This window comes from Bradyrhizobium arachidis (assembly GCF_015291705.1).
GTDB lineage: Bacteria > Pseudomonadota > Alphaproteobacteria > Rhizobiales > Xanthobacteraceae > Bradyrhizobium > Bradyrhizobium arachidis.
Genome location: NZ_CP030050.1, coordinates 5,734,946 through 5,791,315, shown reverse-complemented (window position 1 = coordinate 5,791,315; position 56,370 = coordinate 5,734,946). Strand labels below are relative to the sequence as shown.

Annotated in this window: 55 protein-coding genes and 1 tRNA gene (1 of these 56 running past the window's edge); 41 read left to right on the top strand and 15 right to left on the bottom strand. The window is 64.9% G+C overall.

The features are described 5' to 3' along the window. Window positions 1–27 precede the first annotated feature (27 nt). The gene (locus WN72_RS27055; RefSeq protein ID WP_092213932.1) at window positions 28–390 is read right to left on the bottom strand and encodes a hypothetical protein; all 363 of its coding nucleotides are present in this window, start codon (window positions 388–390) and stop codon (window positions 28–30) included. Window positions 391–813: 423 nt separating this feature from the next. Continuing rightward, window positions 814–2,577: a caspase family protein gene (locus WN72_RS27050; protein WP_092213934.1), complete on the bottom strand. Its 1,764-nt coding sequence runs from the start codon at window positions 2,575–2,577 to the stop codon at window positions 814–816. Between the two features lie 246 nt (window positions 2,578–2,823). Between WN72_RS27050 and WN72_RS27045 the strand changes: the two genes are divergently transcribed. Together WN72_RS27045 and WN72_RS27040 are read left to right on the top strand one after the other, a co-directional pair. Beyond that, window positions 2,824–3,015: a hypothetical protein gene (locus tag WN72_RS27045; protein WP_027559509.1), complete on the top strand. Its 192-nt coding sequence runs from the start codon at window positions 2,824–2,826 to the stop codon at window positions 3,013–3,015. Window positions 3,016–3,204: 189 nt separating this feature from the next. Then, complete coding sequence (locus WN72_RS27040) at window positions 3,205–4,065, top strand: class I SAM-dependent methyltransferase (RefSeq protein ID WP_092213938.1); 861 nt, start codon at window positions 3,205–3,207, stop codon at window positions 4,063–4,065. 211 nt (window positions 4,066–4,276) lie between these two features. On the opposite strand, the gene WN72_RS27035 is transcribed toward WN72_RS27040, so the two are convergent. From WN72_RS27035 to WN72_RS27010, 6 genes are all read right to left on the bottom strand, one after another. Beyond that, entirely contained in the window at window positions 4,277–5,263 is a 987-nt protein-coding gene (locus WN72_RS27035) for a cation diffusion facilitator family transporter (RefSeq protein WP_167380690.1), read from the bottom strand. 2 nt (window positions 5,264–5,265) lie between these two features. Beyond that, complete coding sequence (locus WN72_RS27030) at window positions 5,266–8,475, bottom strand: efflux RND transporter permease subunit (protein ID WP_092213940.1); 3,210 nt, start codon at window positions 8,473–8,475, stop codon at window positions 5,266–5,268. Then, on the bottom strand, window positions 8,468–9,445 hold the full coding sequence (gene ihpB / locus WN72_RS27025; protein WP_092213942.1) for a divalent metal ion exporter adaptor subunit IhpB: 978 nt from the start codon (window positions 9,443–9,445) through the stop codon (window positions 8,468–8,470). Before ihpB ends, WN72_RS27030 begins: the two co-directional genes overlap by 8 nt. Continuing rightward, on the bottom strand, window positions 9,442–10,716 hold the full coding sequence (gene ihpA, locus WN72_RS27020) for a divalent metal ion exporter subunit IhpA (RefSeq protein ID WP_092213944.1): 1,275 nt from the start codon (window positions 10,714–10,716) through the stop codon (window positions 9,442–9,444). Before ihpA ends, ihpB begins: the two co-directional genes overlap by 4 nt. A gap of 57 nt (window positions 10,717–10,773) precedes the next feature. Then, window positions 10,774–11,133: a hypothetical protein gene (locus tag WN72_RS27015; protein WP_092213946.1), complete on the bottom strand. Its 360-nt coding sequence runs from the start codon at window positions 11,131–11,133 to the stop codon at window positions 10,774–10,776. Window positions 11,134–11,251: 118 nt separating this feature from the next. Beyond that, on the bottom strand, window positions 11,252–11,494 hold the full coding sequence (locus WN72_RS27010; protein ID WP_092213948.1) for a hypothetical protein: 243 nt from the start codon (window positions 11,492–11,494) through the stop codon (window positions 11,252–11,254). Between the two features lie 369 nt (window positions 11,495–11,863). Here WN72_RS27010 and WN72_RS27005 point away from each other — a divergent pair, with 369 nt between their 5' ends. Beyond that, entirely contained in the window at window positions 11,864–12,757 is an 894-nt protein-coding gene (locus tag WN72_RS27005) for a hypothetical protein (protein ID WP_092213950.1), read from the top strand. A gap of 17 nt (window positions 12,758–12,774) precedes the next feature. On the opposite strand, the gene WN72_RS27000 is transcribed toward WN72_RS27005, so the two are convergent. The 3 genes from WN72_RS27000 to WN72_RS26990 all read right to left on the bottom strand — a co-directional run bounded on the left by WN72_RS27000 (window position 12,775) and on the right by WN72_RS26990 (window position 15,337). After that, a complete protein-coding gene (locus WN72_RS27000) occupies window positions 12,775–13,590 on the bottom strand; it encodes an alpha/beta fold hydrolase (protein ID WP_092214339.1) in 816 nt (271 codons plus the stop codon). Between the two features lie 91 nt (window positions 13,591–13,681). Further along, window positions 13,682–14,932 carry a peptidase T gene (gene pepT, locus WN72_RS26995; protein WP_092213952.1) on the bottom strand — a complete coding sequence of 417 codons (1,251 nt, stop codon included), beginning with the start codon at window positions 14,930–14,932 and terminating at the stop codon, window positions 13,682–13,684. 105 nt (window positions 14,933–15,037) lie between these two features. Further along, window positions 15,038–15,337 carry an HU family DNA-binding protein gene (locus WN72_RS26990; protein WP_092213954.1) on the bottom strand — a complete coding sequence of 100 codons (300 nt, stop codon included), beginning with the start codon at window positions 15,335–15,337 and terminating at the stop codon, window positions 15,038–15,040. Between the two features lie 236 nt (window positions 15,338–15,573). Between WN72_RS26990 and WN72_RS26985 the strand changes: the two genes are divergently transcribed. The 3 genes from WN72_RS26985 to WN72_RS47030 all read left to right on the top strand — a co-directional run bounded on the left by WN72_RS26985 (window position 15,574) and on the right by WN72_RS47030 (window position 16,430). Further along, a tRNA-Asp gene (locus WN72_RS26985) sits at window positions 15,574–15,650 on the top strand. A 172-nt stretch (window positions 15,651–15,822) separates the two neighbouring features. Then, window positions 15,823–16,149: a hypothetical protein gene (locus tag WN72_RS47035; protein WP_231164037.1), complete on the top strand. Its 327-nt coding sequence runs from the start codon at window positions 15,823–15,825 to the stop codon at window positions 16,147–16,149. A gap of 5 nt (window positions 16,150–16,154) precedes the next feature. After that, window positions 16,155–16,430 carry an SEC-C metal-binding domain-containing protein gene (locus WN72_RS47030; protein WP_244553695.1) on the top strand — a complete coding sequence of 92 codons (276 nt, stop codon included), beginning with the start codon at window positions 16,155–16,157 and terminating at the stop codon, window positions 16,428–16,430. An 83-nt stretch (window positions 16,431–16,513) separates the two neighbouring features. Here the strand turns inward: WN72_RS47030 and WN72_RS26975 are convergent, their stop codons facing one another. Beyond that, window positions 16,514–16,717, bottom strand: a complete 204-nt coding sequence (locus WN72_RS26975; protein ID WP_027559495.1) for a hypothetical protein — start codon at window positions 16,715–16,717, stop codon at window positions 16,514–16,516. Between the two features lie 356 nt (window positions 16,718–17,073). On the opposite strand from WN72_RS26975, the gene WN72_RS26970 reads away from it, so the two are divergent. Further along, a complete protein-coding gene (locus WN72_RS26970) occupies window positions 17,074–17,976 on the top strand; it encodes an alpha/beta fold hydrolase (RefSeq protein WP_092213956.1) in 903 nt (300 codons plus the stop codon). 105 nt (window positions 17,977–18,081) lie between these two features. On the opposite strand, the gene WN72_RS26965 is transcribed toward WN72_RS26970, so the two are convergent. Then, the gene (locus WN72_RS26965; protein ID WP_092213958.1) at window positions 18,082–19,374 is read right to left on the bottom strand and encodes a spinster family MFS transporter; all 1,293 of its coding nucleotides are present in this window, start codon (window positions 19,372–19,374) and stop codon (window positions 18,082–18,084) included. A 60-nt stretch (window positions 19,375–19,434) separates the two neighbouring features. Then, window positions 19,435–20,625, bottom strand: a complete 1,191-nt coding sequence (locus WN72_RS26960; protein WP_027559493.1) for an aromatic ring-hydroxylating dioxygenase subunit alpha — start codon at window positions 20,623–20,625, stop codon at window positions 19,435–19,437. Window positions 20,626–20,817: 192 nt separating this feature from the next. Here WN72_RS26960 and WN72_RS26955 point away from each other — a divergent pair, with 192 nt between their 5' ends. From WN72_RS26955 to mtnK, 25 genes are all read left to right on the top strand, one after another. Beyond that, window positions 20,818–21,333, top strand: a complete 516-nt coding sequence (locus WN72_RS26955; RefSeq protein WP_027559492.1) for a MarR family winged helix-turn-helix transcriptional regulator — start codon at window positions 20,818–20,820, stop codon at window positions 21,331–21,333. Between the two features lie 174 nt (window positions 21,334–21,507). Further along, entirely contained in the window at window positions 21,508–23,769 is a 2,262-nt protein-coding gene (locus WN72_RS26950) for a TonB-dependent siderophore receptor (protein WP_167380691.1), read from the top strand. 22 nt (window positions 23,770–23,791) lie between these two features. Next, window positions 23,792–24,928, top strand: a complete 1,137-nt coding sequence (locus tag WN72_RS26945) for a PepSY-associated TM helix domain-containing protein (RefSeq protein WP_092213962.1) — start codon at window positions 23,792–23,794, stop codon at window positions 24,926–24,928. Window positions 24,929–25,372: 444 nt separating this feature from the next. Then, window positions 25,373–25,738: an NADH-quinone oxidoreductase subunit A gene (locus tag WN72_RS26940; RefSeq protein ID WP_008136158.1), complete on the top strand. Its 366-nt coding sequence runs from the start codon at window positions 25,373–25,375 to the stop codon at window positions 25,736–25,738. Further along, complete coding sequence (locus tag WN72_RS26935; RefSeq protein WP_167380692.1) at window positions 25,729–26,316, top strand: NuoB/complex I 20 kDa subunit family protein; 588 nt, start codon at window positions 25,729–25,731, stop codon at window positions 26,314–26,316. The genes WN72_RS26940 and WN72_RS26935 overlap by 10 nt, the downstream gene beginning before the upstream one ends. 11 nt (window positions 26,317–26,327) lie before the next feature. Then, window positions 26,328–26,939, top strand: a complete 612-nt coding sequence (locus WN72_RS26930) for an NADH-quinone oxidoreductase subunit C (protein ID WP_092213966.1) — start codon at window positions 26,328–26,330, stop codon at window positions 26,937–26,939. Between the two features lie 2 nt (window positions 26,940–26,941). Further along, on the top strand, window positions 26,942–28,138 hold the full coding sequence (locus WN72_RS26925; protein ID WP_027559488.1) for an NADH-quinone oxidoreductase subunit D: 1,197 nt from the start codon (window positions 26,942–26,944) through the stop codon (window positions 28,136–28,138). Further along, on the top strand, window positions 28,138–29,100 hold the full coding sequence (locus tag WN72_RS26920; protein WP_167380693.1) for an FkbM family methyltransferase: 963 nt from the start codon (window positions 28,138–28,140) through the stop codon (window positions 29,098–29,100). The genes WN72_RS26925 and WN72_RS26920 overlap by 1 nt, the downstream gene beginning before the upstream one ends. A 10-nt stretch (window positions 29,101–29,110) precedes the next feature. After that, entirely contained in the window at window positions 29,111–29,722 is a 612-nt protein-coding gene (gene nuoE, locus WN72_RS26915) for an NADH-quinone oxidoreductase subunit NuoE (protein ID WP_027559486.1), read from the top strand. Beyond that, window positions 29,722–29,928 carry a hypothetical protein gene (locus WN72_RS26910; protein WP_027559485.1) on the top strand — a complete coding sequence of 69 codons (207 nt, stop codon included), beginning with the start codon at window positions 29,722–29,724 and terminating at the stop codon, window positions 29,926–29,928. The genes nuoE and WN72_RS26910 overlap by 1 nt, the downstream gene beginning before the upstream one ends. A gap of 15 nt (window positions 29,929–29,943) precedes the next feature. Further along, a complete protein-coding gene (gene nuoF / locus WN72_RS26905) occupies window positions 29,944–31,269 on the top strand; it encodes an NADH-quinone oxidoreductase subunit NuoF (RefSeq protein WP_027559484.1) in 1,326 nt (441 codons plus the stop codon). A gap of 5 nt (window positions 31,270–31,274) precedes the next feature. After that, a complete protein-coding gene (gene nuoG, locus WN72_RS26900; RefSeq protein ID WP_092213970.1) occupies window positions 31,275–33,350 on the top strand; it encodes an NADH-quinone oxidoreductase subunit NuoG in 2,076 nt (691 codons plus the stop codon). Window positions 33,351–33,360: 10 nt separating this feature from the next. Continuing rightward, window positions 33,361–34,428: an NADH-quinone oxidoreductase subunit NuoH gene (gene nuoH, locus WN72_RS26895; protein ID WP_092213972.1), complete on the top strand. Its 1,068-nt coding sequence runs from the start codon at window positions 33,361–33,363 to the stop codon at window positions 34,426–34,428. 16 nt (window positions 34,429–34,444) lie between these two features. Further along, entirely contained in the window at window positions 34,445–34,933 is a 489-nt protein-coding gene (gene nuoI, locus WN72_RS26890; protein ID WP_026232873.1) for an NADH-quinone oxidoreductase subunit NuoI, read from the top strand. Window positions 34,934–34,942: 9 nt separating this feature from the next. Continuing rightward, window positions 34,943–35,581: an NADH-quinone oxidoreductase subunit J gene (locus WN72_RS26885; RefSeq protein WP_027559481.1), complete on the top strand. Its 639-nt coding sequence runs from the start codon at window positions 34,943–34,945 to the stop codon at window positions 35,579–35,581. Further along, complete coding sequence (gene nuoK / locus WN72_RS26880) at window positions 35,578–35,886, top strand: NADH-quinone oxidoreductase subunit NuoK (protein WP_008547737.1); 309 nt, start codon at window positions 35,578–35,580, stop codon at window positions 35,884–35,886. Before WN72_RS26885 ends, nuoK begins: the two co-directional genes overlap by 4 nt. A gap of 8 nt (window positions 35,887–35,894) precedes the next feature. Further along, window positions 35,895–37,967 (top strand): NADH-quinone oxidoreductase subunit L, encoded by a 2,073-nt coding sequence (gene nuoL / locus WN72_RS26875; protein ID WP_027559480.1) that lies wholly within the window; start codon window positions 35,895–35,897, stop codon window positions 37,965–37,967. Next, window positions 37,968–39,476, top strand: a complete 1,509-nt coding sequence (locus tag WN72_RS26870) for an NADH-quinone oxidoreductase subunit M (RefSeq protein ID WP_027559479.1) — start codon at window positions 37,968–37,970, stop codon at window positions 39,474–39,476. It begins immediately after the preceding gene. A 22-nt stretch (window positions 39,477–39,498) separates the two neighbouring features. Continuing rightward, window positions 39,499–40,935: an NADH-quinone oxidoreductase subunit NuoN gene (gene nuoN / locus WN72_RS26865; protein WP_092213974.1), complete on the top strand. Its 1,437-nt coding sequence runs from the start codon at window positions 39,499–39,501 to the stop codon at window positions 40,933–40,935. Window position 40,936: 1 nt separating this feature from the next. Continuing rightward, the gene (locus WN72_RS26860) at window positions 40,937–41,743 is read left to right on the top strand and encodes a biotin--[acetyl-CoA-carboxylase] ligase (protein ID WP_092213976.1); all 807 of its coding nucleotides are present in this window, start codon (window positions 40,937–40,939) and stop codon (window positions 41,741–41,743) included. After that, a complete protein-coding gene (locus WN72_RS26855; protein WP_027559476.1) occupies window positions 41,743–43,413 on the top strand; it encodes a ribonuclease J in 1,671 nt (556 codons plus the stop codon). Before WN72_RS26860 ends, WN72_RS26855 begins: the two co-directional genes overlap by 1 nt. Window positions 43,414–43,455: 42 nt before the next feature. Further along, the gene (gene mce / locus WN72_RS26850; RefSeq protein WP_027559475.1) at window positions 43,456–43,860 is read left to right on the top strand and encodes a methylmalonyl-CoA epimerase; all 405 of its coding nucleotides are present in this window, start codon (window positions 43,456–43,458) and stop codon (window positions 43,858–43,860) included. A gap of 9 nt (window positions 43,861–43,869) precedes the next feature. Beyond that, window positions 43,870–44,145: a DUF1467 family protein gene (locus WN72_RS26845; RefSeq protein WP_027559474.1), complete on the top strand. Its 276-nt coding sequence runs from the start codon at window positions 43,870–43,872 to the stop codon at window positions 44,143–44,145. Window positions 44,146–44,180: 35 nt separating this feature from the next. Beyond that, on the top strand, window positions 44,181–44,528 hold the full coding sequence (locus WN72_RS26840) for a hypothetical protein (protein WP_092213978.1): 348 nt from the start codon (window positions 44,181–44,183) through the stop codon (window positions 44,526–44,528). Between the two features lie 33 nt (window positions 44,529–44,561). Next, window positions 44,562–45,851: an S-methyl-5-thioribose kinase gene (mtnK, locus tag WN72_RS26835; RefSeq protein WP_092213980.1), complete on the top strand. Its 1,290-nt coding sequence runs from the start codon at window positions 44,562–44,564 to the stop codon at window positions 45,849–45,851. Window positions 45,852–45,883: 32 nt separating this feature from the next. Here the strand turns inward: mtnK and WN72_RS26830 are convergent, their stop codons facing one another. Next, complete coding sequence (locus tag WN72_RS26830; protein WP_092213982.1) at window positions 45,884–46,768, bottom strand: hypothetical protein; 885 nt, start codon at window positions 46,766–46,768, stop codon at window positions 45,884–45,886. 257 nt (window positions 46,769–47,025) lie between these two features. Here WN72_RS26830 and WN72_RS26825 point away from each other — a divergent pair, with 257 nt between their 5' ends. The 9 genes from WN72_RS26825 to WN72_RS26785 form a co-directional block, all read left to right on the top strand. Further along, window positions 47,026–48,615 (top strand): ABC transporter substrate-binding protein, encoded by a 1,590-nt coding sequence (locus WN72_RS26825; RefSeq protein ID WP_092213984.1) that lies wholly within the window; start codon window positions 47,026–47,028, stop codon window positions 48,613–48,615. 60 nt (window positions 48,616–48,675) lie between these two features. Then, on the top strand, window positions 48,676–49,599 hold the full coding sequence (locus WN72_RS26820) for an ABC transporter permease (RefSeq protein WP_092213986.1): 924 nt from the start codon (window positions 48,676–48,678) through the stop codon (window positions 49,597–49,599). Continuing rightward, a complete protein-coding gene (locus WN72_RS26815) occupies window positions 49,596–50,417 on the top strand; it encodes an ABC transporter permease (protein ID WP_092213988.1) in 822 nt (273 codons plus the stop codon). The genes WN72_RS26820 and WN72_RS26815 overlap by 4 nt, the downstream gene beginning before the upstream one ends. Continuing rightward, window positions 50,414–51,394: an ABC transporter ATP-binding protein gene (locus tag WN72_RS26810; RefSeq protein ID WP_092213990.1), complete on the top strand. Its 981-nt coding sequence runs from the start codon at window positions 50,414–50,416 to the stop codon at window positions 51,392–51,394. Before WN72_RS26815 ends, WN72_RS26810 begins: the two co-directional genes overlap by 4 nt. Next, window positions 51,387–52,430, top strand: a complete 1,044-nt coding sequence (locus WN72_RS26805) for an ABC transporter ATP-binding protein (protein ID WP_092213992.1) — start codon at window positions 51,387–51,389, stop codon at window positions 52,428–52,430. Before WN72_RS26810 ends, WN72_RS26805 begins: the two co-directional genes overlap by 8 nt. A 518-nt stretch (window positions 52,431–52,948) precedes the next feature. Then, the gene (locus WN72_RS26800) at window positions 52,949–54,187 is read left to right on the top strand and encodes an ankyrin repeat domain-containing protein (RefSeq protein ID WP_092213994.1); all 1,239 of its coding nucleotides are present in this window, start codon (window positions 52,949–52,951) and stop codon (window positions 54,185–54,187) included. 4 nt (window positions 54,188–54,191) lie between these two features. Further along, window positions 54,192–55,781, top strand: coding sequence for a CHAT domain-containing protein (locus WN72_RS26795; protein ID WP_092213996.1), 1,590 nt, complete (start codon window positions 54,192–54,194; stop codon window positions 55,779–55,781). A 21-nt stretch (window positions 55,782–55,802) separates the two neighbouring features. Then, window positions 55,803–56,171 (top strand): hypothetical protein, encoded by a 369-nt coding sequence (locus tag WN72_RS26790; RefSeq protein ID WP_141263032.1) that lies wholly within the window; start codon window positions 55,803–55,805, stop codon window positions 56,169–56,171. Window positions 56,172–56,306: 135 nt separating this feature from the next. Continuing rightward, on the top strand, window positions 56,307–56,370 hold the 5' end (the start) of the coding sequence (locus tag WN72_RS26785; RefSeq protein ID WP_092213998.1) for a hypothetical protein. It continues 659 nt past the right edge of the window; 64 of the gene's 723 nt are visible here — the first part of the coding sequence; the start codon lies at window positions 56,307–56,309; its stop codon lies off the right edge, out of view.

Below are 56,370 nucleotides of genomic sequence, written 5' to 3'. Positions count from 1 at the left end.
GTGCAGCGCCTCAACTCCCGTCTGATATCAGGCTGTCTTGGTGAACATCGTCAGAACACCGTCGGCGATGTTGATCGCGATGACTTGCGACGAACTCAAGCCCTTGGCCTTGAGCACGGAGGCGGCCTGCGGTGTGGCGTCGATGGACTGCCGGAGCGACTGGATGTCTTGGTCGCTTGTGTGCGCCACGAGTTCATCGACCTTCGCGCGCACGGCCGGCTGCAATTCCTTGACGTCCACAACCTGTATGCTCCGGATCACTGTGCTGGACTGTGTGGACGGCTGTTCGGTGCCGGGTTGCGACGATGCGCCCTGTGCCTGCACCAGAGCAGGTGTTCCGAGGGAGAGAACTGCAACGATGACGGATGCCGTGAAGCTGCGCATGGTCATGCCTTTCCGGATTTGAGGAACGGCGAACCTATCGAGGAAATCTGGTTGGCATCTGATTCCGGTGTGGCCGTTCGGTGAAACCAATGCGGCCGCAATGCGCACAGATGAGACACGGTGCGCGGGTCCGATGATGCCTACGGCAAGGAATTAGCTCAGCTGGTTAGAGCATCTCGTGTACACCGAGAGGGTCCGCGGTTCGACCGCCCACCAGCCTTCGCTCGCTTCGCGAACTACGGCTGGGCAGGCCAGCCTCCGAACTTATTGACGCGAAGCGAGCCAAGGCTGCCACGCCGAAGCCCAGCGGGGCGAAGGCGGGTGTTTGGAGGCGTGCCTCGGATCGGCAGACCCGATCCGATCGGTGACAGGGGCGCGATGGCTGTCGCGCCAACTGCGGTCGCTGCCGACCCCGATCCATCCGCGATCTCAATTGCACTCTTCGACCTGGTAGCTGGCGGCCGAACCTCCCCATTTCTGGACGACGCGGCATCCAGGTCTCACGCGGCGACAGCCGCCGGTATTGCAGATGACCTGCCCTGAGGCCTGTGGCTTTGCCGGGGCGGACTCCACTTTCTTGCGCTCCATGTCCCGCTTGCTTGCATCATTGCGCGCGGCGTCTGGCTTGTTCTCCTGCACCTTTGCGCATTCATTGTCGTCGTTGACGCGGTAGCCTGCGCGGCAGGCGATCTTCACGCAGGCATCGCCACTCGCCTTGAAGCCGTGGTCGCAGACCAGTGGGCAGACCCGGCTTTGCTTCGCCTTGACTGCATCGAGCACGTCGTAGCCCAGCAGCCTTTCGTCAAATTTGGTTCCGGCATATTTGTTGTACTGCGCCAACGCAGCCTGCGATGAGGCCGTCCAGATGCCATCCGCAGGCGCCGGGTGACATCCGACACGGTGCAGCTCGAGTTGCAGAACCTTCGTCAGCTCCTCGGTCGACATCGTCGGCCGCGCTGAAGCCGACGGCGGCGCGATCGCCGCGACCTTTTGCTCGCCTTCTGCGGGCTTTTGCTTGTCAGCCAGCACTTTCGCCGCTGCGGCCTCCGCTTGCAGCCTGCGTTGCTCGGCTGCGGCCGCCTTGGCTTCCTCGACCTGCTTGGCCTTCTCGGCGGCAAGCCGTTTCTCCTCGGCCACCCTGGCTGCCGCCGCGGCCTTCTCTTGCTCGGCCTTGTTGGCGCGCTCGGCGGCGAGACGGGTCTTGGCTTCTTCCGCCTGGCGCGCCTTTTCGGCTGTGGCGGCGCGCGCTTCTTCTGCGGCAACGTTCTTCAGCTGCGCGCGGGCGAGGCCGGCATAGAAGCCGTCGGGATAGGCCTGCAGGAAGGCCTCCCAGGCGTCCCGATTTCCCGCCTGCAGCGCCAGCTCGTAGTCCCGGCGGATCGCGTCCTGGGGGTTCGCTTGCGGCCCTGTGGTGACAGCAGGTTTGGCCGGGACCAACGACACGTCGTCGCCGCCGAGCGAGCCGTAAACATAAGGCTCCTGCTTGTAGCCGGTGTTCTTGAGAACATCGTCGCGGATGAAGCCGAACGCCTTGCGCAGGTCGAGCCCGGGCGTGGGGAGGCGCTCGACCAGCGCTGCGGCGAACGGGCTGTTCTTGGAGTCGCCGTCCGAAGCTGTCGAGCCGGCCTTTGCCGCGAAGGCAATCATGGTGTTCGGGCTGGTCGGCTCGACCTTGGCGAGGCCGCGGCCGATCGAGCGCGCAGCCATGGTCCGCTTCATGGTCTTGGCGAATGGATTGTCCCGGCAGGCATCGAGGATGACGAGCCGGAGTTGCTTGGCCGGCTCGACCGCGAACAGAGCGCGATCCAACGGCAGCGTCTCGTCGAGGACATCGCTGTCGGTCTCAAGGCTGGCATCCGTGGGGATCAGGTAGTTGACGCCGTCAAGCTCGATGCCGTGACCCGCATAATAGACGACGGCCACATCAGCCTCACGCGTCCTGGCACCGAAGTCGCGTAAGGCCCGGCGCATCTCCGCAGCGTTGAGGTCGAGCTTGATATCAACCTGGTCGAACCCGGCTCTCTTCAGCATGCCGCCGACGAGAGAGGCGTCATTCACGGGATTGGCGAGCCTCGGCGCGCTCTTGTAGGCGGAATTGCCGATCACGAGCGCCACGCGCTTTTCCGCGTGCGCTCCTCCGCAGTCCAAACAGATGAAGGTCAATAAGACCAGAAAAATCCGAGTCGCGCCCATTGCAGCCCCAAATCGCAATGTGATCAGAGTAGTCGCAGAGTGCCATCGCGGCAAAGGCCGCTGTGTGATGAATGTCACAGGCGCCTGCTGCCGCGCCAGAGCCCAACGGGCGGAGGCGGGCTTTTACCAGGCATCCGGCGCCCTGAAAGAGACTCGTGGCGGGTCCAAAATTGCCTTCCTTCGGTCATCTTTTAGATCGCACCGCGAACCACCGTTCCAGTTCCCTTAATTAGCGTGTTCGCCGTGATGAGTGATCTTCGCACGAAGTTGGAAAGGTACGAGTCCAAAGCCGCTCACTGCATGAAAGCAGCTCAGGAAGCGAGCGACGAAGCCGGCAAGGCTTTTTATGAGGAGCTTGCCCGCTATTATGACGAGCTGGCAACGGACTTCCGCCGGGTTCTTGCGAAGCGAACTGGAGCCTCGCTGGCGGCCGAATGACTTTGCGCAGCGCATTGGCATAGCGCAGCTCGGCAGTAAGTCCTCTCACCGTCCGTCAATCGGTGACGCCGTGCAACGCGGCGAGAACGGAGGCATGTCTCGCCGGCAGGTGGACAGAGCAACTCCGGTTGACGGCGTCATTGCTTTTCGGCATCGGGGTCTTTCGACCGAGCTGCCAGAGAGGCCCCCATGGAACAGCCAAGCGGACACGAGCAAAACGCCGACCAGATCGCCTATTGGAACGGCCCGAGCGGGCAGCGCTGGGCCGACCGCCATGGGGTGCAGGAGAAGCTGCTTGGGCCGATCGCCGACGTCCTGATCGACCGTGCCAAACCAAAGCCGGGCGAGCGGGTGATCGATGTCGGCTGCGGCTCCGGCGCGACGACGGTCGCGTTCGCAAAGGCGGTTGCGCCCGATGGCCTTGCGCTCGGCCTCGATGTGTCCGACCCGATGCTGTCGCAGGCGCGCGCGTTTGCGCCAAAGGGCCTGCCGCTCGATTTCGTGCTGGCGGATGCGACGGTGCATCCGTTCGAGCCGGCGAGCTTTGACGTGCTCGCCTCGCGCTTCGGCGTGATGTTCTTCGCCGATCCCATCGCGTCCTTCAGCAATCTCCGCCGTGCGCTCAAGCCTACAGGGCGGCTCGCTTTCGTCTGCTGGCGCGAGCCGAAGGAAAACCCGTGGATGATGGCGCCGCTGATGGCGGTCTACAAACACGTGCCGAAGATGCCGCCGGTCGGGCCGGAGGAGCCGGGCCCGTTCGCCTTCGCCTCGGAAGAGCGCGTGATGCGCATCCTCAAGGGCGCCGGCTTCGCGGACGTCGCGATGGAGCCGCACAATCTCCCCATGGACATCGCCATCGGCGGCGGTCTCGACGCCGCCGTCGACGGCTCGCTCCAGATCGGCCCCGCCAGCCGCGCGCTGCAAGGCCATCCGCCGGAGACCTATGACGCTGCCAAAGCCTCGATCCGCGAGACGCTCGCGCCGTTCCTGAAGGGGCAGAGCGTGGCGCTGCAGGGTGCGATCTGGATCGTGACGGCGAAGGCGGCGTAGAGAGTTTGCTGCTCAGCGTCGTTCCAATCCCCGGTGTCGTCCCGGACAAGCGGAGCGCAGGTCCGGGACCCATAACCACGGGGAGAAGTTTGACGAGGACTCGTGGTCGTCGGCTCGCGCCGCGACTTCTCCCTGTGGTTATGGGTCCCCGCGTTCGCGGGGACGACACCGAGCGAGCGGCAGCGATGCGCGCCACAACGGTCGCCGTCCCTCACACCACATCATCCGGCGCCAGCGCGCAGCCGTTGTCGGGATGCGTCTCCACCTGAAGCGTGGTGTGGCCGATGCGGAACGATGTCCTCAGCAGCTGCGCGGTCTCCATCAGGAATGCATCGCCGGTGCCGGCGGGCATGACGAGATGGCAGGTCAGCGCCGTCTCGGTGGTCGAGATCGGCCAGACGTGGAGATCGTGAATCCCTGACACGCCCGGCCGCGCCAGCAGGAACGCCTTGATCGCCGCAAGGTCAGTGCCCTTCGGGGCTGCGGCCATCGACATGTCGATCGAGCCGCGCAAGAGGCTCGTCGTGCTCCAGAGGATGGTGGCGCAGATCACGAGGCTGGTGACGGGATCGAGCCAGAGCCAGCCGGTCCAGATGATCAGCGCTGCCGAGACCACGACGCCGAGCGAGACCGCGGCGTCGGCCGCCATGTGCAGGTACGCGCCTTCGATGTTGATGTCGTCCTTGCGGCCGCTTGCGAACAGCATGGCGGTGAAGCCGTTGATGAGGATGCCGATGCCGGCGACCACCATCACGGTGACGCCCGCGATCGGCTCCGGCTCGCGCAGGCGCAGGATCGCCTCCCAGCCGATTGCGCCAGTCGCGACCAGCAGAAACACCGCGTTCGCCAGCGCCGCCAGGATGGTCGAGGCACGGAAACCGTAGGTGAAGCGGCCGCTCGGCGCGCGCTTTGCCGCAACCGAGGCGCCCCAGGCCACGACAAGGCCGAGCACGTCGGACAGGTTGTGGCCGGCGTCCGCGAGCAGTGCCGTGGAGTTGCCGATATAGCCATAGACCGCTTCGGCGACGACCAGCGCGGTGTTGAGGGTGATGCCGATCGCGAACGCCCTGCCGAAATTGGCGGGCGCATGGACGTGTCCGGCACCATGCGCGTGGTCATGGCCATGGCTGTGACCATGATCATGCCCGTGGCCGGCATGATCATGATGGTGATGGCTGTGATGGTCGTGGCTTGCCAATTCTAGCGCTCCGCCAAGTCAGCCGCCATTGTAGGCGCTTCGCCCGCGGCGTCACGGCGGAACAGCACATAGAGCGCCGGCAGCACCAAGAGCGTCAGCACCGTCGAGGAGATGATGCCACCGATCACCACGGTCGCGAGCGGCCGCTGCACCTCGGCGCCGGCGCCGGTGGCGAGTGCCATCGGCACGAAGCCGAGCGAGGCGACCAGGGCCGTCATCAGCACGGGGCGCAGACGGGTCAGGGCGCCCTCGCGAACGGCTTCCGCAATGGGCCGACCCTCGCTGCGCAGCCGCTCGATGAAGGCGATGATGACGAGCCCGTTGAGCACGGCGACGCCCGACAGCGCGATGAAGCCGACGCCGGCGCTGATCGACAGCGGGATGCCGCGCAACAGCAGCGCCGCAACGCCGCCGGTCAGCGCCAACGGCACGCCGGAGAACACCAGCGCCGCATCCGCCGCCGATCCCATGCCCATGAACAGCAGCAGGAATACCAGCAGTAGCGCCACCGGCACGACGATCGTCAGGCGCTTGGTGGCGGAGACCAGCTGCTCGAACTGTCCGCCCCAGCCGATCCAGTAGCCCGGCGGCAGCTTGACCTTTTCGGCGACGGCTGCTTCCGCCTCGCTCACGAAGGAGCCGAGATCGCGCGCGCGGACGTTGGCGGTGACGACGATGCGCCGCTTGCCGTTCTCGCGGCTGATCTGGTTGGGGCCGGGCGTCGTATCGACGGTTGCGACCGACGACAGCGGCACGTAGCGCATCTGGGCGAGGGGAGAGCCTGACAGCGCTGTGCGGATCGGCGCGCTGGCCGCGGCGTCCTCGCCCGGCGGCAGCGGGATCGGGATGGCGCGGATCGCCTCGAGATTGCCGCGCAACTGCTCCGGCAGGCGCACGACGATGTCGAAGCGGCGGTCGCCCTCGAACAGCTTTCCGGCCGACTTGCCGCCCACCGCGATCTCGACGATGCCCTGCACCTCACTGATGCTGAGCCCATAGCGGGCGAGCGCCTGACGATCGAGGCGGACGGTGAGGATCGGCAGGCCCGAGACCTGCTCGATCTTGACGTCGCTGGCGCCGCGGATGCCGCGGATCGCCGCCTCGACCTGCTTTGCCGCGCCTTGCAGGATGTCGAGGTCGTCGCCGAAAACCTTGATGCCGACATCGCTGCGCACGCCGGAGATCAGCTCGTTGACGCGAAACTGGACCGGCTGGGAGAGCTCATAGGCGCTGCCGGGAATGTCGTCGGCGGCCTTGTCGATGGCTTCGATCACCTCCGATTTCGGCTTGTCCGGGTCGGGCCATTCGGCGCGCGGCTTCAGCATGATGTAGCCGTCGGTCTGCGCCGGCGACATCGGATCGGTGGCGACCTCCGCGGTGCCGATGCGGGTGAAGAACTCCTTCACCTCCGGAATCTGCATGATGCGCTTTTCCAGCGCCTTCTGGAGGTCCAGCGACTGGGTGAGGCTGGTGCCGGGAATCCGGATCGAGGCCAGCGCGACGTCGCCTTCATCCAGGCTCGGAATGAACTCGCCGCCCATTCGCGAAGCGGCGATGCCGCTCGCGACCACGATGACGACGGCCATGATCGCGACGGCGGCCCGGTTGTCGATGGCGAAGCGGAGCAGGGGGAGATAGGCGCGCTTTGCCATCCGCATGAACAGGTTTTCGTGCTCGGAAACCTTGCCCGTGACGAAGATGGCGACCGCCGCCGGCACGAAGGTGATGGAGAACAAGACCGCCGCGCCGAGCGCCATCAGCACGGTCAGCGCCATCGGCGTGAACATCTTGCCCTCGACGCCCGTCAGCGTCAGCACGGGCAGGTACACCACCGCGATGATCAGCGTTCCGAACAGGCTCGGCTTGATGACGTCGCTCGACCCGCGCTGGATCGCGCGCAGCCGTTCGGAGGTCGTGAGCAGGCCGCCTTTCTCGCGCTGGGCCACCGCCAGCATGCGCAGGCAATTCTCGACGATGATCACGGCACCGTCGACGATGATGCCGAAGTCGATCGCACCGAGACTCATCAGGTTGGCGCTGACCTTGGTCTCGACCATTCCGGTGATGGTCATGGCCATCGACAGCGGAATGACGCAGGCCACCACCAGGGCGGCGCGGATGTTGCCGAGGATCAGGAACAGCACGGCCACGACCAGTGCCGCGCCTTCCACAAGGTTGTTCTGGACCGTGCGGACCGTGGCCTCGACCAGATGGGTGCGGTCGTAGACGGTTCGCGTCACGACGCCGTCGGGCAGCGATTTGGCGATGTCCTCGAGACGCGCCGCGACACGACGCGCCACCGTGCGGCTGTTCTCGCCGATCAGCAGCATGGCGGTGCCGAGCACGGTCTCCTCACCGTCGCGCGTCGCCGCGCCCGTGCGCAAATCGCGGCCTTCGGTGACGGTGGCGATGTCCCGGATCCTGACAGGATTGCCACCGCGCGAGCCGATCACGACATCCTGGATCTCGCTGATGCTGCCGACTTGGCCCGGCGACCGCACCAGATATTGCTCGCCGTTGCGCTCGATATAACCGGCGCCGACATTGGCGTTGTTGGCGGCCAGCGCCGTCATGACGTCGCGAAAGCCGAGCCGGTAGGCCATCAGCTTGCCGGGGTCCGGCAGCACGTGGAATTGCCGCTCGAAGCCGCCGATGGTGTTGACCTCGATCACCCCCGGCACGTTGCGAAGCTGCGGCCGGATGATCCAGTCCTGCACGGTGCGCAGGTCGGTCAGCGAGTAATCATGGCCGCCTGGTGCCTTCGCGCCCGCCTTGGCCTCGACGGTGTACATGAAGATTTCGCCAAGCCCGCTCGAGATCGGTCCCATTGCGACCTCGACGCCGGCCGGCAGCTGGTCCTTCACCTGCTGGATGCGCTCGCCCACGAGCTGCCGGGCGAAATAGATGTCGGTGCCGTCCTTGAAGACCACCGTCACCTGGCTGAGGCCGTAGCGCGACAGCGAGCGCGTGTAGTCGAGCTTGGGCAGCCCGCCCATCACGGTCTCGACCGGGAAGGTGATGCGCTGCTCGGTTTCGAGTGGCGAGTAGCCGGGCGCGCGGGTGTTGATCTGTACCTGCACGTTGGTGATGTCGGGTACGGCGTCGATCGGCAGGCGCTGAAAATTCCAGCCGCCGAACGCGACGGCGCCGAGCGCGAGCAGGAGGACCAGCCAGCGCTGCTTGAGCGAGGCGGCGATGAGGCGCTCAATCATGCTCGGCCTCCCCCTTGCCCATCTCGGCCTTCACCACAAAGCTGTTCTCCGCGACGTAGTGCTCGCCGGCGGAAAGGCCTGCCTTGATCTCGACATGGCGCGGGTCGGAGTCGCCCAGCTCGACCGGCCGCGCCTCGATCTTGTCGCCGTCCTCGCGCACGAACACGATGGTCTTGTTCTCCAGTGTCTGGATCGCGCTGCGGCGCACGGCGACCGCGACATTGCGGGCGGCGAGGATCAGCCGCGCCGTGACGAACAGGCCGGGACGCAAGCGTCCGTCCGGATTTGGCAGCACCACGCGCGCCAGCGCGGTCTGGGTCTCGCTCGAGCCGATCGGCGCCACGTAGGAGATCGTGCCCTTGATCTCGCCGCGGCCGTCGTCGGGGTCGATCAGCACCTCGTCGTTCAGGCGCACGCGCCGCAGATCCTGCCGGTAGATCGACAGATCGACCCAGATGGTGGAGAGGTCGGCGACGACGAAAGCCGGCTTCTGCTCGGAGGCGTATTCGCCGAGCGAGATCTGGCGCTCGATGACGGTGCCGGCGATCGGCGCCTTCAGCTCGTAGACCGTCAGGCTCTGGTTGCTCTCGATGGCGGCGAGCAGGTCGTCCTTGCCGACCTTGTCGCCGATGCGCTTCTGGATCGATTTTGCAAGCCCGGGAAAGCGGGGAGTGACCTGAACCACCGCCTCCTGGTTGGCGCGCAAGATGCCGTTGAAGGACAGCGTGTCGGTCAGCGTCGCGCTCGCGGCCTCCGCCAGCGTCACGCCCGCTGCGGCCAGCTTGACGTCGGAGATGCGGATGCGGTCGGCGCCGTGCTCATCCTGCTCGACATGATCGTTCGGCTTTTTCTGTTCGGAATGCTCGGTATGGTCGGTGTGCGCGACCTTGGACGGCGCGAGCAGGGAATAGCCGTAAGCGCCGAACGCGGCGGCCACGACGGCAACGAGAATGGTGGAGACTGTCTTCATCGTGCGCTCTCCCGCGCGAGCGTGAAGGGATTGCCGACGAGGCCTTCGATGGTGGCAACGCCGACATGGAGGTTTTGCAAGGCCTCCTGCTCGCGCAGGCGCGCCTGCGTCACGCTCGCCTGGGCGTCGAGCACTTCGAGCAGGGTGAAGCGGCCCTGGCCGTAGCCTTGCGAGATCGCTTCGGACGCTTCGGTCGCCTTGGGTATGGCGGTCTCGCGCAGCACCGCGAGCTCGCGCAGCGAGCCTTGCACCGCGTCGTAGGCGCGGCCGGCGACCACGATCAGCGTGTTGCGGCTCGCCTCGCGCTCGGCCTTGGTCTTGGCGAGGCTCTCCTGCGCCGAGAGGATGTTGCCCTGGTTCTGGTCGAACACGGGGATCGGTACCGAGACGGTGAGGCGCACCGCGTCGTCATTGGTGTCGTTGAAATGGCGCCAGCCGGCGGCGATGCGCACGTCTGGGTAGGGCCGCAGGCGCGCCATCAGCAGCTCGGCATTGCGCTGGGCATAGACCGCGGTCCAGCGCACCAGCTGCGGATTGGCGTCGATGGCGGCGACCACCGACTGGAACGTCGGCGGCTTGCCCATGGTGTCGAGCCGGCCGGAGACCTCGCCGAATTTCGCGGCAGGATCGCCCATCAGCACGGCAAGCTCGCGCCGCGTGCTCGCCAGCGTCGCCTTGAAGCGCTCGCGGTCGGCCTTCACCAGCGCCGAGGCGACCTCGGCGCGGCCGGTTTCGGCCGGTGAGGAGGCGCCGGCCTCGACGCGGCGGCGCAGCAGCGGCGTCAGGCGGTCGATCGCGGCGATCTGCTCGTCGAGGATCTGGATGCGCCGCTGCGCGCCGAGCACGCTGAGGAAGGCGATGGCGGTCTCCGACAGCACCTCCAGCCTGACCGCCTTGCGCTGGATCGCGGCGACCTCGATGCCGGCCGCGCCGGCTGCGACCCGCGCCTCGCGCTTGCCGAACAGCTCGAAGGCCTGGCTGATCTGAAGCGTGGTCTCGGCCGACCTTGTGCCGCGATAGATGCCGGAGCCGAACGAGTTGTCCTGCTCATAGGACAGTTCCGGATTGAGCAGTGCGCCCGCCTGGATGCGCTGGCCGGTGGCGATGCCGACATCGCGCTCCGCCGCCGTCAGGCGCGGGCTCGCGGCCAGCGCACGCGATAGCGCCGCGCGCATCGTCAGCGTCTGGGCGTGTGAGGTCAGCACCAGCGGTGGGCTGATGAGAAGAGCCATCGCGCATGCCATGCGCGCGGCCGTCCGCCTGGAAAGCATGAATAGGACCTGTGAAGGAGACGAGATGGGCGCGCAGCTGGCGCCCGGCTGATCCGTTCAGGTCAGATGCTTGGGGGGCCGGGAGTCGGTATCGGGGACGATGCCGGTGAGGCGGGGCTCGGGCTCAGGGTGCGGAGCCGCCACGAATGGGATCGACGTGCTCGATGGTGCCGGCTGAACGACTGCGACCGAGAAGCAGCCATGGCAATGATGGCCGCCGATCGCCTTGTGGTCGCTATGTCCGGCCGTATCGAGTACCGCCGCGATTTCCGAGCCGCCGGCAGGCGTGGTCACGTCGATGTCGTGCAGGCCGTGCAGCGCGCCGGCGAGCAGATAGACGGCCGCGATCAGCACGGACAGCAGGCCGCGCCAGTTGCGCGGTCGGCGGGATGCTGAGGGCTGGCGGTTCGCGCGCACGATGGCACTCTGGTTGCGGTCTGGGCCCGACCTAGCATGGCGGCGGGAACAGTGTCGACCCGCAACATTGTTACGTCCCAGGAACATTTGCCGCAGCAGCGCGAGCTGCGAGCGCTTCTCACTGGCGGGCGATTACACGCGGGTGCGAGGCGAGCGTGTCGATCGCGGTCGCGCGCGCCGGCTCCGGAACATGGCTGATCTCGTCAGCCTCGACTGTGATGACGGCGTGACAGCTCGCCTCCATCGCCCGCTCCAGCCATTTGATGGCTTCGTCGATCCATTGATCGTGGTGCTCGGGATCGGCGAGGGCCTTCTCCCGGAATATATCCGCCTGATGCAGGCACGCCGTTCTGCGGTCCACGCGCCTCTCCCGATTTGCAGGTCCCGTCCCGATCACATCTTTGATGATCCCGCCGCCGGCGTCGTTAACATACGACAGGAAACGGGCAGGTCAGGCGGTCGCACACGCGGAAAGGCCCCAGCTCCGGGGCTGCCCGGCTGGGGCCTTTTGTGCTCACAATCTTCATCCTTGGGACTTGGACAGACAATTCGCATCTCGCCGGTTCGTTCCACAAGACCATGCCGAATTAGGAACGTTCCTCCTGCCTCCTGATTAGCGATTGGGAATGTTGAGGAGGAAGGACCATGGACGGACTAATTTATCTCATCGGCTTGATCGTCGTGATCATGGCGATCCTGTCATTCTTTGGCCTGCGCTGAGAGAGCCGCGATGACAATCGAAACTCTCGTGCAGGAAGACGTGATGGAGGGCGGCGCGGCGATCGCCGAGGATCGCCGGACCATCCAATGGGGCCCGGTGCTGGCAGGCGCCTTCGCCGCCGGAGCGATGTCGTTCATCCTCGTCGGCTTTGGCGTTGCCATCGGCCTCGGGGTCAGTTCGGCCTCGCCGACATGGCGTGATGCGTCGGCGGCGTTGGCACTGCTGTCCGGGCTGTATCTGATCATCCAGGCGATCGTCAGCTTCGGCTTCGGCGGCTACATCGCCGGCCGGACCACGCGACCGGCGCCGGCGCTAACGACGATCGAGGATGACGGCGAGCGACGGGACGGGCTGCACGGCCTGACGTCCTGGGCTCTTGCCGTGCTGATCGGTGCGGCGCTGCTGGCGATCCTCGGTGCGGCCGCGCTCGACCGTTCGCCGATGCGCAGCGGAGCCGGTAATGTCACCTCAGCCGAGCCGCTGCTCAGCTATGAGCTCGACAAGCTGTTCCGCGCGCCGCGCCGGCCGCCCAACACCGACATGCGGGAAGCCCGCGCCGAGGCGGGACGCATCCTGATGATGTCTTCGAGCCATAGCGGTGTCAGCACCGACGACCGGACCTATCTCGTGCAGCAGGTCGCTGCGGCCACGGGATTGGCGGCGCCTGATTCCGAGCGGCGGGTCGACGCGATGATCGCGGAAGCCCACACGGCGATCAACCGCGCGCGGCGCAACTCGATCATCGTGGCCTTCTCGGTTGCGGCGGCGGCCCTGATCGGTGCCGCAGTCGCCTGGGGTGCCGCCGTTGCCGGCGGACGCCACCGCGATGGCGAGCCGTTGCCGAACTGGATGGCAAGCTCGAACCGCTTCCATCGCAGTCCGCGGGCGATGCCGGTGCCGTAAGCATGCGAGGCGCGGACCTAGCTGTCCGTCCCCGCACGCCGGCCCACGAATTCGGCGATCAGGCTCGTGATTTCCGCGGGACGCTCCAGGCTAGGGAGATGAGCCACGTCCGGCATTTCACGGCCCTCCGCCCCCGGGATTGCCGCAACGACCCGACGACAGCGATCCTGGACATAGGGGAAATCGAGGTCGCCCCACGCGATGAGGGTCGGTACCGCGATTTCATGGAGTCGGTGGAAGAAGGGAACAACGTCCACATCCGCGCCGAAGGGTTGGGAGCGAAGCGCGATGCCGTTCATGTCGAGGAGCAGATCGCGGGCGGAGCCGGCAACGCGACCTTCGGGCGCCAGCGGTCCGTCCAGCCAGAGGCGGGCCTTCATCGCGTTGAGCCGATCGAGATCGCCGGATGCCTCGGCCTCCTTCGACTGCATCATCAGTTTCTCGATGTCGGGACTGTAGACCGGATCGGGTGCCCCCGCGACGTTCGGAGCGATCAGGACGAGCGCGCGAACAAGCGACGGGTGTCGGAGGGCGGCATCGAGCGCGATGCGACCGCCAAGGGAGCAGCCAACGAGGATCGCGGGCCCGTTGTCTGCGGTAGCCTCCAGCACCGCCACGAGGTCTGCGAGGGCGGAAAAGTCTTCAGGCTCGGCGCGCGTCTCGCCGAACCCGCGTCGGTCATAAGCGACCGCCTTGTGGGTCGCACTCATTCCATTCAGCTGGACGCGCCACATCCGCCGGTCGCACACATTGGCATGAAGAAAGACGACGGCAGTGCCGTTGCCCGCCACGTCTGTTGCAAGCTTGGCGCGACCGGACCGAACATATTGCATTTGCATGTCCAAGACTAATGCATGTCCAAGGCTAACGGCGTCGCGACTGGGACGGGCCGGGACCAGCGCGGCCATCCCTGTCTTCGAGAGGCTAAGCCTTCTCCTCCCAGATCATCGCCAGATGCACGATGGTCTGCACCGCCTTTTCCATGTCCTGCCGGCTCACCCATTCCAGGCGCGAATGGAACGCGTGCTCGCCGGCGAAGATGTTGGGGCAGGGCAGGCCCATGAAGGACAGGCGCGAGCCGTCGGTGCCGCCGCGGATCGCGGTGCGCATCGGGCGCAGGCCGGCGCGGCGGATCGCCTCGATGGCGTATTCGAGCACGTGCGGGTGACGGTCGATCACCTGCTTCATGTTGCGGTACTGCTCGCGTATCTCGAACGTGTAGGTCGAGCGCGGATAGTCCTTCATCACGTCCTTGACGATGCCCTCGAGCAGGGCCTCCTTCTCCTTCAGCCCTTCCTCGGTGAAGTCGCGCACGATGAAGGAGAGCGTCGCCTGCTCCAGCGCGCCGTCGATGCCGATCGGATGCAGGAAGCCCTGCTTGCCCGAGGTCGTTTCCGGCGAGCAGCCTTCCTTCGGCAAGCGCTCGACGATGGCGGAAGCGATCTTGATCGCGTGCTCCATCTTGCCCTTGGCGTAGCCGGGATGGGCGCTGACGCCGTTGATGGTGATGGTGGCGCCGTCGGCCGAGAAGGTCTCGTCCTCGACGCTGCCGGCGCTTTCGCCGTCCATGGTGTAGCCGAAATCGGCGCCGAGCTTCTTCAGGTCGACATTGTCGACGCCGCGGCCGATCTCTTCATCCGGCGTGAACAGGATCTTGATGGTGCCGTGCTTCACGTCGGGGTTGTTGATGAAGAAATGCGCGGCATCCATGATTTCGGCGACGCCGGCCTTGTTGTCGGCCCCGAGCAGCGTGGTGCCGTCGGTGGTGATGATGTCGTTGCCGATCTGGTTCTTCAGCGCGGGGTGCTCATTGAAGCGGATCACCTGGCTGGGATCGCCGGGTAGTGTGATGTCGCCACCGCGATAGTTCTTCACCATTTGCGGCTTGACGTCCTTGCCGGTGACGTCGGGCGAGGTGTCCATGTGTGAGCAGAAGCAGATCACCGGCACCTTCTTGTCGGTGGTGGCCGGAATCGTTCCGTAGACGTAACCGTACTCGTCGAGATGGGCGTCCGCCACGCCCATGGCCTTCAGCTCGGCGGCGAGCACGCGGCCGAGGTCTTTCTGCTTCTCGGTCGAGGGCGAGTGAGGGGATTCCGGATCGGACTGGGTGTCGATGGTGACGTAGCGCAGGAAGCGCTCGGTCACGGTGTGCGAAAAGGAGAGGGAGGACATTTCTGGTCAACCGCCGGGTCTTTGGGGAAGCAGGCGGTATATCAGAAAAGCGGGCCTTGATGCGGCCGGACGAGATGGGATCAGGCTTAACGAGACGTAAGCCGCTCAGATCGCCTCTTTCAGTTCCTTGACCGGGCGGAACGCGACCTTCTTGCTGGCCTTGATGTGGATGGCCTCGCCGGTGGCGGGATTGCGGCCGGTGCGGGCGGCGCGCTTGCGGACCTGGAGGATACCGAGGCCGACGATGCGGACGCGGTCGCCCTTCTTCAGGTGCTTGGTGATCAGCTCGACCATGTCGGTGAGGACGGCTTCGGCGTGCTTTTTCGACAGGTCCTGGCTCTCCGCGATATTGGCGGCGAGGTGCTTGAGCGTGATGGTGGCGGGAGCGGCAGCTTTCTTTGCCATGTCTGGCCTCCTCCATTCCTGGCGAGGTCTCGGGGAGGGCCTCGGAACCACGCAAGTGACGGAAGGCGTAGACGATTCGGGGCTGAACTGACTACGTCGCGAGAGGTGGAGGAGGCTCTGCACGCACGCAATCGGCGGGGGACGGGACTATTCCGGCTTTAGGTACCAACGTCCTTGACTTCACTTGGTCCGGCCTTTAATTCCCCCCTCGTTCCGCGCGGACACATACGCGTCACGCGGGAGTAGCTCAGTTGGTTAGAGCGCCGGCCTGTCACGCCGGAGGTCGCGGGTTCGAGCCCCGTCTCTCGCGCCATTTTTGGCGGAATCTCAATAGCTTACATGCCGGACCTGAGCCTTCCCGACACGTGGTCGGGATGAAATCCCTATGTTTCTGATTTTGCCTGTGGCGGGCAATGCGCAACAAATCGCGCATCACGCGAGCACGGCCACGACTGGCTGAAACGGGACTTGGCGGAATCCATCTCATGCAGGCAGCCGATTTCAGCGCAACGCTGCAAAATTTGTTCGCGAAGGGCGTGCGCTACGGGACCGTGGTCGATCTCGGCTGTGCCGATGGACACTTCGTGCTCAACCATCTGTCCTGTCTCGGCGGTGCGGTGCCTCTCAACATCGATGCCAACGGGATCTACGAAGACTCCCTCCGGGCCATCAAGGAGGCGCTTGGCGGGGACTATCGCATCTGTGCCATCACCGATCATGAGGGTGAGATCGAGATCACCGAGTCGGTGCATCCTTACTGGTCGACATCAACGCGACACTGCTGGAGGCGGGCTTCTTCCTCTACGACCTGACGACGTTGCAGCGCCTGCGCGACGGAACGCTCGGCTGGTTCTACCCGGTCTATGTCAGCGGCAAGCTCGCGCATCTGAAGCCGCGGGCGTTCTGGGATCCCGGCGACAACACCGCGGTGATCGGCGTCCAGGAGGCGCGCCGAAAGATGGTCCTCGAGCAGAACAAGAAGATCCTCAACCGGCTGCGTTACGGCCCGAGCGACATCAGCCGCAACGATCCCTGTCCCTTCGGTTCGGGGCAAAAATTCAAGCACTGTTGCGGCAGCTACGGACCCGTCTGACGCGGGCGCCCGGGGACGGCTGATAAAGCAAAACGGCCGCCAGAGGCAGCCGTTTGGTGTCAAATCGGACCTTTTTTGGTCGATCAGCGGATCTCGGACGTGCCCGCGCTCGTGACCGCCACCGGCTTGCCGGCCTTGACCACGTGGGCGGACTGGGCGGTCTGGTTGTAATCGGCATTGGTGCGGGCTGCGATCCCGAAGCCGGCCACCGCAATGCCGGCAATCAGCGCCACCACCACGATTTTCAGGTGGGTCGCACGATCAGCAGAGTGAATTGAGTGGTTCATCTGAGCCTCCCGACGGGCTTTGCCGCCGTCTATGGGCTCATCTTCTAAGGACCATCTGTTTCCGGATGGTTTCACCGGTTTCGCAAAATGGTTTCATTAATACGCCCGGTTGGTTTCGCCGGGCTTGCGGCTTCAAGCGGTCCGCTGCGGACGGCCGCATCAGAGCGCCTGAGACGGAAAACCATCACGAAAACAACGGGTCGCCGCCGAGGCGGCCACGAGGCTAGCTTGGGCCGTCGTTCCCAGAAGTGGGTGATGTCTTACCTGCCGCGTAATCGCGGACGGGAGCTGCCTTCGCCATGATCGTGTCCGTCGGCCGCAAGCGACGTGCCGACCGATCTTGAGGGAGACACGCGATGAATCGTCGGACCGTCCTCGAAGCCACCCTGTTTGGGAGCGTCCTTGCGGCAGCCTCGGTCGCGAGCGCTCCAGCAGCCCAGCAGACCGCGCGATCACCCTATGTGACGGCCCGGGACGGCACGAAGCTGTTCGTGCAGGACTGGGGAAGCGGAAAACCGGTGCTGCTGCTGTCGGCCTGGACCTTCGACGCCAGCACCTGGGGCAGCCACATTGCCGCGCTCACTGAGAAGGGTTTCCGCTGCGTCGCGCCTGACAGGCGCGGGCATGGCCGTTCCGAGATGCCATCGACCGGTTATGACCTGGACACGCTGACCGACGACGTCGCCGCCGTGATCGAGCAGCGCGACCTGCGCGACGTGACGCTGGTCGGCTTCTCCATGGGAACGGCGGAAGCTGTGAACTATCTCGCGCGCTACGGATCGGAGCGGATCGCAAGGCTCGTGCTGGTCGCGCCGACGACGCCGTTCCTGGTCAGGACCGAGGACAATCCGGACGGGATCCCGAAGGCGATGATCGAGGCCGACAACGCCGCCATCGCGCGCGACTTCGCCAAATGGATCGCGGCGAACGAGGCCCCGTTCTTCACCGCCGAGACGCCGGAGATCACGCGGACCTGGATCCGGCAGATGATGCTGAGCGTGCCGCTGCCGGTGGCGCTGGCGTGCCGCAAGACCATTGCGTTCGCCGACCTCCGCAAGGCTGCCGCCGGGATCGATCGCCCGGCGCTGATCGTCCACGGCGACAAGGATGCCAGCGCGCCGCTGCCGCTGACCGGGGCCAAGACCGCCAAACTGATCAAAGGCAGCAAGCTCATCGTCTATGAGGGCGCGCCGCATCCGCTGCCGCTGACGCATGGCGAGCGGCTGCTTGCCGACATGCTCGCGTTCATGGGCGCCTAAAGCACGATCCGGAAAAGTGCGAAGCGGTTTTCCGAAAAGATCATGCTTAAACAACAACCTAAAGCGCGATGACGATTCATCCTGATCTCATCGCGCTTTAGGCGTTCAGCTCGCCCGTGCGATGTCGGTGCGGATGCTCCGCGCCGCCCAGATGAACAGCAGCGCGCCGAGCGTGGTCGTGACCGCCGCCGAGAGCAGGGAATAGCGCACGGCATCCGCGCCATAGCTGCCCTTCAGCGCGTCATTGACCATTCCGACGGCGAGCGGGCCGACGCCCTGGCCGAAGCAGGTGGCGGTGAGCGCGATCAGCGCTGAGGCCAGCGCCCGCATGCTGGGCTTTGCCACCGTCTGCGCGATCGCGAAGATCGGCCCGAGATGGAAGCCGACCAGGAACGAGGTCAGCGCCAGCATGGCGACCATCATCGCAAAATCCTGCGTCAGCATGCACAGCGCGAACACGGGGCCGGCGAGCCCTGAGGTGATCGCGGGCGCCCACAGCTTCCAGCGGTCGTCGCGGCGGCTCACTTGCGCCACCACGAAGCCGCCGAGCAGGGTGCCGGCCATGCCGGCGAGGCCCTTGAAGGTGCCGGCATAGGTGCCGATCTCAGCGCTCGACAGATGGTGCACGCGGGCGAGGAACGGCGGGATCCAGGCCGCGGTCGCGTAGTTCGTGTAGGTCGTCAGGCAGAAGCCGATCAGCACGATGATGAAGCTGCGCTGGGACGCCAGGAAGCGCAGCGTCGGCCCCAGCGGCTCGGGCACAAAATTCTCCTGCATCGCGCCGCGCTTCGGCTCGGAGATCGTCAGCCACAGGATGGCGGCGAGCAGGATGCCGGGCAGGCCCGCGACGTAGAACGCCATCCGCCAGCCATAGTGCTGGTTGACGTAGCCGCCGACGAAATAACCGAGGAAGACGCCGAGATAGGTGCCGATGGCGTAGATGCCGAGCGCGCGCGGACGCTCGTTCTTGGCGAAGAGATCGGCAACGATCGATTGCGAGGCAGGGGAGCCCGCGGATTCGCCGATGCCGACGCCGATGCGGGCCAGCGCCAGCGAGGTCACGCTGGTGGCCGCGCCGCACAGCGCCGTCATCGCGCTCCAGAACGCGAAGGCGACGGCGACGATGTTGCGCCGGTTGAGCCGATCGGCGATCCGCGCGATGGGGATGCCGAGCAGGGAATAGAACAGCGCGAAGCCGAAGCCGGCCAGCAGGCCCATCATGGTGTCGCTGAGGGCAAACTCCTTCTTGATCGGCTCGATCAGGACGTTGAAGATCGTGCGGTCGAGGAAGTTCAGCGCATAGATGATGGTGAGCAGCCCGAGCACGTAATAGCGACGTGCCGAGGGCTTTGCCGCGGCGGCCGTTTGCACCGACACCTGTGACGTCACATCGACCATCGCTTCCCCCAATCTGTCTTTGTTATCGTTGTCGGTCCAGCCCTTGTTGGAGCTGGTTGGTCACCCTTCGCGGATGTAATTCCCCGCTTCGAATTCCACCTGCGGCGCGCTCTTATCGAAGGAGACGCCGATCGGATCGCGGCCCGCTTCCATCGCCTCCAATTGTTCGGTCAGCATGCGGCGGATCATCAGGATGCCGCGGTCGCTCTGGCCGAAATGCTCCTCGGAGTGGACCGTGACCTCGCCCTGGCCGACCTGGGCTTCATAATCACCGGGGAATTGCTGGTGCTCTTCCTCGGTCATGTCCCACCAGAATTTGCCGTTGAATTTCGAGCGCATGCGGCCGATCTCGCCCGATGCCTTGACGCGTCCGGCGACGTAGATCCGGAACGAGGTGTCGTCGATCGGCAGCACCCAGCCGATGGATTCGACGCGAGCGAACTGCGCGACGCGCGGGTTCGGCACCACGCGCAACGTCGGCAGCGCGGCCTCGGAGACGCGGTAGAAGATCTTGCCGTCGTCCTGCTTGCGCTCCGAGCGCACGAGGACGCCGCGCGGCGATTTCTCGAACTTCACCTCCGGAATGGACGCCATCATGTTGGTGAACTGTGGCCCCGAGAACGAGCCGTGCAGCACCGGCACGTGGTAGGGATCGACCACGTTCTCGAAATGCTGCAGCCAGTTGCAGGGAATGACGGCAGGTCCGCCGCCACCGATCGAGGAATCGTCGGCCTCGACCATTTCGCCCTCGTCCATGTTTTCCAGACACTCGTAAGCCGGCAGCACAGGGCGTTTCTCGGCCGGGCCCATATAGGCGAAGATCAGCCCGTAGCGCTCCTCGACCGGATACCAGGGCTGGCGCACCTTGTCCTTGAACTGGCCGCCGTCGGGCTCGCAGGGCTGCTCCAGGCAATGGCCTTCGGTGTCGAACTTCCAGCCGTGATAGCAGCAGCGGATGCCGTCCTCCTCGACCTTGCCGTAGTAGAGCGTGGTGCCGCGATGGCAGCAGCGGGCATGCAAGAGACCGGCGCGGCCATGCTTGTCGCGGAACAGCACGAGATCCTCGCCCAGCGCGCGCACCTTCTTCGGCGTGCCGGTGGCGTCACCGACCAGCCCGACCGGATGCCAGTAGCGGCGCAAAAGCTCGCCCATCGGGGTGCCGCGTACGACAGAGGTGAGCTCGATGCGCGTTTGCGCCGGCTTCATCGCATAGGCCGTGCCGAGATCGCGATCCCGCTGGGTGATGGTCATGCTGGTCCTCCCGCCGCGGCCTTGATGGCCGGGTCTCAACTTCGTCTTTGACCGAGTGAAAGATAATTCGATGACAATGTCAACGATCTTCCAGAACGCCTCTTAATCGCATTCGGATCGGGTTGGGGAGGTTGCGCTACCAAGGCTCAGCCGAGACTTGGCACGCCCTGGCTTTCTTGGCAGAGGTGGACCATGAGCGAGACATTCAGCAGGGCCGGGGGTGCGTCGTCCGACGCGGACGAAAGCCACTCGGCGGCGCCGATCACCGCGATGCTGTCGTCGCGGCTGATGGTGCTCGCCAACCTGCTCAAGCGCGGCGCCATCCTGCGCTACAAGCGCCTCACCGGATTGTCCTCGGTGGAGTTCGGTCTCGTCGCCTCGCTCGGCCGCCGTCCGCCGATGAGCGTGGCGCGTCTCGCCGAGGCTGTCGGCCAGGACAAGGGGCAGATCAGCCGCGCGCTCGCCAATCTGTTGTCGCGCAAGCTGATCGCGAAATCGGCAAACCCGAAAGACAGCCGCGAGGTGCTGATCTCGCTGACTGCGGCGGGCCTCGCCGCGCATGATGCGATCGTCGAAGGCGCACAGGAGCGCAATCGGCAATTGCTGGAACAGTTGAGCACGAACGAGCTCGAGACGCTGCTGGCGCAGATCGATCGCCTCACGGCCGCCGCCGAGAAGATGCTCGAAGCAGAAAAGGAAGCGCGCTGAGCGCGCGGAAACATCCGGAACGCCGGAACCGGATTGGACTCCTTCTAAGAACGTTTCAATTAGGGAATTCGCGCGCGCTCACATAAGCGTCGCTGCAAGCGCATGCCGCGCGGGGATCGGCGGCATGACGCATCAAACATGCAGCTTCGGGGTGGCGCGTTGAACAGTCTTGGAATGCTGCGGTCGGCCGTGTTGGCGACCGCATCCGCTTGGGTTTTGGTACCGCAGGCATCGCTTGCGCAATCGTCCACGCAGAGTGGGGCGCAGAACCTGCCGCCGGTGACCGTTGCGGCACCGGAACAGCGCCGCCGTGCGGCCGCGGCCCCCCAGCGCCGTGCGGCGCGATCGGTGCAGACCCCCAATCGAACCAATCCGCAGCCGCAGCGCAATGTCGGCGTCGTCGAGACGCCGAGCGGCCCGGTGCATGGTTATGTCGCGCGTCGCAGCTCGTCCGGCACCAAGACCAACACGCCGATCATGGAGACGCCGCAGTCAGTCTCGGTCATCGGCGCCGAGCAGATCCGCGACCAGAAGGCGAACAAGCTGGACGAGGTCCTGCGCTACACCGCCGGCGTGCGCGCCGGCACTTTCGGCGCGGACACGCGCAACGACTGGTGGCTGATCCGCGGCTTCAAGTCGGACGACGTCGGACTGTTCCTCGACGGCATGCAGCTGTTCTACACGTCTTATGCGAGCTGGAAGCTGCAGACGCCCAACATGGAGCGAGTCGAGGTGCTGCGCGGCCCGTCGGCGGTGCTCTACGGCGGATCGAGCCCGAGCGGCATCGTCAACGTCATCAGCAAGATGCCGCCGGCCGAGCCGATCCGCTATGTCGAGACCGGCGTCAACAATTTCGGCAACGCCTATGTCGGCTTCGATTTCGGCGGGCCGGTCGCGACGCAGCCGCAGAATGGCAAACAGGATGGCAAGCTGTTCTACCGCGTGGTCGGCCAGGTCCAGAACGGCCCGACGCAGGTCAATTTCACGCCCGACAACAATTATTTCATCGCGCCGTCCTTCACCTGGAAGCCGGATGCCGACACCACGTTCACGGTGCTGGCCTCGGCCTCGCGGCAGGAGACGCGCGGCATCAACTTCCTGCCCTATCAGGGCACCGTGACAAACGCGCCGTTCGGCAAGATTCCGACCAGCTTCTTCGTCGGCGATCCCAGCGTGGACAAGTTCACGCGCGAGCAGGAAATGCTTGGCTATCAGTTCGAGCGCAATCTCACCGACGACCTCACGTTCCGCCAGAATGCCCGCTTTGCGCATGTCGACGTGACCTATCGCGGCTATGTCGGCAACGGCTGGGACAACATCAACACGGCCACGATGGGCCGGTACAATTGGTATGCGAAGGACACCGCCAACCAGGGCAATCTCGACAACCAGCTAGAATACCGCTTCGGCACCGGTCCCGTGAAGCACACGATGCTGTTCGGCGTCGATTTGCGCGGCTACCAGATCGACGACTATCAGGCCTTCAACTTCGGCACGGTGCCGTCGATCAACGTGTTCAATCCGGTTTATGGCGTGAACGTTCCGATCACCGGCGCACCGTTCCGCAACTTCCTGATCACGCAGAAGCAGGCCGGCACCTACGTTCAGGACCAGATGAAGCTCGGCAACTTCACGCTGGTGCTCAGCGGCCGCAACGATTGGGTCGAGACCACGCAGGCCGCGCGTGACACCGGCGCGAACGTCGCTCAACGCGACGACAGCCGGTTCAGCGGACGCGCCGGATTGATCTACAATTTCGACAACGGTATCGCGCCCTATATCTCCTATGCGACGAGCTACAATCCCGTCATCGGTCTGAATGCGAGCAACCAGCTGCTGCTTCCGGAGACCGGCAAGCAGGCTGAAATCGGCGTCAAGGTCGCACCGAAGGGATTTGACGGCTATTTCACGGCCTCATTCTTCGACCTGAAGCGCCAGAACGCGCTGACCACCGATCCGACGAATGCGCTGCTGCAGAACCAGACCGGCGAGGTGACCTCGCGCGGCATCGAGCTCGAAGCGGTGGCCAACGCCACCAGGGAGCTGAAGCTGATCGGTGCCTTCACGGCCTATCACCTGTTCACCAGTAGGGATCTCGACCCGTCGCTGGTCGGCAAGACCCCGACCAACACGCCGGAGCTGCTGGTCTCGGGCTGGGCGGACTACACCTTCAAGGATGGGCCGCTCGAGGGATTCGGTTTCGGTGGCGGCGTTCGCTATGTCGGCTCCTCCTGGGCCGACGCCGCCAACACGCTCGAGGTTCCCGCTGTCGTGCTCGGCGACCTCGCACTCCATTACGAGTGGCAGAACTGGCGCACGGCTCTCAACGTGATCAACCTGACCGACAAGATCTACGTCGCGAGCTGCGCGTCGGCGACGTCCTGCTTCTACGGCGACCGCCGGCGCGTCACCGCCAGCGTCTCCTACAAATGGTAGGCGCAGGCGCGGGGAGGGCGGCGTGAAGGCGCGCACGGTCAGGCTCTGGTCCGTGGTCCACACTTGGACCAGCCTGATCTCGACCGTCTTCCTGCTGCTGCTCTGCCTGACCGGCCTGCCGCTGATCTTCCATCACGAGATCGATGAGCTCCTGGGCTATGCCCCCCAGCCCGAAGCTCATGCGGGCGCGGCGCGCGCGACGACGCAAGCCATCGCCGACGCCGCGCTCGCCGCCGATCCCGGCCGCGTGCTGCAATATATCTCCTGGGACAAGGACGAGCCCGGGATCGTCACCGCCTTTACCAACAGCGCCGTCGACGGGCTGCCGGACAATACGACGGTGCGCGCCTTCGATGCTGTCTCGACAAAACTGCTCGGGCCGGTCGGCGTCGGGCCGATGCTGATCATGCTCAAGCTGCACACCGACATGTTTGCAGGTCAGCCCGGCAAGCTGTTCCTCGGCGGGATGGGCCTATTGTTTGCGATCGCCATCGTCTCCGGCGTGGTGCTGTACTGGCCGTTCACCCGCCGCCTGCGCTTTGCAACCATTCGGGACAGCGCCTCGCGCCGCGTCCGCTGGCTCGACTGGCACAATCTGATCGGGGTCGTGACGATCGCCTGGGCGCTGGTGGTGGGCTTGACCGGCGTCGTCAACACCTGGGCCGAGCTGATGCTGAACCAGTGGAAGGCGACCGAGCTCGCCAGCATGGTCGCGCCCTATGCCGGCAAGCCGCCGCCGACGCGTCTAGCCTCGCTCGATGACGTCGTTGCGCGCGCCAGACAGACAGCGCCCGGCATGGAGATCGCCTTCATCGCGTTCCCGGGCACGCCCTTCACCTCCTCGCATCATTTCGCCGCCTTCATGCGCGGCGACACCGCGCTGACGGCGCGGCTGCTCAAGCCGGTGCTGCTCGATGGCGAGACCGGGGAGGTGGCCGACAGCCGGGCGCTGCCGCTCTGTCTCCAGGCGCTTCTGATCTCGCAGCCGCTGCATTTCGGCGATTATGGCGGGATGCCGCTGAAGGTGATCTGGGCCGCGCTCGACCTGCTCACCATCGTTGTGATCGGCAGCGGTCTCTATCTCTGGGTGGCGCGCCGGCGCAAGCGCGTGTCAGCGAAGTCCGACGCATTCGCCAGACGAGCCCCGGTCCCGTCGTGATGCATGGCTCCTCTGACCGATCGCGCCTGTGGATACGTGTCTTTGCTGCACCTATCCTGCTCGCGGCCGCGACCATCACCGGCCTCCTGGCCGCGCTGCTCTGGGGCGAGCCTGGCCAATATGTCGCCTGGGTGACGGTAGGGGCGCCTGTCTTCGTTGTAAGCTGGATTTTGCTGCGCCGCGGCTTAAATAAAGTGAGCCGCTCCAACAGCGGACGTCACCGCCGAGCGCGCGTGAACTGATCGGGATCACCCTTGCTGGGGCGGTCGATCTGCTCCATACCAGCCGCGGGGTGATTCCGGGGTTTCCACGGTTCAGGGGGCGGCAAAAGGGCCTAAATAGAGCGTGTCTTGCGCCCATTGGTGCACTGCGCTAAGGCTCAGAATAATTCCAAATCGGACGAATCCGTGGCTGTCCCGAGGCTGCGGGAAAAAGGGCTCGTCAATGAGCGGCATCTTACAGAACTATCTTCCACTCGTCGTTTTTATAGGGGTAGCGGGCCTCATCGGCCTGGTGCTGCTGATCGCGCCCTTCATCGTCGCGTTCCAGCAGCCGGACCCGGAAAAGCTGTCGGCGTATGAGTGCGGTTTCAACGCCTTCGACGACGCCCGCATGAAGTTCGACGTCCGCTTCTATCTGGTCGCCATCCTCTTCATCATCTTCGACCTCGAGGTGGCGTTCCTGTTTCCCTGGGCGGTGGCGTTCGGCAAGCTTGGCGCGACCGGCTTCTGGTCCATGGTGGTGTTCCTCGCCGTGCTGACGGTCGGGTTCGCCTATGAATGGAAGAAAGGGGCACTCGAATGGGATTGAACCCTGCAACGTCCACCGGTCCGGTCGTCGCGCCGGCCCCCAAGGGCATCCTGGATCCGTCGACCGGCAAGCCGGTCGGGGCCAATGATCCGTTCTTCCTCGAGGTCAATCACGAGCTGTCCGACAAGGGCTTCTTCGTGGCCGCGACCGACGACCTCATCACCTGGGCCCGCACCGGCTCCCTGATGTGGATGACCTTCGGTCTCGCCTGCTGCGCGGTCGAGATGATGCAGGTGTCGATGCCGCGCTATGACGTCGAGCGCTTCGGCTTCGCCCCGCGTGCCTCGCCGCGCCAGTCCGACGTGATGATCGTCGCGGGAACGCTGACCAACAAGATGGCGCCGGCGCTGCGCAAGGTCTACGACCAGATGCCGGAGCCGCGCTACGTCATCTCGATGGGCTCCTGCGCCAATGGCGGCGGCTACTATCACTATTCCTACTCGGTCGTGCGCGGCTGCGACCGCATCGTGCCGATCGACATCTACGTGCCGGGCTGCCCGCCCACGGCGGAAGCGCTGCTCTACGGCGTGCTGCTGCTCCAGAAGAAGATCCGGCGCACCGGCACCATCGAACGCTAAGGTTTTACGTCATGGACGACGGCAAGCTCGACGCCCTTGGGCAAACGATCGTTAGCGCGCTTCCGGGCGCCGCCACCGGTCACACGGTGGCCTTCAACCAGCTCACGGTTGATGTCGAGGCCAGCAAGATCGTCGAGGTGGTCAAGCACCTCCGCCACGATCCGAGCTGCCGTTTCGTCAACATCACCGACATCACGGCGGTCGACTATCCCTCGCGCGAAAAGCGCTTCGACGTGATCTATCACTTCCTGTCACCGACCCTGAACACGCGGATCCGGCTCCGCGTCGCCGCCGACGAGACCACGCAGGTTCCGTCGCTGATCGACGAATTCCCCGGCGCCGACTGGTTCGAGCGCGAGGCCTACGATCTCTACGGCGTGTTCTTCGTCGGCCATCCCGACATGCGCCGCCTGCTTACCGATTACGGTTTCGAGGGCCATCCGCTGCGCAAGGATTTCCCGCTCACCGGCTTCGTCGAGGTTCGCTACGACGACCAGGAGAAGCGGGTGGTGTACGAGCCGGTCCGGCTCAACCAGGAATTCCGCAAGTTCGATTTCCTCTCGCCATGGGAAGGGGCGGACTATCCGCTTCCCGGTGACGAGAAGGCAGGACCGAAGGCCTGATCATGAACGAGCAACCTGAACAGCTTCGCAATTTTACGATCAACTTTGGACCGCAGCATCCGGCGGCGCACGGTGTGTTGCGTCTGGTGCTGGAGCTTGACGGCGAAATCGTCGCCCGCGTCGATCCCCATATCGGCCTGCTTCACCGCGGTACCGAGAAGCTGATCGAGCAGAAGACCTATCTCCAGGCGATCCCGTATTTCGATCGCCTCGATTACGTCGCGCCGATGAACCAGGAGCACGCCTTCTGCCTCGCCGCCGAAAAGCTGCTCGGCATCGAGGTGCCGCGCCGCGGCCAGCTGATCCGCGTGCTCTATTGCGAGATCGGCCGCATTCTCTCTCACCTTCTCAATGTCACCACGCAGGCGATGGACGTCGGCGCGCTGACCCCGCCGCTGTGGGGCTTCGAAGAGCGCGAGAAGCTGATGGTATTCTACGAGCGCGCCTCCGGCAGCCGCATGCACGCAGCCTTCTTCCGCGTCGGCGGCGTGCATCAGGACCTGCCGCAGAAGCTGGTCGACGACATCGAGGCGTGGTGCGATCCGTTCCTGAAGGTCGTCGACGACCTCGATCGCCTGCTCACCGCCAACCGCATCTTCAAGCAGCGCAACGTCGATATCGGCGTGGTGCCGCTGAAGGAAGCCTGGGAGTGGGGTTTCTCGGGCGTGATGGTGCGCGGCTCGGGCGCGGCCTGGGACCTGCGCAAGTCGCAACCCTATGAGTGCTACGCCGAGATGGATTTCGACATTCCGATCGGCAAGAACGGCGACTGCTACGACCGCTACCTGATCCGCATGGAAGAGATGCGCCAGTCCGTGCGCATCATGAGGCAGTGCATCCAGAAGCTGAACGCGCCGGATGGCAAGGGCCCCGTCGTCGTCGCCGACAACAAGGTCGCGCCGCCGCGCCGCGGCGAGATGAAGCGCTCGATGGAAGCGCTGATCCACCACTTCAAGCTCTACACCGAGGGCGTTCACGTGCCGGCCGGCGAAGTCTATGCCGCCGTCGAAGCGCCCAAGGGTGAGTTCGGCGTTTATCTCGTCTCCGACGGAACCAACAAGCCCTACAAGTGCAAGATCCGCGCGCCGGGCTTTGCCCATCTGCAGGCCATGGACCACATCTGCCGCGGCCACCTGCTCGCCGACGTCTCGGCGATTCTCGGCTCGCTCGACATCGTGTTCGGAGAGGTCGATCGGTGATGGGGCAGGCGCCAATCCAGTTTGACCGAGCCTCGGGGGCCCTTGAAGGGGCCAACCTGTGGGAGCGGACGGCTGCCTTGGCGCTGGTGACGGGATCGAAGATCTCCTCGCACTTCTCGCACATGGGCTACATCGCCTGCGCCAACCTGCTGCGAAAGACGCTGCCGGAGCGCAACATCGCGATCAGGCTCAATCCCGACGCCGTGTTCGAGTTTCCCTACGGCGATGGCTATTGGAGCAAGCTGCTCAACCGCTCGTACAATTACGAGGACGAGCTCGAGCTGCTGTTCGCCGATAGCGTCGACGTCGACTACACGCTGCTCGATTGCGGCGCGAACTACGGCTACTGGTCGGTGCTGGTGTCGAGCAAGCCGTTCGGTTCGCACAAGGCGATCGCGATCGAGCCGTCGGGCCAGAACTATCCGAAACTCGCCAACAATGCCCGCGTCAACGGTGGTCGCTTCGAAACCATGAAGTGCGCGATCGGCGCCACGCGCGGCACCGCGCGTCTGTCAGGCACCAAGCACGAAGCCTTCAGCATCGCCGGCGATCCGTCTGATGGCGGCGAGGAAGTGCCTGTCCTCGCGCTCGACAATCTGATCGACGACGGCAAGGTCGCAAGCACCGGCAAATACCTGATCAAGCTCGACGTCGAGGGCGTCGAGATCGAGGCGATCAAGGGTGGCGCCCGGCTGCTTGAGGCCGACAGCGTCATCATGTGCGAGGAGCACGGCAGCGACCGCTCGCATGCGGTGTCGCGCTACATCCTCGAACAGACCCCGCTGAAGCTGATCGTGTTCGATCCGCGCAGCAACCGTCTGGAGACCGTGACCGAGCTGTCGATCCTCGACCGCATCAAGGTCTCGACCCACGTCGGCTACAACGTTTTCGGCACCGCAAGCGCGTTCTGGCAGGACAGGATTGATACCCTGAATGCCAAGACCGCGCGCCGTATGCAGTGAGAGATAAGAGATGTCCGTTCGCCGATTAGCACCGAAGGAAGTCCAGCCCGCGAGCTTTGCGTTCACGGAGGAGAACCTCGCATTCGCCAAGCAGCAGATCGCGAAATATCCGGCCGGCCGACAGGCTTCTGCAGTGATCGCGATCCTCTGGCGCGTCCAGGAGCAGCACGAAGGCTGGGTGTCGGAAGCCGCGATCCGCGCGGTCGCCGACCTGCTCGACATGCCCTATATCCGCGTGCTGGAAGTCGCGACCTTCTACACGATGTTCCAGCTCGCCCCGGTCGGCAAGAAGGCCCACGTCCAGGTCTGCGGCACCACGCCGTGCCGGCTGCGCGGCGCCGAGGATCTGATCCACGTCTGCGAGCACCGCATCCATCACGAGCCCTTCCACCTCTCCAAGGACGGCAATTTCAGCTGGGAAGAGGTCGAGTGCCTGGGCGCCTGCGTGAACGCGCCGATGGTGCTGATCGGCAAGGATACTTATGAGGACCTGACCAAGGAAAGCTTCGGCAAGGTGCTCGACGGCTTCGCGTCGGGCAATCCGCCCAAGCCCGGCCCGCAGAACGGCCGCCAGTTCTCGGCGCCGATCACCGGGCCGACCACGTTGAAGGAGATCACCTGATGCGTGGTCTCTCGCAGCCTTCGGTGGAGGGGAGCGGTGCCATGAAGAAGTGGGGCTTCATCGCAATGCATGCCGCCGTGGCGGCCGCCTTCATCTTTCTCCTGCAACGCTTCAGCCTGAACGCGTCGCTGGAATCCAGCCTGCTCTGGGCGCTGACGTTTGGCGTCTGCGCCGCCGGGCTTGCCTACAAGCAAGCCAACCGTTGATCGGAAAGCACTGAAATGCTCGAGGACAAGGATCGCATCTTCAAGAACCTCTACGGCCTCCACGATTGGGGGCTCGAGGGCGCGCGGCGCCGCGGCGCCTGGGATGGCACGAAGAACATCATCGACAAGGGCCGCGACTGGATCATCAACGAGATGAAGGCCTCAGGGCTCCGCGGCCGCGGCGGCGCCGGCTTCCCGACCGGTCTGAAGTGGTCCTTCATGCCGAAGGAATCGACCGACGGCCGTCCGAGCTATCTCGTCGTCAACGCCGACGAGTCCGAGCCCGGCACCTGCAAGGATCGCGAGATCATGCGGCACGATCCGCATCTCTTGATCGAGGGCTGCCTGATCGCGAGCTGCGCGATGAACGCGCACACCTGCTACATCTATGTCCGCGGCGAGTTCATCCGCGAGCGCGAGCATCTCCAGGCCGCGATCGACCAGGCCTATGACGCCAAGCTGGTGGGCAAGGACAACGTCAACGGCTGGCCGTTCGACATCTATGTCGCCCACGGCGCCGGCGCCTACATCTGCGGCGAGGAGACCGCGCTGCTCGAGAGCCTCGAGGGCAAGAAGGGCCAGCCGCGCCTGAAGCCGCCGTTCCCGGCGAACGTCGGCCTGTTCGGTTGCCCGACCACCGTCAACAACGTCGAGTCGATCGCCGTTGCGCCCGACATCCTGCGCCGTGGCGCGGCCTGGTTCGCCGGCATCGGCCGTCCGAACAATGTCGGCACGAAACTGTTCTGCATCTCCGGCCATGTCGAGCGGCCCTGCAACGTCGAAGAGGCCATGGGCATTCCGTTCCGTGAGCTGATCGACAAGCATTGCGGCGGCATCCGCGGCGGCTGGGACAACCTCAAGGCCGTGATCCCCGGCGGCTCGTCGGTGCGCATGGTGCCGGCCGAGCAGATCATCGACACGCCGATGGATTTCGACAGCTTGAGCAAGCTGCGCTCGGGCCTCGGCACCGCGGCCGTGATTGTGATGGACAAGTCCACGGACCTGATCCGCGCCATCGCCCGTATTTCGTACTTCTACAAGCATGAGAGCTGCGGCCAGTGTACGCCGTGCCGCGAGGGCACGGGCTGGATGTGGCGCGTGCTCACCCGCATGGCCGAGGGTCGCGCGCATAAGCGCGAGATCGACATGCTGCTCGAAGTGACCAAGCAGGTCGAAGGCCACACCATCTGCGCGCTCGGCGACGCAGCCGCCTGGCCGATCCAGGGCCTGATCGCGCATTTCCGTCATGAGATCGAAGCGCGCATCGACCAGTATTCGCACAAGGCCGACATCGACGATATCGGCGTCCGCGATCCCGTGAACATGGTCGCGGCGGAGTAAGAGACATGACCAAGCTCATCATCGACGGCAAAGAGATCGATGTCCCCGCCGAGTACACGCTGCTTCAGGCGTGCGAAGCGGCCGGCGCCGAGATTCCGCGCTTCTGCTATCACGAGCGGCTGTCGATCGCCGGCAATTGCCGGATGTGCCTCGTCGAGGTGAAGGGCGGCCCGAAGCCGGTCGCGAGCTGCGCCTGGGGCGTGCGCGACTGCCGTCCGGGTCCCAAGGGCGAGCCGCCGGAGATTTCCACGCGTTCGCCGATGGTGAAGAAGGCACGCGAAGGCGTGATGGAATTCCTTCTCATCAACCATCCGCTGGACTGCCCGATCTGCGACCAGGGCGGCGAGTGCGATCTTCAGGACCAGGCGATGGGCTATGGTGTCGACACCAGCCGCTTCGCCGAGAACAAGCGCGCGGTCGAGGACAAGTACCTCGGCGCGCTGGTCAAGACCTCGATGAACCGCTGCATCCAGTGCACGCGCTGCGTCCGCTTCTCGGCGGAAGTCGCCGGCGCGCCCGAAATGGGCGCCACTGGCCGCGGCGAGGACATGGAGATCACGACCTATCTCGAGCACGCGCTGACGTCGGAATTGCAGGGCAATCTCGTCGACATCTGCCCGGTCGGTGCGCTGACCTCGAAGCCCTATGCCTTCGCGGCGCGCCCGTGGGAGCTCGGCAAGACCCAGTCGATCGATGTCATGGACGGCCTCGGCTCTGCGATCCGCGTCGATACCCGCGGCCGCGAGGTGATGCGCGTGCTGCCGCGCATCAACGAGGCCGTGAACGAGGAGTGGATCTCCGACAAGACCCGCCACATCGTCGACGGCCTGCGCACCCAGCGCCTCGACCGGCCCTATATCCGCGAGGCCGGCAAGCTGCGCGCGGCGAGCTGGCAGGAAGCCTTCGCCGCGATCGCCTCCAAGGCGGGCCGCACCGACGGCAAGCGCATCGGCACGATCGCCGGCGATCTCGCCGGCGTCGAGGAGATGTTTGCGCTCAAGGACCTGCTCGCCAAGTTCGGCTCGAGCAATCTGGCGGTGCAGGGCGGCGACGCCTTCGATCCCGCGCTCGGCCGCGGCTCGTACATCTTCAATCCGACGCTCGCCGGCGTCGAGCACGCCGATGCGCTGCTGATCATCGGCGCCAATCCGCGCAAAGAGGCGGCGGTATTCAACGCCCGCATCCGCAAGCGCTGGCGCGCCGGCGGCTTCAAGGTCGGCGTGATCGGTGCCAAGGCCGATCTCACCTATGACTATGACCATCTCGGCGCGGGCACCGACACGCTCGGTGAGCTCGCGGCGGGCAGGCATTCCTTCATGGACGTGCTCAAGAACGCCAAGAACCCGATCATCCTGGTCGGCGCGGGCGCGGCCTCGCGCCACGACGGCGCCGCCATTCTGGCCGCCGCCGCCAAGCTCGCGCTCGACGTCGGCGCGGTGAAGGACGGCTGGAACGGCTTTGGCGTGCTGCACGAGACCGCTTCGCGCGTCGGCGCGCTCGATATCGGCTTCACCGCCTCGGCCGGGGGCCTGAACGCCGCGCAGATGACGACGTTCGGCACGCTGGACTTGCTGTTCCTGCTCGGGGCCGACGAGATCAAGGCGCCTGATAGCACCTTCGTCGTCTATATCGGCACCCACGGCGATCGCGGCGCGCACCGCGCCGACGTGATCCTGCCGGCCGCCGCCTATACCGAGAAGTCCGCGATCTACGTCAACACCGAAGGCCGCGTGCAGATGACCGGCCGCGCCGCGTTCCCGCCGGGCGAAGCCCGCGAGGACTGGGCGATTATCCGTGCTCTGTCGGAAGCGCTCGGCAAGAAGCTCGGCTACGACTCGTTGCCGGCGCTGCGCCAGGCGATCTTCAAGGCGGTGCCGCATCTGATCCGGCTCGACCAGATCGAGGCCGGCTCCGCCGACCAGATCAAGAAGCTGGCGGGGAAGGGCGGCTCGCCCGAGAAGGCGCCGTTCAAGGCGGCGATCGAGGACTTCTATTTGACCAACCCAATCGCGCGTGCGTCCGCCGTGATGGCGGAATGCTCGCGGCTTGCCTCCGGGCAGATGCTGACCGCAGCGGAGTGAGCGTGATCTGATGGAATTCTTTGAAAGCGCATTCTGGACCGGTTTCCTCTGGCCGCTGATCATCATGGTCGCGGAGAGCGTGCTGGTGCTCGTCGTCCTCCTGGTCGCGATCGCCTACATCCTGCTCGCCGACCGCAAGATCTGGGCGGCGGTGCAGATCCGCCGCGGCCCGAACGTGGTCGGCCCCTGGGGCCTGCTGCAATCCTTCGCGGACCTTCTGAAGTTCGTGCTGAAGGAGCCGATCATCCCGGCCGGCGCCAACAAGGGCGTGTTCCTGCTGGCGCCGCTGGTGTCGTGCGTGCTCGCGCTCGCGGCCTGGGCGGTGATCCCGACCAATCTCGGCTGGGTGATCTCCGACATCAATGTCGGCATCCTCTTCATCTTCGCGATCTCGTCGCTGTCGATCTACGGCATCATCATGGCCGGGTGGTCGTCGAACTCGAAATATCCGTTCCTCGCCGCGCTGCGCTCGGCGGCGCAGATGGTGTCCTATGAAGTCTCGATCGGCTTCGTCATCATCACGGTGCTGCTCTGCGCCGGCACGCTGAACCTCTCGGCCGTGGTCGAGGCCCAGCACGCCCGCGGCCTTGCCAGCCTGATCGGGCTGCCGCAACTCACCATCCTGAACTGGTACGTCTGGCCGCTGTTCCCGATGTTCGTGGTGTTCTACGTCTCGGCGCTGGCGGAAACCAACCGTCCGCCCTTCGACCTCGTCGAGGCGGAATCCGAGCTCGTCGCCGGCTTCATGGTCGAATACGGCTCGACGCCGTACCTGCTGTTCATGCTCGGCGAGTACGTCGCGATCGTCACGATGTGCGCGATGGCGACCATCCTGTTCCTCGGAGGCTGGCTGCCGCCGGTCGACCTGCCGCCCTTCAACTGGGTGCCGGGGATCATCTGGTTCGCGCTGAAACTGTTCTTCATGTTCTTCCTGTTCGCGATGGCGAAGGCGATCGTGCCGCGCTACCGCTACGATCAACTGATGCGTCTCGGCTGGAAGGTGTTCCTGCCGATCTCGCTGGCGATGGTGATCGTGGTGGCCGGTGTGCTGCACTTCGCCGGCATCGCGCCGAAGTGAGGGCCCCGCCATGGGTATCAACATCAACGCCACTGCACGCTCGCTTCTGCTGTCGGAATTCGTCTCGGCGTTCTTCCTCGCCATGCGCTATTTCTTCCAGCCGAAGCCGACGCTGAACTATCCGTTCGAGAAGGGGCCGATCTCGCCGCGCTTCCGCGGTGAGCATGCGCTGCGCCGCTATCCGAACGGCGAAGAGCGCTGCATCGCCTGCAAGCTGTGCGAAGCGGTCTGCCCTGCCCAGGCCATCACCATCGAGGCCGGGCCGCGCCGCAACGACGGCACCCGCCGCACCGTGCGCTACGACATCGACATGGTGAAGTGCATCTATTGCGGCCTCTGCCAGGAGGCCTGTCCGGTCGACGCCATCGTCGAAGGTCCGAACTTCGAGTTCGCGACCGAGACCCGCGAGGAACTGTTCTATGACAAGGCCAAGCTGCTCGCCAACGGCGACCGCTGGGAACGCGAGATCGCGAAAGCGATCGAGCTCGACGCGCCGTACCGGTGAGGTGAGGGCATGATCCTTCCCGCGCTGTTCTTCTATCTGTTCGCCGGCGTCTGCGTCGCCTCGGCGGTGATGGTGATTGTCTCGCGCAATCCCGTGCACTCCGTGCTGTACCTGATCCTGGCCTTCGTCAACGCCTCCGGCCTGTTCGTGCTGATGGGCGCCGAATTCCTCGCGATGATCCTGATCGTCGTCTATGTCGGCGCCGTCGCGGTGCTGTTCCTGTTCGTCATCATGATGCTCGACGTCGACTTCCTCGAGCTGCGCGAAGGCTTCATCCAGTACCTGCCGGTCGGCCTCGTGATCGGCGGCATCTTCCTGTTCGAGCTGCTGCTCACCGTCGGCTTCTGGGTCATCAACCCCGGCGTCTCCAAGACGATCACGGCGGCGATCCCGACCAACGTCTCCAACACCGAGGCGCTCGGGCTCGTGCTCTATACCAAGTACATCCACTATTTCCAGCTCGCGGGCATGGTGCTGCTGGTCGCCATGATCGGCGCCATCGTGCTGACGCTGCGCCACAAGGCGAGCGTGAAGCGGCAGGACATCAACGTTCAGAACGCACGCACGCCCGAAATGGCGATGGCGATGCGCAAGGTGGCATCGGGGCAGGGGCTCTCGGACGCCGATGCGGCGGAGTGGGTGAAATGACGATCGGGCTCGGACACTATCTTGCCGTCGGCGCGATCCTGTTCACGCTCGGGATCCTCGGCATCTTCCTGAACCGCAAGAACATCATCGTCATCCTGATGTCGATCGAGCTGATCCTGCTCTCGGTCAACATCAACCTCGTGGCGTTCTCGACCTTCCTCGGCGACATCGTCGGCCAGGTCTTCGCGCTTCTGGTCTTGACTGTGGCCGCGGCGGAAGCCGCGATCGGTCTCGCCATCCTGGTGGTCTATTTCCGCAACCGCGGCTCGATCGCGGTTGAGGACGTCAATCTGATGAAGGGCTGAGCTCTCAAATGGTTCAGGCAATCGTTTTCCTGCCCCTGCTGGGCGCCATTCTGGCCGGGCTCATCTCCCTGGTCGGCGCGCATGCCCGCAACCCCTCGGGTGACGAGGTCGAGCATCACGGCGATCACGGCCATGGCGACGCGCATGCGTCGGCTGCTCATGACGACCATGGTCACGACGATCACGCTCACGACGACCACGGCCCGGTTGAGCCGGCGGCGGCGGGCTCGCGCGCTGCCGAGCTGATCACCACCGGACTGTTGTTCGTCGCGGCCGCGCTGTCCTGGATGACGCTGGTCGATGTCGGCTTCATGCACCACGACGGCCGGATCCAGCTGCTGCCCTTTATCTTCTCCGGCGACCTCCAGGTCTGGTGGACGCTCCGTGTCGACACCCTCACGGCGGTGATGCTGGTGGTGGTGACGACCGTGTCCTCGCTCGTGCACCTCTATTCCATCGGCTACATGGACGAGGACCCGTACCGGCCGCGCTTCTTCGGCTATCTCTCGCTGTTCACCTTCGCCATGCTGATGCTGGTGACGGCGGACAATTTGGTCCAGCTGTTCTTCGGCTGGGAAGGCGTGGGTCTTGCCAGCTATCTGCTGATCGGCTTCTGGTACCAGAAGCCCTCGGCGAACGCGGCCGCGATCAAGGCCTTCGTGGTCAACCGCGTCGGCGACTTCGGCTTTGCGCTCGGCATCTTCGCGATCTTCTATCTGACCGCCTCGACCGATTTCGAGACGATCTTCCACCAGGCGCCGAGCCTGACCGGCAAGACCATCAACTTCCTCGGCTGGCACGCTGATGCGCTGACCCTGACCTGCCTCCTGCTGTTCATGGGCGCGATGGGCAAGTCGGCGCAGTTCCTGCTGCACACCTGGTTGCCGGACGCGATGGAAGGCCCGACCCCGGTGTCGGCGCTGATCCACGCCGCGACCATGGTCACCGCCGGCGTGTTCATGGTGGCGCGCCTGTCGCCGCTGTTCGAGCTCGCTCCGACCGCGCAAGCCGTGGTGATGTTCTTTGGCGCCACCACCGCGTTCTTCGCGGCGACCATCGGCCTCGTCCAGAACGACATCAAGCGCATCGTCGCCTACTCGACCTGTTCGCAGCTCGGCTACATGTTCGTGGCGATGGGAGCAGGGGCCTATTCGGTGGGCATGTTCCACCTGTTCACGCACGCCTTCTTCAAGGCGCTGTTGTTCTTGGGCTCCGGCTCGGTGATCTACGCGATGCACCACGAGCAGGACATCCGCAACATGGGCGGCCTCTGGCGCAAGATCCCCTACACCTACGCGGTGATGGTGGTCGGCACGCTGGCGCTGACCGGCTTCCCGCTCACCGCCGGCTACTTCTCCAAGGACGCGATCATCGAGTCCGCCTACGCCTCGCACAATCCGTTCGCGGTGTACGGCTTCCTGATGACGGTCGTCGCCGCCGGCCTGACCTCGTTCTACTCCTGGCGCCTGATCTTCAAGACCTTCCACGGCGAGCCGCATGACGAGCATCATTACGAAGCCGCGCATGAGGCCCCGCTCTGGATCCTGATCCCGATCGGCGTGCTCGCGGTCGGCTCGATCGTCGCGGGCTTCCCGTTCAAGGAGCTGTTCGCCGGTCACGGCGTCGAGGAGTTCTTCCGCGAGTCCGTCAAGATGAACCCGCACATCATCGAGGAGATGCACCACATCCCCGAGACCATCGCCTTCCTGCCGACGGTGATGATGGTGCTGGGCTTCCTCGTCTCGTACCTGTTCTACATCCGCCGGCCCTACATCCCCGTTCGGCTCGCCGCAGAGCAGCCGATGCTGTACCAGTTCCTGCTCAACAAATGGTACTTCGACGAGCTCTACGACCTCATCTTCGTCCGTCCGGCGAAGTGGATCGGCTACCAGCTCTGGAAGAAGGGCGACGGCTTCATCATCGACGGCCTCGGTCCCGACGGCGTCTCCGCCCGCGTGCTGGACGTCACCCGCAACGTCGTGAAGATCCAGACCGGCTATCTCTATCACTATGCGTTCGCCATGCTGATCGGTGCCGCCGGCCTGATCACCTGGTTCATGTTCGGCTTTGGAGGCCAGTAAATGACAACCTGGCCCATCCTTTCGGTTACGACGTTTCTGCCGCTGGTCGGCGCGCTGATCGTCTATCTCAGCCGCGGCGATGACGAGGCGGCCAAGCGCAACTCGCGCTGGATTGCGCTCTGGACCACGCTGATCACCTTCGCGGTGTCGGTGATCCTGGTGTTGCGCTTCGATCCCTCGAGCGCCGACTTCCAGTTCGTCGAGAAGGCGAGCTGGCTCGCCACCGGCATCACCTACCACATGGGCGTCGACGGCATCTCGCTGCCGCTGCTGATCCTGACCACCGCCGTGATGCCGTTCTGCATCATCGCGAGCTGGAAGGCGATCACGAGCCGCGTCCGCGAATACATGATGGCGTTCCTGATCCTGGAAACGCTGATGATCGGCACCTTCTCGGCGCTCGATCTCGTGCTGTTCTACCTGTTCTTCGAGGGCGGCCTGATCCCGATGTTCCTGATCATCGGCATTTGGGGCGGTCCGCGCCGGGTCTACGCTTCCTTCAAGTTCTTCCTCTACACCTTCCTCGGCTCGGTCCTGATGCTGCTCGCCATCATGGCGCTGTACTGGAACGGCGGCACCACTGATATTCCGACCCTGATGCACACCGCCGTGCCGCGGTCGTTGCAGACCTGGGCCTGGCTGGCGTTCTTCGCCTCCTTCGCGGTGAAGATGCCGATGTGGCCGGTGCACACCTGGCTGCCCGACGCGCACGTCGAGGCACCGACCGCGGGCTCGGTGGTCCTCGCCGCGATCCTGCTGAAGATGGGAGGCTACGGCTTCCTGCGCTTCTCGCTGCCGATGTTCCCGCTGGCCTCGCACGACTTCGCGCCGCTGATCTTCACGCTCTCGGCCATCGCCATCATCTACACCTCGCTGGTGGCGCTGATGCAGGAGGACATGAAGAAGCTGATCGCGTACTCCTCGGTCGCGCATATGGGCTTCGTCACCATGGGCATCTTCGCCGGCACCATGCAGGGTGTCGCCGGCGGCATGTTCCAGATGATCTCGCACGGCATCGTCTCCGGCGCGCTGTTCCTCTGCGTCGGCATCGTCTACGACCGCATGCACACCCGCGAGATCGCGGCCTATGGCGGCCTCGTCAACCGGATGCCGCTCTACGCGATGACCTTCATGGTCTTCACCATGGCCAATGTCGGTCTGCCCGGCACGAGCGGCTTCGTCGGCGAGTTCATGACGCTGCTCGGCACCTTCAAGGTCTCGATCCCGACCGCGTTCTTCGCCACCTTCGGCGTCATCCTGTCGGCGGCCTACGCGCTGTGGCTCTACCGCAAGGTCGTGTTCGGCGCGCTGGTGAAGCCGTCGCTGATGAGCATGAAGGATCTCACCTTGCGCGAATGCGTGACGCTGTTCCCGATGATCGCGCTGACGATCCTGTTCGGCGTCTATCCGAAGCCGGTGCTCGACATGTCGGCCGCCTCGGTCCAGCAACTCGTCAACAACTACAACACCGCTGTGACGGCCGTGAAGGCCGCCGCACTGCTCCAGTGATCGGGCAGGTCAGGATATCGCCATGAGCTTTGAGACTGCAGGTTATCAACTGGCGCCGGTGCTGCCCGAGATCGTGCTCGCGGTCGGCGCGATGGCGCTTCTGATGCTGGGAGCCTATCGCGGGCAGGGGACGACCGGCGCGGTCACCTCGCTGGCGGTCGTGCTCCTCGTCGTGGTCGGCGTGCTCGCTTACGCGCAGCCTGCCGGCAAGCAGGTGACGTTCGGCGGCAGCTTCATCGTCGACGACTTCGCCCGCTTCATGAAGATCATGGCGCTGATCGGCTCGGCCGCGACGCTGATCCTGTCGGCCGAGTTCCTGTCCGATCCGTCGCGCCGCATCTTCGAATACGCCATCCTGGTGCTGCTCTCGACGCTCGGCATGATGGTGCTGATCTCGGCCGGCGACCTGATCTCGCTCTATCTCGGCCTCGAGCTGATGTCGCTCGCGCTCTATGTCGTGGCGGCCTCGAACCGCGACAATGCCAAGTCGACCGAAGCCGGCCTGAAGTATTTCGTGCTCGGCGCGCTGTCCTCGGGCATGCTGCTCTATGGCGCTTCGCTGATCTATGGCTTCACCGGCACCGTCACCTTCACCGGCATCGCCCAGGCCGCGACGATGGCGAATGTCGGCCTGGTGTTCGGCCTGGTGTTCCTGCTCGCCGGCCTCTGCTTCAAGGTCTCGGCCGTGCCGTTCCACATGTGGACGCCTGACGTTTACGAAGGCGCGCCGACCCCGGTCACCGCCTTCTTCGCTTCGGCGCCGAAGGTGGCCGCGCTCGCCGTCTTCACCCGCGTCACGCTGACCGCATTCCCGGGCATCGTCTCGCAGTGGCAGCAGATCCTGGTGTTCGTGGCGATCGCCTCGATGGCGCTCGGCTCCTTCGCCGCGATCGGCCAGACCAACATCAAGCGCCTGATGGCCTATTCCTCGATCGGCCATATGGGTTTCGCGCTGGTCGGTCTCGCCTCCGGCACGCCGGAGGGCGCGCAAGGCGTCCTGATGTACATCGTGATCTATGTCGCGATGACGCTCGGCTCGTTCTCGATCATCCTCGCCATGAAGCGCAACGGCCAGGCGGTGGAGCAGATCAGCGATTTCGCCGGTCTGTCGCGGACCAATCCGATGCTCGCCTTCCTGTTCGCGATGCTGCTGTTCTCGCTTGCGGGCGTGCCGCCGCTCGCCGGCTTCTTCGGCAAGTGGTACGTCTTCGTCGCCGCCATCAAGGCCAATCTGTTCACGCTCGCCGTCATCGGCGTGCTGACCAGCGTCGTCGGCGCCTACTACTATCTCTCGATCGTCAAGACGATGTATTTCGACGAGCCGGCCGGCCAGGTCGACCCGGTTCGGATCGAGGTGAAGACGGTGATGGCGGTCACAGGGGTATTCAACCTGCTGTTCGCGCTGTTTGCGGGTCCGGTGGTGAGCGTCGCCTCCGCCGCGGCAAAGTCGCTGTTCTAGGATGGCATTCGCGCTCGGTCCTCGCGCACAGTCCGCGGGCTACAAGCTCGCGGCCTTCGGACGGACCGGCTCGACCAACACCGATGCGATCGAGCACGCGCGGGCCGGCGAACGCGGCCCGATGTGGTTCGTCACGGATGAGCAGACCGCCGGCCGCGGCCGCCGCCAGCGCGCCTGGATCGCACCCAAGGGCAATCTCGCCGCCAGCATCCTCGAAGTCATGGACGTCGCCCCGGCCGTCGCCGCCACCCTCGGGTTCGCGGCCGGGCTGGCGCAGGAGGCGGCGCTGGAGAAGGTCAGCCTGGAAGCCGCCTTGCGCCTCGGCGAGGGCCGTCCCCGCTATGCCCTGAAATGGCCGAACGACGTGCTCGCCGGCGGCAAGAAGCTGGTCGGCATCGCGCTCGAGGCCGAGGCCATCGGCGACCGGCTGGCGGTCGTCGCCGGCATGGGCACCAATGTCGTCGCCGCGCCCGAGGGCACGCCGACGCCCGCGGTGTCGCTGGCCGCCCTCGGCGTCCAGATTGGCGCGGAGGAGCTGTTCTCGGCGCTGTCCGACGCCTGGGTCGAGTTCCGCGGCATTTGGGACAATGGCCGCGGCTTTGCCGAAATCCGTAAGCTGTGGCTGGAGCGCGCCGCCGGCCTTGGCGAGCGCGTCGCTATTCACACGGGAACCATGACGCTGGAAGGCATTTTTGACACCATCGACGACACCGGCTGCCTGATCGTCCGCACCGCGGAGGGCCGCCTTGTGCCGGTGGCCGCAGGCGAGGTGTTCTTCGGCCCGGTCCGCTCGGTGGGGGCTGCGTGATGGCAAGGCCCGACGAACTGGTGTTTGCGCCGCTCGGCGGTGTCGGCGAGATCGGCATGAACCTGTCGATCTACGGCCTCGGCAACCGCCACCAGCGCGCCTGGCTGGCGGTCGATCTCGGCGTCTCCTTCGGCGACGAGGAGCATCTGCCGGGCATCGACCTGATTATGCCCGACATCAGCTTCCTGGAGAAGGAACGCAAGAACCTGATGGGCCTGGTGCTGACCCATGCCCACGAGGACCATTTCGGCGCCATCATCGACCTCTGGCCGAAGCTGAAATGCCCGATCTACGCGACGCAGTTCAGCGCCGCGCTGTTCGAGGCCAAATGCGCCGCCGAGCGCAATGCGCCGGAGATCCCGGTCACCGTGATCCCATCCGGCGGCCGCGTCGACGTCGGCCCGTTCAACGTCGAGTTCATCCCCGTCGCGCATTCCATTCCCGAAGCGCACGCGCTGGCGATCCACACCGAGGCAGGCACGGTGCTGCATACCGGCGACTGGAAGATCGACCCGACCCCGACGCTGGGACGTCCCACCGACGAGAAGCGGCTGCGGGAGCTCGGCGAGGAGGGCGTGCTCGCCTTGATCGGCGATTCCACCAACGCCGTGCGCGACGGCCGCTCGCCTTCCGAAGCCGAGGTCGCCCGGACCATCATAGACCTGGTGAAAGCCGCCAAGGGCCGCGTCGCGGTGACGACCTTTGCCTCCAATGTCGCCCGCATCAAAGCTGTCGCCGATGCTGCGAAAGCCGCCGACCGCGAGGTCGTCGTGGTCGGCCGCGCCATGGAGCGCGTGGTGCAGGTCGCGCGCGAGACCGGCTATCTCGACGGCGTGCAGAATTTCCGCTCGCCCGAGGTCTACGGCCATCTGCCGCAGGACAAGGTGCTGGCGCTCTGCACCGGCAGCCAGGGCGAGCCGCGCGCCGCGCTGGCGCGCATCGCCAATGACGACCATCCCGAGATCACGCTGAACCGCGGCGACAGCGTGATCTTCTCCTCGCGCACCATTCCCGGCAACGAGAAGGCGGTCGGCTCGATCATCAACAATCTGGTGCTCCAGGGCGTCGAGGTCCTCACCGACCGCGACCATCTGGTCCACGTCTCCGGCCACCCGCGCCGAGACGAGCTGCGCGACATGATCTCCTGGGTGAAGCCGCAGCTGCTGATCCCCGTCCATGGCGAGGCCCTGCACCTGAACGAGCACGCCAAGCTCGCGCGCGCCGCCGGCGTGCCGCGCGTCCTGGTCGTCCGCAATGGCGACCTCGTCAAGCTCGGCCCGGGCGATCCCGGCGTGGTCGGCGAGGTGCCGTCGGGCCGTCTCTACAAGGACGGCACGATCCTGGAGGACTCCAAGTCCCGCGCCGTGATCGAGCGACGCCGCATGGCGTTCTCCGGCTGCGCCTTCGTCGCCATCGCCATGACCGAGCAGGGCGAGCTCGCCGACGATCCCGAGGTCGATCTGGTCGGCATCCCCGAGAAGAACAGGGCCGGCGAGGCCTTTGACGACATCGTCTTCGACGCCGTGATGTCCACCATCGAGGGCCTGCCGCGGGCGCGCCGGCGCGATCCGGACGCGCTGGGTGAATCGGTGCGCCGCGCCGTCCGTGCCGTGATCAACGAACATTGGGGCAAAAAGCCCCCCTGTCTGGTACATGTCCTGACAGTGTAGATTGGGCGTGGTCTCCGGATCATGCCTTGAGGGAGAAGAAACATGCTGGGTCGCCTCAACCACGTCGCGATCGCGACCAGGGACGCGGTCAAGGCCGCGAAGATCTATGGCGCGGCATTCGGAGCGCAGATCTCGGAAGCCGTTCCGCTACCCGAGCATGGCGTCACCACGGTGTTCGCGACGCTCCCCAACACCAAGATCGAGTTCATCGAGCCGCTCGGCGAAGCCTCGCCGATCGCAAAATTCCTCGAGCGCAATGCTGACGGCGGCATCCACCATGTCTGCTACGAGGTCGTCGACATCATCGCCTCGCGCGATACGCTCGTGAAGGAGGGGGCCAGGGTGCTCGGCGACGGCGTGCCGAAGATCGGCGCCCACGGCAAGCCGGTGCTGTTCCTGCACCCCAAGGATTTTTCCGGCGCGCTGGTCGAGATCGAACAGGCATAAGGCCGCCCCATGGCCATCCAGATATCGACCGCGATCGCGATCTACTTCGTCATCTGGTGGATCGCGCTGTTCCTGACGCTGCCGTTCGGCGTGCGCAGCCAGCATGAGGACGGCGTCGGCGCGCCCGGCACCGATCCCGGCGCCCCGATCCTGACCCGGATGGGCCGCAAGCTGATCTGGACCACGATCATCTCGGCGATCATCTACGGCCTCGGCATGGCCGCCTATCACGCCGGCTATCTTTCGATCGAGCGCCTGTCGAAATTGATGGGAATGCCGTTCTAGGTTTTTGATTTGCGTCGTTGTTTCGGGGGGAACGAATGACTTTTCAGCGGATCGTCGTCGCACTGCTGGTGCTGATCGTCGCGGGGCTCGGGGCCATCGGCTATTTCGAATGGAGGATGGCGGCGCAGGTGCGCACCCTGAAGGCGTTCGTCGAGGGCTACGTCTTCAACGAGGCGGTGATGGCCTGCGAGCAGGCCAAGAGCTCGACGCCGTTCAAGTGGAACGGCGGCAAGAGCACCTCGGTGATCGGGCTGAACTCGGTCAAGCTCGACAAATACAACATCAGCGCCAGCTACACGCTGGTGGCGGACCTCGTCTATTGCGATTACGATCCGATCAAAAGAAAGGCCGAGATCGGCTCGAGCTTCCTGGAGCGGGAGTAACGATCCGGTCTCTACAGATGGGATGGGATCGTCATGACGCAAGGGCAGGCGGGGGACTATCGGATTCTGCATGAGGCGGCCTTGCGGGACTATCTCGCGGGCCTGCCTGACATCACAGCGCTCCTCGGCGGCGAGCCGGCCGCCTGGGCCATCACCGAGGTCGGCGACGGCAATCTCAACCTCGTCTTCATCGTCAAGGGTGCGCGCGGCGGCATCGCGGTGAAGCAGGCGCTGCCTTACGTCCGGCTCGTCGGCGAGAGCTGGCCGCTGCCCCTGTCGCGGGCTCACTACGAATTCCTGGCCTTGTCCCGGCAGGCCGAGCTCGCGCCCGGGCTCGTGCCGGCGCTGCTGCACCACAACGAGACGCTGGCGCTGACGGTGATGGAGCTGCTCGAGCCGCACATCATCATGCGCAAGGGGCTCGTCGCGGCAACCCACTATCCGCGCTTCGTCGACGACATCACCACCTTCATGGCGCGCACCCTGTTCTTCACCTCCGACCTCGCGCTGTCGGCGGCCGAGAAGAAGGAAGGCATCGCTGCGTTCGCCGGCAACCACGCGCTCTGTAAGATCACCGAGGACCTGATCTTCACCGATCCCTACCGCATCGCCGAGCAGAACCGCTGGACCGCGCCTTATCTCGATGGCCTCGCCGCATCCTTGCGCGATGACATGGAGCTGCATGTCGCGATCTCGCGGCTGAAGCTGAAGTTCATGGCAAGCCCGGAAGGACTGCTCCACGGCGACCTCCACACCGGCTCGATCATGGTTACGGACAGCCAGACGCGCGTCATCGACCCCGAATTCGCGTTCTACGGCCCGATGGGGTTCGACGTCGGCGCCGTGCTCGCCAATCTGCTGATGGCCTATTTCGCCTCCGCCGGCCACGAGCGGACGCCGGGCGAGAGGCGCGAATTCGAGGTCTGGGTGCTGGAGAGCGTCGAGCAGGTCTGGAACGAGTTCGCCCGCAAATTCCTCGACCTCTGGCGGGCAGGGCCGACGGGCGATGCCTATCCGGTCTCACTCTTTACCGGCGAGAAGGGCGCGATGCGCCTCGAGGCCGAGCGGCAAGCCTACATGCAGCGGCTTTTCACCGACACGGTCGGCTTCGCCGCCGCCAAGACCATCCGCCGCATCTTCGGCCTCGCCCACAACATCGATTTCGAGCTGATCGAGAACCCGAAGACGCGGGCGATCAGCGAAGCCCGCGCCGTGCGGCTCGCGCGCGGGATGATGGTGGAAGCGCCAGCGTTCCGGACGATCACTGATGTCACCGGCTCTGCCCGAAAGCTGCGGGACTGGCTGCCGGAATTGTCAGGCTGAAGACGTCGCGCGAGGTGAGGGATCGTCGCGCCTCAATACAGCCGCATCGGCAGCGGGACGCCGTCCGGGCCAACCAGCAGGCCCCAGGTCTCGTTGGCCGCAACCTCGAACTCGCGCTTCTGCGCCGCGCTACCGTCCGGCTTGATGATGACCTTGTACCTGCCCGGCGGCAGATCGATCTTCTGGCTATCAGGCAATTCGCCCGCAGCAGCGTCGGAGTGCGCCAGTTTTTCTCCGGCGCGCGCCGCCAGCTTGATGGTTCGCTCATTGACGGTGATTTCGGCCGCTTGATCGGTCTTGTTACCGAGCAACAGCCTCACTTGCCCCGGCTCGGGCAGAATGCCTGATGTCGCGACCGCCGGCTTGCGCAGCGAAAGATCTGCGGTGGTCTTGCCATCCTGACGGGTGAGCCGGAGCGAGGCCGGTCCATCTGAAGTCGTGAAGGCGATCACGGCCCGATCGGGCTCGACCGCCGCGCCGTCATTCTCCTCCCAGCCGCGCCCGCCGAGTGCGGCGCGATAGAAGCCGAGCACGGCCTTGAGATCGAGCGGCGTCTCGACGTGAGACGACCGGATGAAGGGCGAATTCTTCGCGGTCATCAGGCCCCAGCCGTCGGGGAGCGGCAGACCCACATATTCAGACATCTTGCCCTCGAAGGTCCGGCTTGTGGCCCGTGCCAGCCCGCCAACGGCGTTGCAGAGCAGGCGCTCACCGAGATAGTCGGGGGCGCAACGGTCCCTGACCGCCCACCAGGTATCGTCGACATACCCGTTTGATCGCGAGGTGTGGGACCAGCCGGCGTGGATGGTGTCAGTCGGATTGTCCCGGGCAGGGTCCGGCGTGACGGGGATCGCCATCGCCGCTGTTGCAGCGACCAGGCTGCCGGCGACCAAGATACCTAACGTTCGACGCTTCATTTTTTCCGCGATCCCTGGGGCTCAGATAACGATCCTGAGCTTGGTCGCGTCGATCGCGAAAAATGTTCACTGGCCCTGGTCGCCCGATGACGCACCGCGTCAATCGGCGGCTTGCATCGGCGGGGGATGCAACCCGACCGAGGTCTGCATCGCGGCCTTCCGGAACCGGCATCGGTCGCCATCAAAACGAAGCTTGCGTTCGACGGCCGACGAATGATCAAATCCCTGATCGGAATGCCTGCGTTGTTGGGGGACACATGATGTTCAGGATGATTGCGATCGTCGCGGGTTTGGCACTGGCGCTCACCGGATCCGTTGAGGCCCAGACCCCGCGCAAGGGCGGAACCATCCGCATGACCGCGCCTTACGGCTCGAGCTTCACCAGTCTCGACATTCACACCACGCAGCGCGCTCAGGACGAGATCTACGCCAAGGCCCTGCATCGCTCGCTCTACATCTGGGATTCCGCGGAAGGAAAGCCGGTTCCGGAGCTTGCCAAGGAGGTCGTCGTCTCGGGCGGCGGTCTCGTCTACACCTTCAAGCTCCGCGACGACGCGTATTTCCACAATGGCCGCAGGATGACGGCCGACGACATCATCTGGTCCTTCAACCGCATCATGGACGGCACCAAGGCCTTTCCCGGCGCGCGCTTCGTCCGCGTGATCGAGGGGGCGGCTGCGGTCGAGAAGGGCCAGGCCAAGGAAATCTCCGGCCTGAAGAAGATCGACGACTTCACCCTCGAGATGAAGCTGACCGAGAAGGTCGATCCGGGCTTCTACTTCTTCACCGCGCTGACCTCGATCTATCCCGCCGACGAGGCCGCCAAGGACAGCTTCATCCAGCATCCGATCGGCCTCGGGCCGTTCAAATTCGTCGAGCATGTGCCGGGATCGCGCATCGTGCTGGAGCGGTGGGACCGGTTCTACAAGCCCGGCAAGCCCTACGCCGACAAGATCGTCGTGTCGATCATGGCCGAGGCCGCGGCGCGCGACGTCGCCTTCCGCAACAAGGAGATCGACACCTCGGTGCTGGGACCTGCGCAATACGTCGCCTACCAGTCCGACGCCAATCTCAAGGGCACCATCGTCGAGGTCGCCGAGGTCTTCACGCGCTACATGGGCATGAATCCCGCCTTCAAGCCGTTCGCCGACAAGCGGGTCCGGCAGGCGATCAACTACGCGATCGACACCGACCTGATCATCAACAAGCTGGTCAAGGGCAAGGCCTATCGCGCCACCAGCTGGCTGCCGCTGACCTCGCCCGCCTACGACAAGGCGATGAAGCCGTACCCCTACGATCCCGCCAAGGCCAAGCAGCTGCTGAGCGAGGCGGGCTATCCCTCCGGCTTCGAGTTCGAATGGACCACCAGCCAGAACGAAAGCTGGGGCCTGCCGATCGTCTCGGCCGTGATCCCGATGCTCGACAAGGTCGGCATCAAGGCGAAGGTCAAGCAGGTCGAGACCGCGGTACTGGCCGAAGTGGTTCGCAGCGGCGACTACCAGGCCTTCATCTACTCCCAGCAGAGCGGCCCGGATCCCCAGGCCGCGCTCAAATGCTTCCACTCGTCGACGCCGCAGCCGGCCTGCAACTACATGAACTACAAGAACCCGGAGTTCGACAAGCTGATCGATGCGGCCGGGCAGGCCGACGACGCCGCAAAGCGCACCGAGCTGCTGCAAAAGGCCAATGCGCTGCTCTACGAGGAGGCGCCGGTCTGGTTCTTCAACTACAACAAGGCGGTGATGGCGGTGCAGCCGTGGCTCAAGGGCGTTCAGCTGAATGCGACAGAGCTGACCCATCAGAACGTCGAGGACCTCTGGGTCGACGAGACCTCGCCCGCGAAGTGACATACGCTCTCGCGCTCCCTCCATCGCGCCGAACGATGCAGGGAGAGAGGAAAGCTTGAGATGCTCTCGTTCCTGCTCCGTCGCCTGCTGCAAACCATTCCGACCGTGCTCGCCGTCGTGCTACTGGTCTTCGTGCTGTTCAGCGTCGTGCCCGGCAGTATCGTCTCGAGCATGAGCGACGACAGCGATCCGCAGGTCGAGCTGCGCATGAAAAAGCAGCTAGGTCTCGATGATCCCGTCTATGTGCGGTTCGGCGCCTACATCGCCAAGCTCGCGACAGGCGATTTCGGCACCTCGTTCCGGACCCGCGAGCCTGTTATCACCATGATCGCCAAACGGGCATGGCCGACGCTGCAGCTGATCTTCGCTGCCATGGCGTTTGCGATTCTGATCGGCGTGCCGCTTGGCTTCGTCGCCGCGCTGAGGCCCGGCGGCATCGTCGATACGCTTGCCATGGTGGTGGCGGTGTCGGGTCTTTCCATCGCCAAGTTCTGGCTCGGCCTGGTGCTGATGTATCTGTTCGCGTTGAAGCTCGGCTGGCTGCCGAGTTTCGGCTATGGCGACGGGGGACTGCAATATCTGCTGCTGCCGGCCGTGACGCTTGGCGTCTCGCCGATGGCGCTGTTTGCCCGCACGACGCGCGCCGCGGTCCTCGAGATCATGACCGCGGATTTCGTCCGCACCGCGCGCTCCAAGGGCATGAGCGAGACCCGTGTCGTGAGATGGCACGTGATGCGCAACGCGCTCGTCATCATTCTCACCACCGTCGGCCTGCAGTTCGGCGGTCTGATGGGGCAGGCCGTCGTCGTCGAGAAACTGTTCTCCTGGCCGGGCATCGGCTCGCTGCTTGTCGACAGTGTCCTTCAGCGCGACATTCCGGCGGTTCAGGGCTCCATTCTCGTGGTGGTGCTGGCCTTTCTCGCGATCAATCTCTTGATCGACGTGCTCTACGGCGTGATCGATCCAAGGATCAGATACGCATGAAGCTCCGCGCCAATCTCATCATCGGCGGCGCGCTGTTCGCGCTCGCGATCCTCGTCGGCCTGCTCGCGCCCTGGCTGGCGCACACCGATCCGGTCCTCGACGCCAATCTGATGAACGCGGAAGAGCCCCCGAGCTGGACCTGGTGGTTCGGCACGGACGACCAGGGCCGCGACATCTATTCTCGTGTCGTCTACGGCGCGCGCGTCTCGCTGACGGTCGGCATCGTCTCGCAGCTCATCAACAGCGTGATCGGCGTGGCCCTGGGCCTGAGCGCCGGATATTGGGGCGGCTGGTGGGACGATTTTGTCAACGCGCTCACCAACCTCATGCTCGCGATCCCCTCGCTGATCTTCGCGCTCGCCATCATGGCGGTGCTCGGCCCCGGCCTGACCAGCCTCCTGATCGCGCTCGGCCTGACCAACTGGTCCTTCACCTGCCGGATCGCGCGGGCCTCGGCGCTGTCGCTGCGGAGCCAGGGCTACGTGCAGGCGGCGACCGTGCTCGGCTATGGCGATCTGCGCATCATGGTCACGCAGCTGCTGCCAAACATGCTCGGGCCGATCGTCGTGATCGGCACGCTCGGCATGGGCAGCGCAGTCCTGTCCGAAGCCGCCTTGTCGTTCCTCGGCCTCGGCGTCCGCCCGCCGTTTCCGAGCTGGGGCAGCATGCTCTCTGATGCCCGCGACCAGATCACGACGGCGCCGTGGCTCTCGATCTTTCCGGGCCTTGCGATCTTCCTGACCGTGCTCGGCCTCAATTTGCTCGGCGACGGCCTGCGCGACATCCTCGATCCCCAATCGCGGAGCCGGCGGACATGACCGGCGCGCCGCTGATTGAAGTCGAGGATTTGCGCATCGATCTTGATGACGGGGCGAAGCGTGTCGCGGCCGCCGAAGGCATTTCGTTCCGCATCGATCGCGGCGAGACCTTCGGGCTCGTCGGCGAATCCGGCTGCGGCAAGAGCATCACGGCGCTCGCCTTGATCGGCCTGCTGCGGTCGCCGCTGTCGATCGGCGGCGGCGTCATCCGCTTCGACGGGCAAGAAATCCAGCACCTTTCGGCGGCCAGGCAGCGTGAGCTGCGCGGCAACCGCATCGCCATGATCTTCCAGGAGCCGATGACGGCGCTCAATCCGGTCTCGCCGGTGGGGCGACAGATCGCCGAGATGTTCGTGCTGCACAAGGGCAAGAGCTGGCGAGAGGCCAACCGACTGGCGGTCGAGGCCCTGGCGAGCGTCCGCGTCCCTGCGCCGGAGCGGCGCGTCAACGACTATCCGCACCAGCTCTCAGGCGGCATGCGCCAGCGCGTGATGATCGCCATTGCACTCGCATGCGGTCCGGATCTCCTGATCGCCGACGAGCCGACCACCGCGCTCGATGTGACCGTGCAGGCCGAGATCATCGAGCTGATGCGCAATTTGTGCGCCGAGCGGGGCACGGCGATCCTGATGATCAGCCACGATCTCGGCCTCGTCGCCAATGTCTGCCGCCGCGTCGCCGTCATGTATGCCGGCCGCATCGTCGAGGAGCGCGGCTCGGCCGATATCTTCCGGACCCCCTCGCATCCCTATACGCAGGGCCTCGTCGCCTCGCTGCCGCGGCTGGGCAGCCGCGCAGCGCTTGGCCGGACGCGGTTGAGGGAGATCGCGGGCGTCGTCCCCGCCATCACGAGCTTCCCCGACGGCTGCCGGTTCAATCCGCGCTGCGCGCAGGCGACCGAGATCTGCCGCACAGTCGTGCCGGAGACGGATTTGCTGGAAGCCGGCGGTCTGGTGCGGTGTCACCACCATGCATGAGCCCAAGAACAAATCGCGTGAGGGCAGGGTGGACGACGATCTCATCCTCAGCGTCGAGGATCTTGCGGTTCATTTTCCGATGGGCGGCGGCTTGCTGGGCCGCGGCCGGCGGTTGCTGCGCGCCGTCGACGGGGTCGATCTCAAGCTGAAGCGGGGCGAATGTCTCGGCCTCGTCGGTGAGTCCGGCTCGGGCAAGTCGACGGTCGCCTTGTCGATCCTGGGCCTGCTGACGCCGACGCGCGGCCGCATCGTGCTGGACGGGCAGGTCGTGACCGGCAGGCCATCCGGTGATCGCAAGGCGCTAGCCCGCATCGTGCAGATCGTATTTCAGGATCCCTACGCCTCGCTCAACCCGCGCCAGACCGTTCGCCGCACGCTCGAAGATCCCCTGCGTGTGCATGGCGTGACCGCAAAGAGCGAGATCGAGGACCGCGTCGCGACCATGCTGCGGCATGTCGGCCTGCGGCCCGAGCAGGCCGACCGCTATCCGCACGAGTTCTCCGGCGGCCAGCGTCAGCGCATCGGCATCGCGCGCGCGCTGATCCTCAATCCCAAGATCGTCATCTGCGACGAGCCGGTCTCGGCGCTCGACGTCTCGATCCGCGCCCAGATCATCAATCTGCTCCTGGAATTGAAGGATACGCTCGGTCTCTCCTACATCATGATCAGCCACGACCTCGGCGTCGTCGAGCACATGAGCGACCGCGTCGCCGTGATGTATCTCGGCCGCATCGTCGAGAACGGCGACTGGCGCGAGATATTTGAACGTCCCGCGCACCCCTATACGCAGGCTCTGATATCAGCCATCCCCGACCCCTTGCGCCATGCGCCGCTGGCGACGACCGGCGGCGACCTTCCCAATCCGCTCAATCCGCCGAATGGATGCGCCTTCAGCCCGAGATGTCGTTATGCCGAAGATGTGTGCCGCCACGAGCCGGGGCCGGTGCTGGAAACGCGCGCCGATGGGCATGCGGTGAGGTGCTGGCGTGCAGACGAGATCGGTGCAGCGAGCGTCTCTCTATCACCGTCACCCTGAGGTGGCCGCTTCTTCAGCGGCCCTCGAAGGGCGAAGGCCGAGACACTTCCTTGCAGTCTTCGTCGCTCATCACCCGTTCGGGTGATGCCGTCATATGCCGAAGATGCTAGCCATAAGAGCGACGATTTCGGCGGGCTGAAGATCGCATGTTCGTGGTGAATTGGTTCACACGCTACGGGCGGAAACGCGCTTAAGTTGTAGATGCGCGGAGCGGGCGGCGGCTGTCACGACGGAGTATGCCATGCTAGATTCACCCTCGGGTTGCGCCGCAGGAAATGCTTGTTGAAGCCTTTCCGGGAGTAAGAACCTTCGGCTTCAGCGAACCCTCTCGATCCTCGACGTGCTTGGACTTTTGGGGGGCGCGTATGCCAACCACAATAGGCGACGGGACGTGGCCCGCAGCGCCGGCCACACCTTCTTGCCGTTGATGGAGCTTCCAAGGCTGGTCCAACGTCGACGAGCCAATCGCGTATGGCTGGTCCGGCTCGCTTCAATCTGCGAAGTTGGTGAGCAAGCGCATGACAGAAGAAGAGATCCTGAGAGTTGCCGGAGCGGCTATCAAGGGCGATGTGGCGGTCGGTGCCGAGGCGCTGGACAGAGGAATGCCGCCAAACATTTATTTGGGCGGGCCGACATTGCTCAATCTCTTGGCTCAACGTGGGCAAGTCGATGTTCTCCGTCTGATGCTGTTGCGGGGAGCCGATCCGAACTCTGTCGGCGATCAGGGCGTCACCGCGCTCATGTCCGCCGCGACGGCGGGGCAACTCGCCGCCGTGGAGGTATTGCTCGAGCATGGCGCCGATCCGGATCTGCGTGACGCGAACGGAAGAACCGCGTCGGACATGGCCGCGCTCAATGATTATCGCGCGGTCTTCAGTCGCCTTCGACGAAGGCCGAGTGCCGGCTCAGATGCCATGCGCCAAATTAATGCGTTCCTCGATGCGGATGCGCGGCTTCGGCATGCGAGCCTGAAAGTCACGTTCGCCTCAATGAGCTGGAGTCTACCGTCAGCTGCTGCGGGAGCGTTTGGAGTGTCGTCGATGCGGGTGGACGAGACGACAATCGTGGAATTGAAGCAGATCGAAGCCGACTTTTTGACTCTTGCGGGTCAGTCGGTGCCGGCTGGCGGGTGGCAGGCGTCGCCTCTCGCGCAAGCGGCTGAATGTTCTCGGCTCTCCGCCTTCATCCTCGATACCGTGCTGGAGCAGCCGGGTCGCGCCGCGGCTCAATACAAGGCGGCGCAGGCCATCTTCGAAAGGGCCGGCCTTTGGGCGGAAGCCCGGGACGCTGCCGATAACGCGGCAGCGTGCCTCCACGTTGCGTCCGGCAATGTCGAGCAGCGGCAAGAGCGCGCGCGGGCGGCGGTCGCCTCGGCACCTCCATCCACTGTTTCGAGAGCGTCTCATTTGATCCAGCTGGGTGAAATCCAGCTGCAAGTCCGCAATCAACTGGCGGCGATCGCGACATTCAAGGACGCGGAAGCCACCCTGAGACAGGCAGGTTACAAGGAGCCGCCAGCCCCCGGCACGATCTTCAACGAGATAATGGCATCGATGATGAGCGATGCCGGAAATGGCCCTCAGCTGGTGCAGCGTGCCGGCAACATCCTGAAGCTCAGGCTGCTTTTCTACCGGTTATACTTCGGCTTGAAGAATGCCTATGGCCCGGTCGACAAGGCCAACCTCGGCAACCCGAGCGAGGCGGATCGTTATGCCCGCCTCATTGTAGATCATAAACTGCAGACCCAAGGGAAGTAGTGGCGTGCTCCTGGCGGTCAACCAGCTCCTGACTGAGGTTCGAATGCAGCGCCTGTCGGGCGTGTCGGGGCGCGACAGGCGTACGGCGGCCGAAGGGCTCGTAGCGCAAGCGGCCGCGCTGCCACAGCGCACTATCAAAGCCGCTTCCCTGGTGGAATTGTCCGACACCTGGCTCGATGATGAGCCTGCCAAGGCGCGATGCTTTGCCGTGCAGGCGCGCGAGCTGGTAGACGAGACGACGGCGCCGAACGTTACGGCGCTCTCGCTCACGATCGAGGCGGACGCCGCCTTGAAGGACAAGGAGCCCCAGCCGGATCGCGCCTACGATCTGACGCAGCGCGCGATCGAGCTGGCCCGGCAGCATCGTGAACGAACAACGGATCCAATTCTCCGGGCAACCTCGATGCTGGATCGCATTCGCATCTTCGAGAGCGCGACCTCGGCCGCCTTGGCCGCTGGACGTCTGGCGTGCGCGCTGAAGGCGGCTGAGAACCAGCGGCCCGCGCTGCCAGGTGAACCGCCGTTGGATTTGAAGCTGGTTCAGAAGGCGCTGGCGATTGGCGAGCTCGCCATTGTCTACACCTGGTTGGGAGCCGGCCGGCTTCTGGTCGCGACCGTCGAGCGAAATTCGTTGCAGTCGGTGCCGGTGACGGTCAATCCAGAGGCTTTGCGCATTCTGGAGTCGTTCTCGGCCCATCTTCGAAACGGCGGAATCGGAGGCTGGAGCTTCACGTCCGAAGAGGCTGATTTGCTCGATGTCTTGCTTCCAGTGCTGTTACCCTCCCTGGTGACGTCGCGACTGGCGAACGCCCGGAAGCTGTTCATCCTCCCGCATCGGTCGCTTCATGCGATTCCCTTCAGCTTGCTCAGGTTCGGGGGAAGTCGTCTCGGTTTAAGTTATCCCTGGACGACGATCCCAAATCTCGGGGCCATCCATCGTCGTATACCGGTCACCGACGGGCAAGGCGTGGTTGCCGCGGGCATTGACTATTATCCCACCGCTCAACCGACCAGGGGATTTGACGGCGTCGCCGAAGAAATCGTTGCGAGGCACGAGGCTCGCGGACTTCCGGCCAATCGGCTCACGGAGCCGGGCGTCTGCAATACACTTGCAGGGATGCTGGCCGGCGGTGAGCTGGACCATGCCGCCTTCTTGCTGCTGGCTTGCCATGGCACGTCCGCACAGGGCGATGTCCCCGGAGAGTCGTTCCTGCAACTGGGGTCGGAACGGCTGACTGCAGACATGATCTCCAGATCTCGCGTTCCCGCCGATCTTGTCGTGCTCGTCGCGTGCTGCTCCGGGCAGCGGGCCGTCGGCGGGATGGGAATTCAATTTTGGCCCGGGGACGATCTGTTCGGACTCCAGGCCGCCTTTCGCGTCGCCGGGGCGCGCCAGGTCATCGGATCGCTCTGGAATGCCAAGGTCCGCGCCGCAAAGTCGATGGCAGGCCTCGTGTACGACGCCTGGGTCAATGGTGCGGATGCCGCCACAAGCATCCAAAGAGCAGCGCGGGAACTCTACAAGGACCCTCTCCATCAGCAAAAGTACGAATGGGCCCCGTTCACGGCGGTGCAATTTGGCATGAAAGCATAACGTACGGAGGTTGCGATGAGTTTGCAGATTTACGTCGAAATCAACGGGGACCAGGATCCGAAAATCGCCGCGAAACACGAAGACGAGATCACCGCGTTGGCGCGCGCGAGCCTCGGGGATGTAAGCGGTGTTGCGATCGACGGCATGGCCGTGGATTCGGAGGCAAATCTCGATCCCGTCGCGGTCGCCCATCTCGCGGTCCTGCTGACTGCCATGGCCGGCGCGGTTGGAGCCGGAGCAAAGCTTCTTGCTGCCTTGCGCAAAATGGTCACCGAGGGTGGGGCGTTGATCCGCGCTATTAAGGTCGAGATCGGCGGAAGGCCGCGCTCGCTGGAGAGCGTTACGCCGGAGGAGATCGACAAGGAATTGCGAGCCCCCCGCAGGCACTGAAAGCGCGAAAGTCAAAGGTCACCGCCGCTCATTGCACTTCAATGATGGGAGGCTCCCATTTTCGGAATCCTCAGCAAGCTTTTCCAGCCGAAGAATCCATATCAGGGGTTCCTAGGAAAAATCTGGGACATCTGGATGCACCAGAATGTGGCCCATGCAGCCCTGTTGGCGCGGTGGTCGTGGCAAAAGCTGCCCGTGG

Bases quoted from the DNA above. Each gene is read 5' to 3' on its own strand.
- nuoK (WP_008547737.1), top strand. From the start codon at position 35,578: ATGACGATCGGGCTCGGACACTATCTTGCCGTCGGCGCGATCCTGTTC.
- WN72_RS26940 (WP_008136158.1), top strand. From the start codon at position 25,373: ATGAGCGGCATCTTACAGAACTATCTTCCACTCGTCGTTTTTATAGGG.
- WN72_RS27040 (WP_092213938.1), top strand. From the start codon at position 3,205: ATGGAACAGCCAAGCGGACACGAGCAAAACGCCGACCAGATCGCCTAT.
- WN72_RS26855 (WP_027559476.1), top strand. From the start codon at position 41,743: ATGGCAAGGCCCGACGAACTGGTGTTTGCGCCGCTCGGCGGTGTCGGC.
- WN72_RS26955 (WP_027559492.1), top strand. From the start codon at position 20,818: ATGAGCGAGACATTCAGCAGGGCCGGGGGTGCGTCGTCCGACGCGGAC.
- WN72_RS26920 (WP_167380693.1), top strand. From the start codon at position 28,138: ATGGGGCAGGCGCCAATCCAGTTTGACCGAGCCTCGGGGGCCCTTGAA.
- WN72_RS26935 (WP_167380692.1), top strand. From the start codon at position 25,729: ATGGGATTGAACCCTGCAACGTCCACCGGTCCGGTCGTCGCGCCGGCC.
- WN72_RS26930 (WP_092213966.1), top strand. From the start codon at position 26,328: ATGGACGACGGCAAGCTCGACGCCCTTGGGCAAACGATCGTTAGCGCG.
- WN72_RS27045 (WP_027559509.1), top strand. From the start codon at position 2,824: ATGAGTGATCTTCGCACGAAGTTGGAAAGGTACGAGTCCAAAGCCGCT.
- WN72_RS26800 (WP_092213994.1), top strand. From the start codon at position 52,949: ATGACAGAAGAAGAGATCCTGAGAGTTGCCGGAGCGGCTATCAAGGGC.
- WN72_RS26870 (WP_027559479.1), top strand. From the start codon at position 37,968: ATGACAACCTGGCCCATCCTTTCGGTTACGACGTTTCTGCCGCTGGTC.
- WN72_RS26965 (WP_092213958.1), bottom strand. From the start codon at position 19,374: ATGGTCGATGTGACGTCACAGGTGTCGGTGCAAACGGCCGCCGCGGCA.
- WN72_RS26815 (WP_092213988.1), top strand. From the start codon at position 49,596: ATGAAGCTCCGCGCCAATCTCATCATCGGCGGCGCGCTGTTCGCGCTC.
- WN72_RS26860 (WP_092213976.1), top strand. From the start codon at position 40,937: ATGGCATTCGCGCTCGGTCCTCGCGCACAGTCCGCGGGCTACAAGCTC.
- WN72_RS26805 (WP_092213992.1), top strand. From the start codon at position 51,387: ATGCATGAGCCCAAGAACAAATCGCGTGAGGGCAGGGTGGACGACGAT.
- WN72_RS27000 (WP_092214339.1), bottom strand. From the start codon at position 13,590: ATGCAATATGTTCGGTCCGGTCGCGCCAAGCTTGCAACAGACGTGGCG.
- nuoL (WP_027559480.1), top strand. From the start codon at position 35,895: ATGGTTCAGGCAATCGTTTTCCTGCCCCTGCTGGGCGCCATTCTGGCC.
- WN72_RS26840 (WP_092213978.1), top strand. From the start codon at position 44,181: ATGACTTTTCAGCGGATCGTCGTCGCACTGCTGGTGCTGATCGTCGCG.
- WN72_RS26825 (WP_092213984.1), top strand. From the start codon at position 47,026: ATGATGTTCAGGATGATTGCGATCGTCGCGGGTTTGGCACTGGCGCTC.
- WN72_RS47035 (WP_231164037.1), top strand. From the start codon at position 15,823: ATGCAGGCAGCCGATTTCAGCGCAACGCTGCAAAATTTGTTCGCGAAG.
- ihpB (WP_092213942.1), bottom strand. From the start codon at position 9,445: ATGAAGACAGTCTCCACCATTCTCGTTGCCGTCGTGGCCGCCGCGTTC.
- WN72_RS26975 (WP_027559495.1), bottom strand. From the start codon at position 16,717: ATGAACCACTCAATTCACTCTGCTGATCGTGCGACCCACCTGAAAATC.
- WN72_RS26885 (WP_027559481.1), top strand. From the start codon at position 34,943: ATGATCCTTCCCGCGCTGTTCTTCTATCTGTTCGCCGGCGTCTGCGTC.
- nuoF (WP_027559484.1), top strand. From the start codon at position 29,944: ATGCTCGAGGACAAGGATCGCATCTTCAAGAACCTCTACGGCCTCCAC.
- WN72_RS26990 (WP_092213954.1), bottom strand. From the start codon at position 15,337: ATGGCAAAGAAAGCTGCCGCTCCCGCCACCATCACGCTCAAGCACCTC.
- WN72_RS27030 (WP_092213940.1), bottom strand. From the start codon at position 8,475: ATGATTGAGCGCCTCATCGCCGCCTCGCTCAAGCAGCGCTGGCTGGTC.
- WN72_RS26970 (WP_092213956.1), top strand. From the start codon at position 17,074: ATGAATCGTCGGACCGTCCTCGAAGCCACCCTGTTTGGGAGCGTCCTT.
- WN72_RS27050 (WP_092213934.1), bottom strand. From the start codon at position 2,577: ATGGGCGCGACTCGGATTTTTCTGGTCTTATTGACCTTCATCTGTTTG.
- mtnK (WP_092213980.1), top strand. From the start codon at position 44,562: ATGACGCAAGGGCAGGCGGGGGACTATCGGATTCTGCATGAGGCGGCC.
- WN72_RS26950 (WP_167380691.1), top strand. From the start codon at position 21,508: ATGCTGCGGTCGGCCGTGTTGGCGACCGCATCCGCTTGGGTTTTGGTA.
- mce (WP_027559475.1), top strand. From the start codon at position 43,456: ATGCTGGGTCGCCTCAACCACGTCGCGATCGCGACCAGGGACGCGGTC.
- WN72_RS27005 (WP_092213950.1), top strand. From the start codon at position 11,864: ATGACAATCGAAACTCTCGTGCAGGAAGACGTGATGGAGGGCGGCGCG.
- pepT (WP_092213952.1), bottom strand. From the start codon at position 14,932: ATGTCCTCCCTCTCCTTTTCGCACACCGTGACCGAGCGCTTCCTGCGC.
- nuoG (WP_092213970.1), top strand. From the start codon at position 31,275: ATGACCAAGCTCATCATCGACGGCAAAGAGATCGATGTCCCCGCCGAG.
- WN72_RS26925 (WP_027559488.1), top strand. From the start codon at position 26,942: ATGAACGAGCAACCTGAACAGCTTCGCAATTTTACGATCAACTTTGGA.
- WN72_RS27055 (WP_092213932.1), bottom strand. From the start codon at position 390: ATGACCATGCGCAGCTTCACGGCATCCGTCATCGTTGCAGTTCTCTCC.
- WN72_RS26810 (WP_092213990.1), top strand. From the start codon at position 50,414: ATGACCGGCGCGCCGCTGATTGAAGTCGAGGATTTGCGCATCGATCTT.
- nuoN (WP_092213974.1), top strand. From the start codon at position 39,499: ATGAGCTTTGAGACTGCAGGTTATCAACTGGCGCCGGTGCTGCCCGAG.
- WN72_RS26960 (WP_027559493.1), bottom strand. From the start codon at position 20,625: ATGACCATCACCCAGCGGGATCGCGATCTCGGCACGGCCTATGCGATG.
- nuoE (WP_027559486.1), top strand. From the start codon at position 29,111: ATGTCCGTTCGCCGATTAGCACCGAAGGAAGTCCAGCCCGCGAGCTTT.
- WN72_RS26910 (WP_027559485.1), top strand. From the start codon at position 29,722: ATGCGTGGTCTCTCGCAGCCTTCGGTGGAGGGGAGCGGTGCCATGAAG.
- nuoH (WP_092213972.1), top strand. From the start codon at position 33,361: ATGGAATTCTTTGAAAGCGCATTCTGGACCGGTTTCCTCTGGCCGCTG.
- WN72_RS26845 (WP_027559474.1), top strand. From the start codon at position 43,870: ATGGCCATCCAGATATCGACCGCGATCGCGATCTACTTCGTCATCTGG.
- WN72_RS26820 (WP_092213986.1), top strand. From the start codon at position 48,676: ATGCTCTCGTTCCTGCTCCGTCGCCTGCTGCAAACCATTCCGACCGTG.
- ihpA (WP_092213944.1), bottom strand. From the start codon at position 10,716: ATGCTTTCCAGGCGGACGGCCGCGCGCATGGCATGCGCGATGGCTCTT.
- WN72_RS26830 (WP_092213982.1), bottom strand. From the start codon at position 46,768: ATGAAGCGTCGAACGTTAGGTATCTTGGTCGCCGGCAGCCTGGTCGCT.